We start from the raw sequence: 55833 nt of genomic DNA, 5'->3' as shown, positions 1-55833 counted from the left end.
AACACCACCGTGGCCAGCGCCCGTCCGCAGACATAGCCGGTGTCGGCCAGCATGGATTGAACGGCGTCGATACTGTCGGGTGTCTGCATGGGATGCTCCTCTTTGGGGACTTGCTGCCCCGTGCCCGCCCCCAAGGTCAATAGCGCCAAGGTCGCACGTGACGGCCAGAATTGACGGCCTCTATGCGATTTGACAGAGTTATCGCGTTGTTTTTCCTGACCCAAGGCCACCGCCCCCGTGACGATCACCGCCGTTCTCTGTGTCCGCAACGAGGCGGCGTTTTTGCTCGACTGGCTGGCCTGGCACCGCAGCGTCGGGATCACGGATTTCGTTGTCGTTTCCAACGAATGCGACGACGGGACCGACGCGATGCTTGACCGGCTCGAGGCTCTGGGCTGGCTCACGCATCTGCGCAACGCTCCGCCCTATGGAAACGGCGGCATCCAGTTCAGCGGGCTGAAACTTGCGGGCAAGGCCGAGGCCGTGCAGCAGGCCGATTGGCTGATCGCCCTCGATATCGACGAATTCGTCAATGTCCATGTCGGAGACCGGACCCTGCCCGCCTTGATCACCGCCCTGCCCGAGGCCACGGCGATCACGCTGACCTGGCGAAATTTCGGCAATGCCGGGGTCATGTCCTATGAGGATGCGCCCGTGCCGCTGCAATTCACCCGTGCGGGTCCGCGCCCCCTGCATTGGCCTTGGCGGGCGGCCATGTTCAAGACGCTCTATCGCAACGACCGGACCTATCGGAACCTCGGTGTGCATCGCCCGCGCAACCCGGTCGAAGATCGGCTGGCACATGCGCGCTGGTTCGATGGCGACGGACGCGCGCTGCCGCCCGAGATGGCGACGGGTCGGATCTTTTCCGATTACCGGGTGCCGCAGCATGGCCTTGTGCAGCTCAATCACTATCCGCTTGGTGCGATGGAAAGCTATGTGCTCAAGGCCGACCGGGGCCGCGCCGTGCACAGTGACGATCGGCTGGGCCTGGATTATTGGGTGGAACGCAATCTCAACACCGAAGAGGATCGCAGCGCTTTGGACCTCTGGGACCGCGCACAGCCCATCCGTTCCAAGCTGTCGGCCGATCCGGTCCTCGCGCAGCTGCATGGTGACGCGGTGGAATGGCGCAAGTCCCGATTTCAGCAATTGCTGACTCAGGACGCGTTCCGTGACCTGTTCGGGCGGCTCTTGATGACGCCACCATCCTGCCCGCTGTCCAGCGATGCGGCCAACGCTCTGATCGCCCATGCCCAAGGCGCCGTCACAGATGACGCTGCGGGATCATAGACTCCCCTGTATTTTGGCTCAATTCTGCCCAATTTGCTGAGTAACTCCTATCTCAAACAAAGACCTGTCAACAGGCGCGAGACCATGAGGACAAGTGAACCATGCAGGACGACACCGATCCATATACGCTTTCCCTGAGCGAGCTCAGACCGGCGCAATGGCTTGAGGACATGCAGGAGATCGGCGAGTCCTGCGGATTCTTCGAACCGCTTGGCCCACATCACAACGCGGCTTTCGTGGAGAAGGGCGACACGCTGCTGGTGAGCTTCGAATCGCTTCCGGCGATCCAGGCGCAGTCTGAAGAGGCGCGCCCGATCGGATTCGACCTCGCGCGCGACAAGGACTGGTCCTGCCTGACGGTGATCTGCAACCGCGACACGTGGTTCCGCGATGCCGAGGTCTACGGCTTTTTCGACCAGCTGACCGATGACGGCTTTTTTGACGATTTCGAACAGGTGATCTTTTTCGGTGCCGGTCCCTGCGGCTATGCCGCGTGCGCGTTCTCCGTCGCCGCCCCCGGTGCGACGGTGATCGCCCTTGAACCACAGGCCACGCTCGATCCGCGCATGACAGAGTGGGATGACCGCTTCGCGCATATGCGCCGAACGGATTTCACCGACCGCTACGGCTATGCGCCCGACATGCTCGAAGCCGCATCATCGGGCTACATCCTCTACGATCCCAGCGACCGTCCGGGCGCGATGCATGCAGCGCTGCTCCAGCGGCCCGGCGTCACCCGGTTCCGCGCGCGACATCTGGGCGGCGGAATGCAGCTCAATCTCTCCCAGATGGGTGTGCTGAACAGGCTTGTCGCGGCGGCAGCGGACGGCACGCTCGATACCCAGCTTTTTGCAAAGCTCTACCGCGCGCGCCGGTCGCATGCGATCTATTGCAAGAAGCTGTTTGCCACGCTCGAAGCGCAGGACCGCCCCGCGCTGGCCGAGTCCGTGTGCACCTATATCGTCGATCAATTCGGTGCGCCGCGCTACCGGCGCAAACTCAAGGCATTCAGGCAAGCGCGGACCGGCGAAACCGACACCGCCGAGGACTAGGCTCTGGAACCGATCCGCTCTGCGTGCTACGCGGCGGACATGACTCAGACGCTGACCCTTCGCACCCCCGACGACTGGCACCTGCACCTGCGCGATGGCGCCATGCTGCGTGCCGTCGCGCCGGAAACCGCCCGGCATTTTGCCCGCGCGATCATCATGCCGAACCTTGTGCCCCCTGTCGTCACCGGCGCGGATGCCGCCGCCTATCGCGACCGCATCCTGGCGGCCCTGCCCAAGGGGTCAGGCTTCACGCCACTGATGACGCTGTACCTGACCGAAGACACCGACCCAGCGGATCTTGCGCAAGCGCATGCCGACGGGCTGATCACGGCGGTCAAGCTTTACCCCGCCGGGGCCACCACCAATTCGGCCTCGGGTGTGACGAATTTCGACAAGGTGCGCCCGGTACTGGAGACGATGGCCGAAATCGGCTGCCCGCTCTGTGTTCATGGCGAAGTGGTGGACAGCGACATCGACATTTTCGACCGTGAGGCGGTGTTCATCGAGCGGGTGCTTGATCCGATCCGCCGCGCCACCCCCGGATTGCGGGTGGTGATGGAGCACATCACGACGATGCAGGGTGTGGAATATGCGTCGGAAGGTGGACCCGAGCTTGGGGCCACGATCACGACGCATCACCTCGTGATCAATCGCAACCATATCCTCGCCGGAGGGATCAAGCCGCACTACTACTGCCTTCCCGTCGCGAAGCGCGAGGAACACCGGCTTGCCCTGCGCCGCGCCGCAACCAGCGGCGATCCGACCTTTTTCCTTGGCACCGACAGTGCGCCGCATACGGATGCGAACAAGCTTCTGCCCTGTGGCTGTGCGGGCTGTTTCACCGCGACCAACACGTTGTCCATCCTTGCCGAGGTGTTCGAACAGGACGGCGCGCTGGACCGGCTGGAAAGCTTCACCAGCCTGAACGGCCCCAAATTCTACCGTCTGCCACCGAACGAGAGCACGATCACTTTGACCAAGGGCGCTCCGGTCACGTATCCAGATCACATCGACACCGGCGATGGCCCGGTGACCGTGTTCGATCCGTTGATGCCCCTGCACTGGCGGGTCTCAACCTAGCGCAGCGTGCACCGCAGCTCGGATGACGCTGAACGCGCCCATTCTGTGGGCGCTGCGTGACGGCTTGCCTACAAAACCGGCACAACCGGACATTCCCCAGACATTTCGAACGATGCTTTACGACTTTGGTCGTAGTCGCGCTACCATGGTGATGGGAGGACAAGCGCGAAAGGGCCTCCCATGGAGCAGTTGATTGATGCCTTGCTGGAGTGGATCGGCGATCACAGCCAGTATGATACGGCGAACCTGCCGCATCCGATTGTCCTGCAGCTGACACCGCACGAACTGACACGCGAATATTACACCGGCGTTGCGCATCTCATGCCGGATGACGGTGTCGATGAGCGTGTCAACGCGCTCTATGCGGCGACAGACGGCCCTTACGGCACGATCTACCTTCTGTCGGCCGAATTCTACACGGATGTCGAACATTTCGACGATCCGATGGACAATCCGCTGTGGCGCGAGGTCCTGCTGCACGAACTCGTGCACCATGTGCAATGGCAGAGCGGTGCAGCGGATGCGTGGCTCTGTCCGGCTCAGGGCGAGACGGAAGCCTATGCTCTTGGGGGGCGTTATCTCACGGGACAGGCGGCAGACGACCCGATGCCGAACCGGAACTTCTGGGGTATGGTCTACAGCCGCTGCTGACCCCGACCGACGTCCCGCGACGTGTCACCGGCCAGAGCGGACGGTCCTCACGGGATCCGCAAAAAGAATCAGCTGACCCGCCGAAAATCCGTTTGTTTGCCTGAATTCTGTGCATCCGCATCGTACACCGAACAGCTCTGCTATGCCCTCAACCCCCTGTTTTTCTGCATATTCCCAAGCGGAATGGATGCCATGTCATCACGTGGCTAGAGTGTAAACTTAAGATTACAATTGCTACTGTCAGTTTTTTATTACACACTGGGTCAAAATGTCTTTCATGAGGTTTCTGATCGGCCCTCAAGGGGTGCAGGCCGATCGACACGGGCGTCCCGCCCAAGTCCACAGCGCTCCGAAACCAACTCGAACCAACCCGTAGAAGGAGTTCACAATGTCAACAGACGACGAAGACAAGGTCTGGCCGACCGGTTTGACCTTGAAAGAGGCCGAGGAGGTCCACAGCTACCTGATTGATGGCACACGCGTGTTCGGTGCGATCGCATTGCTGGCGCACTTCCTTGTGGCCGTGTCCACACCCTGGCTCGGATAACGGAGACACAGCATGAACAACGCAAAAATGTGGCTCGTCGTCCCCCCCGCGGTGGGCGTTCCCATCTTCCTCGGCGCGGTTGCCGTCGGTTCCTTTGCCGTGCACGTTGCCGTGCTCAGCAAGGTCGACTGGTACAACAACTACCTCGTCGGCGAAGAGCTGAGCAGCACCGAAGCTTCGGCGCAGCTCCTTGCTCCGAAGTCGGATACGGCCAAGGCCAGCTATGCGGTACCGCAGCAAGATGGCAGCCTGCAGGTCACGATCATCCTCCCGGATGGGACGTCGACACAGGCCTTGATCCAGCCATCCCAGTTGCAACCCGAGTTGTAACCGCATCGCAGTAATGTGGACCCGGCCAATCGTGCCGGGCCCGCATTCCCCGGATCTCAGCCGCCTGCACCGTCCTGTTGTGGCGCGGCCCTGAAAAAGGTGCTCCGGAATGTTCGACTACCGTCGCATCGTTCTGCACAGACTGGCGACCATCGGCCCGCGCTATCTTCCCTTTGCGGATGTCGCCTCGGACGGCGTGCCGCTGTCGCGCCTGCTGCGGCTGTCGCTGTTCCAGGTGACGGTTGGCATGGCTCTGGTTCTGCTGGTCGGAACCCTGAACCGCGTGATGATCGTCGAATTGTCGGTCCCGGCCAGCCTTGTCGGCACGATGCTGGCGCTGCCCATTCTCTTTGCGCCGTTCCGGGCCCTTATCGGGTTCAAATCCGACATGCACAAATCCGCGCTGGGTCTGCGCCGCCTGCCCTATATCTGGAAAGGCACGCTTTACCAGTTCGGTGGCTTTGCCATCATGCCCTTCGCCCTGCTGGTCCTGTCCGGCTATGGCGAGGCCTACGATGCCCCGCGCTGGATCGGTTACAGTTCCGCCGGACTGTCCTTCCTCCTGGTCGGCGCGGGCGTGCACATCGTGCAGACGGTTGGCCTCGCCCTAGCGACGGATCTCGTCGAGGAGGCCGATCAGCCCAAAGTGGTCGGCCTGATGTATGTCATGCTTCTGTTCGGCATGGTGCTGAGCGCGATCATCTATGGAATCCTTCTGGAAAACTATTCGCCGGGTCGCCTGGTGCAGGTCATCCAGGGGTCTGCCGTCGTGACCGTCGCGCTGAATTTCCTGGCCATGTGGAAACAGGAGGCACGAGACCGCGTTCGGGCCAAAGCCATGGAAGTGGCGCCGAACGTCGCCTTTCGTGACGCATGGGCGCAATTGATGCAGAATGCAGGCATGCTGCGGCTGCTGCTGGTCATCGCCCTTGGCACGTTCGGTTTCGGCATGGCGGATGTGCTTCTCGAACCCTATGGCGGCGAAGCTCTGGGCCTGTCGGTTGCCAGCACGACGAAACTCACGGCGCTGCTCGCGGGTGGCACTCTGCTGGGCTTTGGCATTGCGTCGCGCACGCTGGGCAATGGCGGCGCGCCGTCCTCGACATCGCTGACCGGCGCGCTGATCGGCATTCCCGGCTTTGCCGCCATCATCTTTTCCGCCTATGGCGGCGGCACGACGGCCTTTCTGGCCGGCACGCTGATGATCGGCCTAGGCGCGGGCCTGTTCGGCCATTCGACCCTGACCGCGACGATGCGCGCCACGCCGAAGGAAAAGGTCGGGCTGGCACTTGGTGCCTGGGGCAGCGTTCAGGCGACGGCGGCCGGGATCGGCATGGCGCTTGCCGGATGGGCACGCGACCTGATTGTCGCCCTTCCGTCCGGCGACAATGGCCTTGCCGTCGAAACGCCCTACAACGTTGTATTCTCCATGGAGATGGCGTTCCTTGTGCTCGCCGTACTCCTGATTTTCCCGCTCGCGGGCCGGGGAGACCTGTCACGGGCCCCACGTGCTGCAGCATCCTCGCAATCCAACCCGGTGGAGGCACCATGACGACGATTATCACTCGGTACTTCGACAGCGCAGATCAGGCCCAATCTGCGAAACGCAAACTCATGTATACGTATAACGTGTCGCCCGCCATCATCCGGATCTATTCCGACAAGAAGGGTCTGGCCAAAACGTTGCAGGCCGCGAATGTCGTGCCGGAAACGGCAAAGGCCTATGAGGCCCGGATGTCTTCGGGTGGGGCGGTGCTGATGGTGCGCGGCAAGTACTCGCCGCTGGGCGTGGCCAAGATCACCCGCAGGGTCGCCGCTGAAAAAGGTGCGGTGGCCATGGGCGACCTCAACCAGGACCATTTCGTCAAGGATGCGCGCGGACGCGGGCTGAGCATCCTGCCCGAACATCCGCATATCCTGCTTCGTCAGAAAGACCCGTCCGAGCGCAATCACTACATGGCGGACTGGCCGATCCCCCTGATCAGCCGCCGCAAGCCCTATGACGAGATGGCGATCTCCCGCCACGGCCGCATGGCAAACTGGCCGATCCCACTGCTCAGCCGCCGCAAGCCGGCGGACAAGTTCGCCTTCCCGCGTCACGCACGCATGGCCAATTGGCCGCTTCCGCTGATCAGCCACCGCAAGCCCTGGGACAAGTTCGCCTTCCCCCGCCACGCACGCATGGCGAATTTCCCGCTTCCGCTCATCAGCCGCCGCAAACCGTGGGACAAGTTCGCCTTCCCGCGTCACATGCGGATGGCAAACTGGCCCTTCCCGCTGCTGATCAACGGGGAAGAGCATACCAATGCGATCATTCCGGGGGCACCGCATCAGGCGGATTTCCCGATCCCATTGCTGAGCGACCGCGAACCTTATGACGGCTTTGCCTTCCCGCGCCATGCCCGCATGGCCAACTGGCCGATCCCGCTCATCAGCCGTCGCAAACCCTCGACCAAGTCGATCTTTCCGCGGCATGCCCGGATGGCGGACGTGTTCCTGCCGCTGGTGATCCGTCGCCCGCAGGACAGCGAAAGCGGCTGGTCCTTTTCCAAGATGCTGGGGCTGCCGACACTCAAGCGGCGCTGATCTCGACCTGTAGAACGTCACGCAAAGGGCGGGAGGCTGACCATGCCACCCGCCCTTTTCCTCTGCGGCAAAACCCGCTAGAGCGGCGCAAACCGACCCGAGGACCTGCGCCATGATCCCCACCTCCTACCCGTCCCCCGAAGAGATCGCCCGCCTGACCGCGCGGATGCTGCTGGAGATCGGCGCAGTCAACTTCCGGCCCGAAGACCCGTTCATCCTCGCCTCCGGCCTGCCCTCGGCCACCTATATCGACTGCCGCAAGCTGATCTCGTTCCCGCGCATCCGGTCAACCCTGATGGATTTCCTGACCGTGACGGTCATGCGCAATGCCGGGTTCGAAGCCTTCGACAACATCGCCGGTGGCGAAACGGCGGGCATTCCCTTTGCCGCACTGGTGGCCGAGCGCATGGCGCTGCCCATGACCTATGTCCGCAAGAAGCCCAAAGGCTATGGCCGCAACGCCCGCATCGAAGGGGCCATGACCGAAGGCCAGCGCGTGCTGCTGGTCGAAGACCTGACGACCGACGGCGGATCGAAGCTGAGCTTTGTGGATGCCATCCGCGAAACCGGCGCGACCTGTGCGCATACGGCGGTGATCTTCTACTACGACATCTTCCCGGAAACGACCAAGACGCTGGGCGATCACGGCGTGACTCTGCACCATCTCTGCACATGGTGGGACGTGTTGGCCGAAGCCCGTGCGCAGGGGGCCTTCGATGCCGCCACGCTGACCGAGGTCGAAGCCTTCCTCAAAGCGCCCCGCGCGTGGCAGGACGCCCGAAAGTAACCGTACTGTAGACCGGGCAGCCCAGCGTCTGGCGCAGCGCCCCGATCAGATCGTCAAGCGTTTCGGCATGCACGTAGGTCCCGCCGGTCTGATCCGCGAGGCAGCGTGCGACGGGCTCCACCGCCGTGTCGGCCGGCTGGTCCGGCCAGGCGAAATGTTCGCCCCGGACCCGGAAGCCGATCACGTGCACCGTCATGTCCGCACCCCGCACAAGATCCGCCGCCAACGCACAGGGCGCGCCACCGCACGTGTCCTTTCCGTCGGTCACAAGCACGATCACGCCGGGCTTGTTGGTATAATCCAGCACGGCAGCCGCCTGAGCGATGGCATCGGTCTGGGGTGTTTCCCCCTCGGGCTCAAGACGCTCGACCTCGGAAATCATGCGATCCGCGGCATCGGGCACCGGAGCAAAGCGCAGTTGCACACTGTCGCACTGGGCCTTGGCGCCGGGTCCGTAGGTGATCAACCCCATGCGGCGCACGGGCGCCACTTGCGGCATGACGGTCCGCATGGCACGGCGCGCGTCGAGAATGCGCGGCTCGTCCAGAAGATTGAATCCCATCTCGGCCATCGACCCCGATCCGTCGAAGACGACCATCGCATCGCGGGCGCATCCCTGCTGAGCATGCAGCGGGGCGATGCCCACACCGAGCGCCAAGACCGAAGCCAGAATCGATTTCATGGATCAACGCCTTTTCCAGTGAAGGCACCAGCCTCGCATGCCGTCGCTTCGTTTGTAAATAATTTGTAACGGTCGACATCGGCTGCTTGCCGCGTGTCGAACGGGACACAGAACGCCTCAGCCGACACCAGATGTTGACGCAGGACGCCGTCATCGCGCAAGATAGGCGAAACCCACAGGCCCACAGTTTATCCACAGGATATACATTTTGCCCTTCGCCGGACATATCGCTACCTCGGAGCCGGGACAATCAGGGGGTGCAGCATGAACGAGATCACGACATTCAATCCAACCGGTGCCGAGATCACGAACCCCGAAACCATGCCGCACTCGATCGAGGCCGAGCAGCAATTGCTGGGCGCGATCCTGACCAATAACGACGTGTTCGACCGCGTGGCGTCAATCATCGGGCCGCAGCATTTCTACGATCCGGTGCATGCCCGCATCTTCGAAATCGCCTCTGCGCGCATTGCCAAGAACAATCTCGCGTCGCCGGTTACCCTCAAGGCGTTCATGGAAGATGACGAGGGTCTCAAGGAATTGGGCGGGCCGGCCTATCTCGTGCGTCTGGCCGGTGCCGCGATCAGCTCGTTCGCCGTGCGCGACTATGCCCAGATGATCTATGATCTGGCCGTGCGCCGGGATCTCATCGCGCTGGGGCGCGACATCAGTGCAAAGGCGGCCAAGGTCGATGTCTCTTCCGAGCCGCGCGAACAGATCGTCGAAGCCGAACAGGCGCTTTACAAGATGGCCGAACAGGGCCGCAGCGAGAGCGGATTTCAAAGCTTTCTCAAGGCCGTAACGGACGCTGTTAATGTCGCGAACGCCGCTTATCAACGCGAAGGTGGTCTGGCAGGCATCTCGACCGGGCTGGTCGACATGGACCGCAAGCTGGGCGGCCTGCACAAATCCGACCTGCTGATTCTCGCCGGACGCCCCTCCATGGGCAAGACGTCGCTTGCCACCAACATCGCCTTCAACATCGCCAAGGCCTATCGCAAGGGCATCCGCCCGGATGGCACGGAAGGCACGGTCGAAGGCGGCGTTGTGGGCTTCTATTCCCTCGAAATGAGCGCCGAGCAGCTGGCCGCGCGGATCCTGTCGGAAGCGGCCGAAGTGCCGTCCGAACAGATCCGCCGCGGCGACATGACGGAAACCGAATTCCGCCGCTTCGTCGATGCCGCGAAATCGCTCGAAGCCTGCCCGCTCTATATCGACGACACCCCAGCCCTTCCCATCAGCCAGCTGGCCGCTCGCGCCCGCCGTCTGAAACGGACGCATGGGCTGGATGTGCTGATCATCGACTACCTTCAGCTGGTGAAGGGCACCGGCAAGGGCGACAACCGGGTGAACGAGATCTCGGAAATCTCGCAGGGTCTCAAGGCGATTGCCAAGGAACTCGACATCCCGGTGATCGCGCTGTCGCAGCTGTCGCGTCAGGTGGAAAGCCGCGAGGACAAACGCCCGCAGCTTTCGGACCTGCGGGAATCGGGCTCCATCGAACAGGACGCCGACGTCGTGATGTTCGTGTTCCGCGAGGAATACTACAAGGAGCGCGAAAAACCCGGCGAACATGATCTCGAGAAAATGGCTGCCTGGCAGGAAGAGATGGAGCGCCTGCACGGCCGCGCCGAGGTCATCATCGGCAAGCAGCGTCACGGTCCCATCGGCACGGTCGAGCTGAGCTTCGAGGGCCGCTTCACCCGCTTTGGCAATCTTATCAAGCCGTGGCAGCAAGGCGCGGACGACATCTGATCCGGCCGCGGCACACACGCCGCGTTATCAATTCCGCCGCACTGGCCCGGCAAAGCGGGCCGGCACCGTTTTCCCGCTTGACCCACCGCACGGACACGCACAAACACCGCCCATGGCACAGGCTGTTCTAACGATTGATCTGGGTGCGATTTGCGCCAACTGGCGGGCACTTGCAGCGATGAACGCGGGCGAAACCGCGGCCGTCGTGAAAGCAAACGCCTATGGGCTGGGGGCGTCCAGGGTCGCCAAGGCCCTGGCCGAGGAAGGCGCGCGTACTTTCTTTGTCGCACAGGCCGAAGAAGGCGTCGAGCTGCGCAAGGCGCTCGGCGCAGGGCCGACCATCTGCGTCTTTGGCGGACACATGGATGGCGATGCACCGCTTTTGCGCGAGGCGGACCTTGTCCCGATGATCAATTCCATCGACCAGATGCTCCGCCATGTCGAAGCCCTGCCGGGGCACCGCTTCGGCATCCAGCTGGACAGCGGGATGAATCGGTTGGGAATGGAGCCTGCCGAATGGGCCGCCCTGCGCGACATCGCACTGGGACAGAAACCGGTCCTCGTGATGAGCCATCTGGCCTGCGCGGACGAGCCGAACCACGGCATGAACGAATTCCAGCTCCAGACATTCCGCCAGATGACCGACGGCATCGACGCGCCGCGATCCCTTGCGGCAACCGGTGGCACGATCCTTGGCCGCGACTACCATTTCGACATGACGCGCCCCGGCATCGGGCTTTATGGCGGCCTGCCCTTTGTCGATGCCCGTCCCGTGGTCTCTCTGTCGATCCCGGTGATTCAGGTGCGCGACGTGAACCCCGGCGAATCCGTCGGCTATGGCAACAGCTGGGTGGCCCGCGTGCCCGGCAAGATCGCCACGATTTCCGCCGGGTATGCCGATGGCATCATCCGCGCGATGGGTCCCAAGGCCCATGTCTGGGCGGGCGAGACCCGATGCAAAATCGTCGGCCGCATCTCGATGGACCTGATCGGCGTCGACGTGAGCGCGGTGAAGGCCATGCCGGACGCGGTGGAGCTGATGGGCCCCCATCAATCCATCGACACGCTGGCTGACGCAGCGGGCACCATCGGTTACGAGATCCTGACCTCGTTGGGGTCACGCTACGCACGCAGCTACATCCACACATGACGGGGCGGCGGGTATGAGCTTTTTCGAACCATCCCCGGTCCTGATCGCCTTCATCTTCGTCCAGCGCTTCGTCTTCTTCGAAGTGCTTGCCGTCCTTGCCCTGCTCCGGCTTGTCGTCGGGGGTGGACTGGCCCGCCTGCCTGCGGGTCTGGCCCTGCTGATCTCGACCGCCGCCATCTTTGCAAGCTTCGCCCCTGCGCTGAACCTCACGAGCGCGCCGCTTTACGCCGAGATCGCCCGGGCGCAGGCCGCAGGCGGCGGAGTGATGCTCCCCCTGTTCGCCTCGGCCGTGTTCGCCACCAGCCTTGCCATGCCGCAACGGCGCTGGCGCTGGATCGACGTCCTGCACCTTTTGGGACTGGTTGCCTATCTCGGTCTCTGGTTCGCAACCCGGCTCTAGAGCATGGCGGCGCTTCGGTGGATCAACCTCGCGCTGCTGATGCTCTACCCCGTCGCCTGGGCCGCGCCACTGATGCGCGCAGGTGTCCTGCCGCTCTTTGGCCTGAACGAGATCAGCGTTCTGACCGGTCTGCAGGCGCTTTGGGACACGGATATCCTGCTGGCGCTGCTGGTTGCGCTCTTTGCGTTGGTGGCACCTTACGTGAAAACCGTGGGGCTTGCCCTTGTGCAGTTCGGAGCCGTGGGCGCAGGTGCCCTGCCCGCGCTGTCGCTGATGGGCAAACTGGCGATGGCGGATGTGTTCCTGATCGCGCTCTACATCACCATCGTCAAAGGCATCGGCATCGGACGGATTGAAACCGCCTGGGGCCTATACCTGTTCACAGGCTGCATCCTTACATCGCTGGTGCTCAGCCTCGTCGAAAGCCGTCATCGCCGCGATTGATCACGCTTTCGAAACAAACTTCCGAAATGATGCCGATTGTTCACACATCCGCGCGCTGTCGGAAAAATCGTTAAAAAACAGTATGTCCACCACGGGCTTCGGCATAAAGTCGCTCATGTTGCCAAGAATTACGTGGTTACTTGGGGGTTTTCGATGGTTGGTGCGATGCGGTCGCTCGTTGTTTCGACGGGTTGGGTCCTGCAGCGGGTGATGTTTCTGTCCGTGGCGCTGCTGGGTCTTGGGGCGCTTGGATATACGCTGGCCTGCGCCTTTGGATACGCGCCATGGCTGGAAATGACCGCAACATTTGGGGGTGTCGGCTACCCTCAGGCCGGACAGATTGTGCAGATCGGGGGAACGGCGCTGCTGATCGGTTTGTGCGCGTTTCTGCCCGCAAATGCCCGGATCATGGCACTCGAAACCTCGCATCGCCGCTTCCACATCGGAATGGAAGACGTGGCACGGGCCTATCGGGCTGCGCATGCGGCTGACCGCGAGGGCGCGTTCCGGCTGAAATCCGAATTTGATTCGGTGCGCGAACGGATGGCCTATCTGCGCGATCACCCCGACCTGGCGGAACTGGAGCCATCGGTGCTCGAAATCGCAAGCCAGATGAGCCATATCTCGCGCGACCTGGCCAGCACCTATTCCGACAGCAGCCTCGAGCGCGCCCGCGATTTCCTGATCCAGCGCCAACAGGAGATTGAGGACTTCAACACCCGCCTCGACAGTGCCAAGGCCTCGGCAGCCGAGATGCGCGTCTGGATCGACAAGGTCGAGCTTGAGGAAAGCGTCGCCAAGGCCCAGCTTGACCGCCTGCAGGCGGAATTGTCCGACATCCTGCCGGAACTCTTCGACAAGGACAGCGCTCCAACCGTGCCACCGCGCAAGACCCAGAGCCTGCGCGAGGTCTCGGACCAATGGGACGAACCGCCCGATTTCCCCGACAATGACGACAACCGGATCGTGGCCCTTCTCGCGCGGCGCGCTGCCGAATAACGTCCGGCCCTACGGCACAGCTTGCAGGCCCGCACGGCTTGCGCCACAAGCGTCGTCATGGCGAAATCCTCTGCATCCTTTGTCTGCCAATCCTGCGGCAACACGACCACCAAATGGTCGGGCCGCTGCGACGCCTGCGGCGAATGGAACTCCATCGTGGAAGAGGTGCCGCTGGCCGCCGGTCCCGCCGCCAGGACGCTGGGCGCATCAAAGGGCCGGTCCCTGCCGTTAAGCGATCTCTCGGGCAACGAAGCGCCCCCACCCCGCACAACCTCGGGTCTGGACGAGCTGGACCGCGTGCTGGGCGGCGGGCTTGTCCCCGCCTCTGCCCTGCTGGTCGGCGGCGATCCCGGCATCGGCAAATCGACGCTTCTTCTGCAGGCCGCCGCCGCCTTTGCCCGTGCCGGGCTCAAGGTCGTCTACATCTCGGGCGAAGAGGCCAGCGCCCAGGTGCGCATGCGCGCGGCCCGTCTGGGTCTGCGCGACGCGCCGGTGAAACTGGCGACCGAAACCAACCTGCGCGACATTCTGACGACGCTGGAAAACGAAAAGCCGGATCTCGCCATCATCGACTCGATCCAGACCATGTGGGCCGACAACGTCGCCTCCGCCCCCGGCAGCGTGGCCCAGGTGCGCGCCTCGGCGCATGAGCTGACCAGCTTTGCCAAACGCCGCGGCACCTCGGTGATCATGGTCGGCCATGTCACCAAGGATGGCCAGATCGCCGGCCCCCGCGTGGTCGAACACATGGTCGACACCGTGCTCTATTTCGAAGGCGAACGCGGCCACCAATTCCGCATCCTGCGCGCCGTCAAGAACCGCTTTGGCCCGGCGGATGAAATCGGCGTCTTCGAGATGACCGGCGGGGGCCTGTCCGAGGTTGCGAATCCCTCCGCACTTTTCCTGAGCGAACGCGGCGATCCGTCCCCCGGATCGGCGGTCTTTGCCGGGATCGAAGGCACGCGCCCTGTTCTGGTGGAATTCCAGGCGCTTGTGGCCCCCACGCCACACAGCCAGCCACGCCGCTCTGTTGTCGGTTGGGATGGTGGCCGCCTTGCCATGATCCTTGCCGTGCTCGAAGCGCGCTGCGGCATCCCCTTTGCCGGGCTGGATGTCTATCTCAACGTGGCCGGCGGCATGAAAGTCAGCGAACCCGCCGCCGATCTGGCCGTCGCCGCAGCGATCCTGTCGGCCCGCGAAGACATCGCGCTGCCTGCCGAAACCGTGGTCTTTGGCGAAATCAGCCTCTCCGGCGCGCTGCGCCCGGTGGGACAAACCGAAAATCGGTTGAAAGAAGCGCAAAAACTTGGTTTTACCGCCGCGATAGTGCCAAAGGGTGGAACATCGGTCCCCCGCGACGGGATCGCGGCCACCGAGATCGACGCTCTGGCCAGTTTTGTGGGTGACGTGTTCGGCGCAGGGTAGCGCCATCCGTGTAAAAAGAAGGGCAAGGGACCGATGGAAGGGTTCACCATTATTGACGGCGTTGTCGCCGTCGTCATCGTTCTGTCTGCGCTTCTGGCCTACTCGCGCGGGATCGTGCGCGAAGCCATGGCCATCCTGGGCTGGGTCGCCGCCGCCGTGCTGGGTTTCATGTTCGGCCCGCAGGTGCGCCCCCTGATGACGGAAATCCCGGTCATCGGCGAATTCATGTCCGGCAGTTGCGAGCTCAGCGTGATCGGCGGCTCCGCGGCTGTCTTCACCGTGGCGCTGGTGATCATGTCGTTCTTCACCCCGCTCTTTTCCACCATCGTGCAACGCTCGGCCCTGGGCGGCGTCGATCAGGCGCTCGGATTTCTCTTCGGTGTGGCGCGCGGCATCCTGCTCGTCGCGGTGGCCTTCTTCGTCTACGAAGTGGTCATCACCTCGCAGGACATCGCGATGATCGACGACAGCCGCTCTGCCGTGGTCTTCAGCCGCTTCACCGGCCAGATCGAGGAACAGAACCCCGAACAGGCCCTTGGCTGGATCACCGCGCAATACGAGGCGCTGGTGGGCGTCTGCGATGCGCCCGGCGACAGCGACGCCTGACAAACATCAGTCAACCTGTCGCGGAACCATGATAGTTTCGTGACACTGGCGATCATGGCGCTTATGAGGGGGCATCCTCTGCTGCCACGGATTCGGAGTCCCGATTTGTCCGACACCCAGATGCCCCCCGCCCATCCGTTCGACGACGACAAACTCAAGGAAGAATGCGGAATTTTCGGCGTTGTCGGCGTGACCGACGCGGCGAATTTCGTGGCCCTTGGCCTGCATGCCCTGCAGCATCGCGGGCAAGAGGCCGGAGGGATCGTCAGCTACCATCCCGATCACGGCTTCAACAGCGCGCGCCGCTTCGGCTATGTGCGCGACAACTTCACCAGCCAGAAGCTGATGGAAACCCTGCCCGGCGAACTGGCCATCGGCCATGTGCGCTATTCCACGGCAGGCTCCAAGGGCCAGACCCAGATCCGCGACGTGCAACCCTTCTTCGGCGAGTTCTCGATGGGTGGTGCGGCGATTGCCCATAACGGCAACATCACCAATGCCGAAGCCCTGCGCCGTGAACTCATCGAACGCGGTTCGATCTTCCAGAGCTCGTCGGACAGCGAATGCATCATCCACCTGATGGCCCGCTCGCTTCAGCGCAACATCCCCGAACGCATGGAAGACGCGCTGCGCCGCGTCGAAGGCGCGTTCTCGGTCGTGGCGATGACCCGCACCAAGCTCATCGGCGTGCGCGACCCGCTGGGCGTGCGTCCGCTGGTTCTGGGCAAGATCGGCGATGGCTGGGTTCTGAGCTCGGAAACCTGCGGGCTCGACATCATCGGCGCGGACTATGTCCGCGAGATCGAGCCGGGCGAAATGGTGGTCATCACCGCCGAACACGGCGTGGAGTCGATCCGTCCCTTCCGCCCGCAGAAATCCCGGTTCTGCATCTTCGAGCACGTCTATTTCTCGCGCCCCGACAGCATCATCGGTGACCGCTCCGTCTATGAAACCCGCCGCCAGATCGGTGTGGAACTGGCGCGCGAAACCCCCATTGAGGCCGATCTGGTCTGCCCGGTGCCCGACAGCGGCACCCCCGCCGCCATCGGCTATGCACATGAGTCGGGCATTCCCTACGGAATGGGCATCATCCGCAACCAGTATATGGGCCGCACCTTCATCGAGCCGACCGAACAGATCCGCAACATGGGCGTGCGCCTCAAGCTCAACGTGAACCGCGCGCTCATCAAGGGCAAACGCGTGGTTCTGGTGGATGACAGCGTGGTGCGCGGCACCACCAGCCGCAAGATCAAGGAGATGATCCTCGACGCCGGCGCCGCCGAGGTGCATTTCCGCATCGCAAGCCCGCCCACCGCCTGGCCCTGTTTTTACGGCGTGGATACGCCCCAGCGCGAAAAGCTGCTGGCCGCCACCATGTCCGAGGACGAGATGCGCGACCATCTCGGCGTCGACAGCCTCAAGTTCATCTCGCTCGACGGCCTCTACCGCGCCGTGGGCGAAGCCTCGGGTCGCGACGCCAAATCCCCGCAATATTGCGACGCGTGTTTCTCGGGCGAATACCCGGTGAAACCGTCCGACATGGTGGAAAAAGGCTTCCAGATGAAGGCGGCCGAGTAACCCTCGGCAGCCTTCCGCGCAGGGTGCGGGCACCCCCTGTTCATCGCCCGCAAAAGCGCCCATGTGGCCGGTCTGGCGCAACAACAGACCGTGACATATGGCACAGGACACCACCCCTCCCCAGGTCGCCGCAACGGCGACCCAGACCACCAATGACCTTGGCGACTCCGTGACCCTGCTGGGCACGTTCGGCAGCCAGAGCGACCCGCAGGCGCTGCTGAAACTGCGCGGCGGCAAGACAGCCACCGTCTCGCGCGGCGATCGCGTGAACGGTCAGACCGTCGTCGCCATCGAGGACGGCCGCGTGGCGCTGGCCCGCAACGGCACCGCGCATTGGATCGACATGCCCGCGCCGAACTCCTGATCTTCTCTGGTTCGAAAATACTTCGGGGGAGTCGCGCTTGCGCGACGGGGGCAGCGCCCCCAATCCCCTCTCCATAAAGAAAAACCCCCGCCGATCACTCGACGGGGGCATCTTTTACCGTCTGGTAAAATCCATCAGGCGCGGCGTGCCGCCAGCGCTTTCCACGCCCCGGTCACCACCAGTGCCGCGATCACCGCCTTGACGGCATCACCGATCAGGAAGGGCGCGATGAAGTAGGCCCAGTAATAGCCGATCTCCTGACCGACCCAGCCCGCCTCGACGCCGCTCACCGACGCAACCGCCATCGGCCACGCGATACCGGGGATGTAGAGAAGTGCTGCCAGCACCAGCGTCACCAGCGCGGTCGACACAAAGCCCTTCGCGATACCGCGATCCGCCGCCAGACCGGCCAGTCCCGCCATAAGGACAAAGCCGAGAAGGAAGCCCGCGGTCGGACCGGCAAAGGCCAGACCGTTCATGCCGCCCGCGAAAACCGGCAGACCCATTGCGCCGTAGCCCAGATAGGTCACCAGCGTCGCGGTGCCGAGCCGTGCGCCAAAGCTCAGGCCGACGATCAGGATCGCCAGCGTCTGCAGCGTCATCGGAACCGGAAAGAACGGCACCGACACCTGCGTCGCCGCCGCGATGAAGGCCGCACCGCCGAGCGCGAGCAGCGCCTGACGGAACAGAGTGGTCTTGCCCAAGGCAGCTTGCGTCAATGTCATGGCGAATGTCCCTCATGTCTCTGATATTTGCCCCAGTTAATTCTGCAAATGCAGCATTGAGTCAAGCACTGCCCTCTTGCGGGCGGGGCGGCAAAAAGGCATGTGACAGGACATGACGGACACAACTCGCCCTCTCGCGCTGGTCACCGGCGCTTCACGCGGTCTTGGCTTTGCGCTGGCAGAGGCCTTGGCCGACACGCATCACATCATCGCCGTCGCGCGCACCGTGGGCGGACTGGAAGAGCTGGATGACCGCATCCAGTCCAAAGGCGGCAGCGCCACGCTGGCGCCGATGGACATCACCAAGCCCGATGCGATGGCGCAGCTTTGCCGCTCGGTACATGACCGCTGGGGCCAAATTTCGCTTTGGGTGCACACGGCGATCCACGCGGGGCCGCTTTCGCCCGTGGATCACCTCGACCAGAAGGACTGGGCAAAATCGGTGTCGATCAATCTCGACGCGATGTCCCATCTTGTGCCCTATATTGCACCGCTTCTGAAACGCGACGGCAGCGCGGTGTTCTTTGACGACCCGCATGGCGGCGAAAAATTCTTCGGCCATTACGGCACCACCAAATCGGCGCAGATCGCGCTGGCGCGGTCCTGGCAGGCCGAGACGGTCTCGATCGGGCCCAAGGTCAAAATCCTCACGCCAAACCCGATGGCGACCCATGTGCGGGCCCGGTTCTTTCCCGGCGAAGACCGCAGCGCGCTGGCCCTGCCCGCCGATGAAGCGGCGCGGCTCTTGCCCGAGATCCTCGCCGATTGAGCCGGGGGCCGGATGCGCCCTCGCATCCGGGATTTTGCGTCAACGCAAAATCCGCGCCCGATCCAAACCGGCGGATGCTTGCCGCAGGGCGGGGCTTGGCCTATTCAGGACAAAAGCAAGGCAGAGCAGATGCGCATACTCATCACCAATGACGACGGGATCAACGCACCGGGGCTGAAAGTGTTGGCCGAGATCGCCCATGATCTCGCTGGCCCCGATGGCGAGGTCTGGACCGTGGCCCCCGCCTTTGAACAATCCGGCGTCGGGCATTGCATCAGCTACACACATCCGATGATGGTCAGCGAAATGGGCGACCGCCGCTTTGCCACCGAAGGCAGCCCGGCGGATTGTGTGCTGGCGGGCCTGCATGACGTCATGGCCGACTGTCCCCCCGATCTGGTTCTCTCCGGGGTCAACCGGGGCAACAACTCGGCCGAGAACGCGCTCTATTCCGGCACGCTGGGCGGCGCGATGGAAGCCGCACTTCAGGGCATCCCGGCGATTGCGCTGTCGCAGTATTACGGCCCCGACAATGCGCAGGCCGACGACCCGTTCGAGGCCGCGCGGGTCCACGGGACCGAAGTCATTCGGCGGATTCTTGCCCACGATCCGAAAGATCAGACCGGCTACCGCCTGTTCTACAACGTGAACTTCCCGCCCGTCCTGGCCGATGCGGTGAAAGGCACCCGGATCACCCCACAGGGCATCCGCGAAGGCACGCGGTTTTCCGTCGAGCCGCACAACTCTCCATCTGGGCGCCGCTTTCTCTGGATCAAGGGCGGCGACCAGCGTGCGCCCACCGCACCGGGCAGCGATGCGTCCGAGAACCTTGCCGGCTATATCAGCATCACACCGATGCGCGCCGACCTGACCGCCTCGGACCAGCTCAGCGCCATGCAGGACGCCTTTCGCTGATGGAGAATGCGGAACTCAAGATGCAGTTCCTCTATGCCCTTCGCTCTCGTGGCGTGACCAATGCCGCCGTTCTTACCGCGATGGAGCAGATCGACCGCGCGCCCTTCATTCGCGGTTATTTCGCCGAACGCGCCTATGAAGACATGCCCCTGCCCATCGCCTGCGGCCAGACCATCAGCCAGCCCTCGGTTGTGGGTCTGATGACACAGGCGCTGGAAGTGAGCCCGCGCGACACGGTGCTGGAGGTGGGGACAGGCTCGGGCTACCAGGCCGCGATCCTGAGCCAGCTGGCCCGCCGCGTCTACACCGTCGACCGCCATCCCCGTCTGGTGCGCGAGGCACGCGAGGTCTTCGACCAGCTTGGTCTGACCAATGTCACCGCGTTTACTGCCGATGGCAGTTTCGGTCTGCCGGACCAGGCCCCCTTCGACCGCATCCTTGTCACGGCCGCCGCAGAAGACCCACCCGGGCCGCTGTTGGCGCAGCTCAAGGTGGGGGGCATCATGGTGCTGCCCGTCGGTCAATCGGACGCCGTGCAGCATCTGATCCGGGTGCGACGCACCCCCGACGGTCTGGATTACGACGAATTGAGGCCCGTTCGCTTTGTCCCGCTTGTCGAGGGGGTAGCCCGCGACGGGTAATCGGGGCATACTGCCCCTCATGACGACCGGGGGACAACCGGCGCATCTGAGGATATCGACATGGCTGAAAGCAGAGTTTCCCTTCGTTCCGGTTTTCGAGTTGGCACCAGTCTCTCGGTCCTTGTGCTTCTCGCGGCCTGTTCCGAACCGCTGGATCTGGACATGCGTGGCTTGATGAATGGCGGGTTCAACACCGCTGATGCCGCACGCGCGGCCACGGCCCCGCGACCGCAACCGGACAATCGCGGCGTGATCTCCTACCCGAATTACCAGGTGGCCGTGGCCCGGCGTAGCGACACCCTGGCCCAGTTGGCCGCCCGCGTCGGACTGCCCGCCGACGAGCTGGCGCGCTACAACGGCGTGCAGACCGGCGATCCGCTGCGCGCGGGCGAAATCATCGCCCTGCCCCGCCGCGTGGCCGAGCCCTCGCCCGCAACCGGGGCAGTGACGACCGGTCCGATCCGACCGGCTTCAGAGATCGACATCACGACCCTGGCCAGCGACGCGATCGACCGCTCCGCACCGACACCCGCCGCGGCCCGCCCGGCGCCCCAGACCGGCACCGAACCGATCCGCCACCAGGTGAAGCGCGGCGAGACGGCCTTTACCATCGCCCGGCTTTACAATGTGTCCGTGCGGTCCCTGGCGGAATGGAACGGGCTCGACAGCAATTTCACCCTGCGCGAAGGCCAGTACCTGCTGATTCCCGTGGTGACAGAGGCCGCCCCCTCCGAGCCGGAAACGGCGCCCCCCCCGCCGGGCACCGGCTCCCCCACGCCCGAGCCGCCGTCGGCCTCCCAGCCTCTTCCCGAGGAAACCGCTGCTCCGGCAGCGGCAGCCGCGACTGCGGCAGCGGCCGCTCCGTTGGCGAATGTGGGCCGTCAGACGGCTGCGAGCGCCTCTGACGCGGCGATGTCCTTCCCGGTTCAGGGCAGCATCATCCGCGAATACGCAAAGGGCCGCAATGACGGCATCGACATCGGCGCGGCTGTCGGCACCTCGGTCAAGGCCGCCGCCAGCGGTCAGGTCGCAGCCATCACCCGCAACACCGACGGCATCAACATCCTTGTGATCCGGCATCCGGACAACCTGCTCACCGTCTACACCCATGTGGACAACATCACCGTGGCCAAAGGCGATGCGGTCAGCCGCGGGCAAGCTATTGCCAAGGTCGCGGATTTCGAGCCGTCCCGGGTGCATTTCGAGGTGCGCAAGGGCTTCGACAGCGTCGATCCGATGGAATACCTGCGCTGAACACCTGCGCCCGTCGCGACGCTCCCGGACGAGACTTAACGGTTTTTAAACGGGTGCCCGATTATTCTGCGAATAATCGGGGCCGCGCACGGAAAGCGCTTTTCCCAAACGGGGAAGACGGGCCTTTTTCAGGAGCGCGCGCACATCCCAGATTTCGCCGGACAACCGGTTCGCTTCTGCATGAACATCGGCCACCGCCGCGGCCACCGGACCGGGTGAGCCTTCGAACAGACCAAGCAGAAATGCATCGGGATCGGCACGGGACAGCCCCTCTTCTGCAAGAATATCTCTCGGAAAGTCCTTGGCATTGACCGTCACGATGACATCCGCATGACCCGCGATGGCCGCGGCCAGAACATGCACGTCATTCTTGTCCGGCAGCCACAATCGATCCAGCAGACCTGTCGGCGGCGTCACCTTTGCCTTGGGCCAGCGCGCTGTCACAAGCGCGATTTCGGCATCAGCCTGAACCTGACCGGCAGGACCGAGCTTGGCCGCAGCGCGCGACCATTCGCCAAGGATGCGATCGGACCAGATCGGCTCGAACAGGCCCTGCGCCGCCACACCCAGAAGCACCTCGCGCATCACCGTCGGATACAGCACGCAGGTGTCGAGGCAGACCTTCACAGCCGGAAGAACAGCGCTTTGAGGTATCCCGATTCCGCCAGTTGCGGCAGAAGCGGATGATCCGGCCCCGCCTGCCCGGTATGGATCAGTTGCGCGCGACGCCCGGCCCGGCCGATGCCGCGCAGACAGGCCCCGGTAAAGGCCGACAGATCAACAGCGTGCGAACAGGAACAGAGCACGAGATAGCCATCTTCCGCCACCAGCGGTGCCGCGAGGCGCGCCACCCGTTCATATGCCCGAAGCCCCGCGTCCCGGGCGTTGTTCGACGGCGCAAAGGCGGGCGGGTCGCAGACCACAAGATCGTACTGCGCCTGCTCTTCGCCCAATGCGGTGAGCACGGCAAAGGCATCGCCCTTGGTTGTGGTCAGGCGGTCCGCCGCCCCCATCCGGTCTGCACCCTGCGCGGCAAGCGCCAGGGCCGCCTCGGACCCGTCGACGCAGTGGGCCGACACGGCACCCCCCGCAAGTGCCGCCAGTCCGAACCCGCCGACATGGGAAAACACGTCCAGCACCCGCGCCCCCTGCGCCAGCTGCGCGGCAAAGCCATGGTTCGGACGCTGGTCGAAGAACAGCCCCGTCTTCTGCCCGCCCATCAGATCGGCCATATAGGTGGCCCCGTTCATCGCGACGGGCACCGGCGCTGTCGGCGCATCGCCCAGCAGCACGGCATCGACATCGTCCAGCCCTTCGAGACTCCGCCCGCGGCCCCCGGCGTTCTTGAGGATCGTGCTCACCCCCGTCACCTCGGCCAAGGCCGCTGCGAGCTCTGGCAGCAGCACATCCGCCCAGGCCGCATTGGGCTGCACCACGGCGATGTCGCCGAACCGGTCGATGATCACACCGGGCAGACCGTCCGCCTCGGCATGGATCAGCCGGTAGAAGGGGGCCTCGAACAGTCGTTCCCGCAAGGCAAGCGCCTTGCGCAACCGCGCCGCGAACCACGCCTGATCCGGCGCGCTGGCCTCGGGACCATCCAGAACACGGCCGATGATCTTGGAATTCGGGTTCACCGCCACCAGCGCCATCGGGCTGCGCTCTGCATCCTCGAGCACGGCGATCGAGCCCGGTGCCATCGCACGGGTGCGGCGGTCGGTGACGACCTCGTTGGCGTAAACCCAAGGGTAGCCGCGCCGGATGGCTTGCGGTTTCGTCTTGGGCAGGAGGCGCAGAACAGGCAAAGGGGACGGTGTCATACCGCCCCCTTTACGCCCCTCGCTCCAAAGGGGAAAGCTGTCTTTTCGGCTCAGAGATCGTTGATCGCCTGCAAAAGGCCCAGATTGGCGGTCACGTGGCCCCCGGGCAGCGTCAGTTCCTCGACAAAGACCTGCGACAGATGCGCGATGATGCGCGCCTTCTGGGTCTCTCCGCGCCCTTCGGCCTCGAGCGCGGCCTGTCCGCCCAGACCGTTCAGGTCTGCGTTGACCAGCTTTGACGGGCCAAGCGGCAGACCGGTGTCCAGATCCACGAGACGATACCGGAAGTCGATATCGTGGACACCTCCGACCGTGTAGCGGGCCTTTTCCGACAGCGAATGGAAGCGCGTCACCTGCACGTCCAGACGTACCGGCCGGGTGCCCTCGATGCGCGGGGCGGCAAAGCGGAGGCCCGCTTCGAACATCGCCTCGACCTGTGCATGTCGATCCCCGCGGGGCTCACCCCGCCAGACGATATCTCCAACGGGGTAATACAGATTGCGTTCGTTCACCTTGAGCGAGCGCGGCACGGTCACGGTGAAACTGTCGATCCGCACATCCGGTGGCAGTGTCCCGACCAACAGCGTGTCATCCGGCATCGCCGAGCGCGTGGCCATCGGCGCTGTGCCGCAGGCGGTCAGGCTCACGAAGAGAATCATGGCCATCAGGGATTTGAACAGGGTCGACATGACGGTGCCTCTTTTTTCGCTACCGGGCTTTGGGTGCTCAAGGGGACTGTGACCCGACAAATGGACCGGAACGGGGCAAAAACGGTACAATTTGAGGCACAGGTGTCGAACCGCGCAAGCTCGGCACGCGTGACATAGACCTTTACTGTTAGCGCTAACTTCACTACATGAGCGATGAACCAACGGCTGATCTTGCGCGGAGGCATCATGGCACAGGCACTGAACGACACGATCAAACGGGTCACGGAACGTGTTCAGGAACGCTCCGACACCTCGCGCGGCCGCTACATGGAGCGGATGCGACAGGCCGCCGCCGAAGGGCCCCGCCGCGCCCATCTGAGCTGTGGCAATCAGGCCCATGCCTATGCCGCGATGGGACAGGATCAAGGCAAGCTGGCCACCGAACGCAGCCCGAATATCGGCATCGTCACCGCCTATAATGACATGCTCTCGGCGCACCAACCCTTTGAAAAATATCCCGATCTCATCAGGAATGCGGCGCGCGCCGCCGGTGGCACGGCCCAGGTGGCAGGTGGCGTGCCCGCCATGTGCGACGGCGTCACCCAAGGCCAGGTCGGGATGGAACTGTCGCTCTTCTCGCGCGATGTCATCGCTCTGGCCGCCGGGGTCGCTCTCAGCCACAACACCTTCGACTCCGCGCTCTATCTTGGTGTCTGCGACAAGATCGTGCCCGGACTGGTTATTGCTGCAGGAACCTTCGGCTACCTGCCGGGCATCTTCATTCCCGCCGGTCCCATGCCCTCGGGCCTTCCGAATGACGAAAAGGCCAAGGTGCGCCAGAAATTCGCTGCAGGCGAAGTGGGCCGCGACGAGTTGATGAAGGCCGAAATGGCCTCCTACCACAGCCCCGGCACCTGCACTTTCTACGGCACCGCCAATTCCAACCAGATGCTCATGGAATTCATGGGCCTGCACCTGCCGGGCAGCAGCTTTGTCAATCCCGGTACCCCCCTGCGCGAGGCGCTGACGGTGGCGGGCACGGAACGCGCACTCGAGATCACGCAGCTTGGCAATGATTACCGCCCGGTCTGCGACGTGCTGGACGAAAAGGCGTTTGTGAACGGCATCGTGGGCCTGATGGCCACGGGCGGGTCGACCAACCTTGTGCTGCACCTTCCCGCGATGGCGCGGGCCGCCGGTGTGGAGCTTCGGCTCGAGGATTTCGAGGACATCTCCTCGGTCACGCCGCTCATGGCAAAGGTCTATCCGAACGGTCTGGCCGATGTGAACCACTTCCACGCGGCGGGGGGTCTGGGCTTCATGATCGGCGAGTTGCTCAAGGCCGGGCTGCTGCACGAAGACGTCAAGACGGTCGCAGGGGATGGCCTGCACCTTTACACGCAGGAACCGAAATTCGCAGACGGCCGCGTCGTCTACGGCCCCGGTGCGGGGGAAACCCAGAACGACAAGATCCTCCGCCCCGCCAACGATCCGTTCCAGCCCACGGGCGGTCTCAAGCAGCTTGAGGGCAATCTGGGCAAGGGCATGATGAAAACCTCCGCCGTCGCCCCGGAACGCCACGTGATCGAGGCCAAGGCCCGCGTGTTCCACGATCAGGAAGACGTGAAAACCGCCTTCAAGAACGGCGAATTCACCGAAGACACCGTTGTGGTGGTCCGCTTCCAGGGCCCCAGCTCGAACGGGATGCCGGAACTGCACAGCCTGACCCCCACTCTCGCGGTGCTGCAGGATCGCGGCCTCAAGGTGGCGCTTGTCACCGATGGGCGCATGTCCGGCGCATCGGGCAAGGTGCCCTCGGCCATCCATGTCTCGCCAGAGGCTGCCAAGGGTGGCCCCTTGGCACGGGTCCGCGATGGGGACCTGCTGCGCGTCGATGCGGTGAGCGGCAGGATCGACTGTCTCGCCGAAGACTTCGACCAGCGCGATCCCGTGACTGCGGATCTGAGTGGCAATGGCCACGGCGTCGGGCGCGAGCTGTTTGCGGCCTTCCGCGAAAACGTGGGATTGGCAGAATTCGGCGCAGGTGTCGTTGTTTAACGCATCACATAAATAACGCACCATAACCTACAGGAATTAAACATGATCACACCCCTTCAGGCCAGCGTCGCAAGCGAGAAACTCTGCCGCCTGGCACCGATCATCCCGGTGCTTGTGGTAGACGATGCAAGCGTCGCCCGTCCCTTGGCAGAAGCGCTTGTCGCGGGCGGCTTGCCGGTGCTCGAAGTCACGCTGCGCACCGAGGCCGCGCTTGATGTCATCCGCGAGATGGCGCAGGTCGAAGGCGGCGTTGTCGGCGCGGGCACCCTGCTCACCCCGTCGGATGTGCAGAACGCCGTTGCCGCAGGGGCGCGGTTCGGCGTGTCACCCGGGGCTACCGACCGCTTGCTCGACGCCTGTGAAGCGGCGGACCTGCCGCTCCTGCCGGGGGCCGCAACCGCATCCGAGGCGATGGCACTGCTGGAGCGTGGCTATACCGTGCAGAAGTTCTTTCCCGCCGAGGCCAATGGCGGCGCGCCCGCACTCAAGGCCATCGGCGCGCCGATCCCGCAGGTGCGGTTCTGCCCGACAGGGGGCGTGTCGCTGAAGAACGCGCCGGACTATCTGGGCCTGTCCAACGTGCTCTGCGCAGGTGGAAGCTGGGTTGCGCCGAAAGATCTCGTCTCCAAAGGCGACTGGAACGCCATAGAGGAGCTGGCCCGCGAAGCCGCACAACTGTCGAGGTAAGCGCCAAAGCGCCTTCAAAGGCGCGTTTCAAGGCGCCTCAGAACGCCTGACCATCGCACGATCCTTTGAGTGGTTGTTAACGAAACGCGCCGATACCTCCCGCCCATTGGATCCGATACCCGTTTCGTCTTTTGGCGGAACACCCCAGGCGACTACCCTCTCTCTGCGGACGCCCAGCGTTCAGACCTTGAGAGACGCGTTTCACAGGCCCTTCGGGGTACAGGTTCGGAGCCTCGTCAGAGGTTCTGCACGGGGGATAGGATGTCCACCCAACTCAGGTGACGTCACCTCTTAAACACTTCGGGATCGCGGCCCACCGGGCCACGAGACACACCAGACCGGTCACGCTTCCAGTTCGGCGTCCCAGTAGAGAAAATCCATCCAGCTGTCATGCAGGTGGTTGGGCGGAAACTTGCGTCCCATGTTCAAAAGCTCCTGCGCCCCCGGCTGGCGCGGCGGCTTGCGCAGGGCCAATCCCGCTTGCCGCAGGCTTTTCGACCCTTTGCGCAGGTTGCACGGCGCACAGGCGGCCACGACGTTTTCCCAGGACGTGATCCCGCCCGAGGCTCGCGGCACGACATGATCGAAGGTCAGTTCGCCCTTGGCACCGCAATACTGGCAGCGGAATTCATCCCTCAAAAAAAGATTAAAGCGCGTGAAGGCCACGCGCTTTTGCGGTTTGACGTAATCCTTGAGCACCACCACGCTCGGTATTCGGAGCGTCATCGAGGGGCTGCGGACCACCTCGTCATATTCGGCGATGATATCGACCCTGTCGAGAAACGCCGCCTTGACCGCATCCTGCCACGGCCACAGCGACAGCGGATAATAGGACAAGGGCCTGTAATCCGCATTCAGTACCAAGGCCGGGTGGTGTTTCAACGCACCCGGTTCGCGTACAAATGCCGTTCTGAAGTTACCATCCATGGGGGGACTCGTCTCCTGCCCTGTCTGCCTGTTCCAGCCTCAGGACGGGAGCCCCCGCCCCGGTCTATGATGAACACTATATATCGCGGAAAGCATCCGACAAGCCCCGCAATATGCTGTGTGTGTCGCAGGGCTACCGCAGGAAAATCACAGCTGCGTGACAGCCGGATCAATCCGGGATCGAAAAGACCTGTCCGGGATAGATCAGATCGGGATCGCGGATGCGGTCCCGGTTGGCCTCGAAGACCTTCACATAGGCCGGGCCTTCGCCGTATCGGTCCCGTGCAATGGCCCAGAGCGTGTTGCCGGGCTGCACCGTCACGACCTTGATCACCGAGGGTCCGGCGACCCGGTCGGCCGCCGCGGCTAGCGCCGCCGGGTCCTCGCGGCGGAACGGGCTTTCGACCCGCGAGGTCACGTCGCCTGACGCATCCACCGCATCCACCCGCAGCGTGTAGGTGCCGGTATCGACGTCCGGCAGCTCTGCCCGCCACTGGCCGTCTGCCCCGATTTCGGTGGTCAGGATCGGCTGATTGTCGAGATAGACGCGCACGAATTCATCCACGGTCCCGCGTCCGGACAACGCAACGGCCCCCGCATCCTCGTAGGTGATCGCATCCAGCGCGATCTGGTCCAGCGCTTCGGGCGCGTCCCCGCCGGTCTGAAGGATGTCCACACCCGCCTCGGTCGACAGGATCACCGTCGGGGCGCTTGGTGCAGGTGAGGTTGCTGCCACAGGCTCGGCTGGCGACACCTGTTCCGGCGCCGGGGCCACAGGAGACGGCAGCGCTGCCACCTCATCGACCGGAGCGGCGTCCGGTGCGCGCGGACCATCGGGTGCCGCGGGTTGCGCGATCACGGGCGCGGCCCCGGCAGGGTCCACGGGTGCATCCTCGACAATTGTATCCCCTTGTGCCCCAGCGCTTTCCGCGTCGGGTTCGGCGGGCTGGCTTTCCGGCACCGCAGCTGTCTCGTCCGCTTCCGGCAGGGCCGCCATCTCGACCGGGGCGGGCGCGACTTGGGCGTCTGGGGCTGGCGTCGCCTCGGCCTCGGGCGCGTCTTGTGTGTCCGGAGCTGGCGTTACCTCGGCCTCGGGCACCGTGACCTCGGCAGTTTGCACCACTGGCGCAAGGATCACCTGATCGGCGCTTTCCACCACGCCAAGATCACCTTCAGACAGCAGGCTCACGACGCGGGGCACCGTGCTGGCTGGAAGATCAAGAAACGCCACGAATTTCCCAGACCCGTCCACGTCGGCGCGCCCTGCCTCCACGCCGTCCACGAGGATCGCCACGACGCCAGCCCCCGGCGCACGACCGGCAACAAGGGTCTGGCCGTCAGGCGCCACGCGCACGATATCAAAGGCCGGCGCCACGGGTGCCGGTGCCGGTTCAGGCTGTGCCTCGGGGTCATCGGTCGCGACACTCTCGGCTGCGGCCTCTTCCGACACCTCGGGCACTGCCTCCTGCTCGACAACCGCGCTGTCGTCTTGGGTTGCACCCGCATCCGCTGCCGGTGGCGGCGCAACCGGTGACGGCTCTGTGGGTTGGGACGCTTCGGCCACCGGTGCAGGGGCCACATCGACATCGGGCTGCACCGCCACTTGCGCTGCGGGAATGTCGGACCCGTCCTTGGGAAACAGCGCTCCGCTGGCATAGATGGCCAGCACCACTGCACCCACTGCAGCCACACCTCCGAGAACAAGACCGGACGTGCCGTTTGCCAAAGCGAATTTGCTCATCTTACCCCAAGTGTCCGTAACGCAACGTCTCTGTGCCATTCGTGCAGTTGAGCGTCTCTATCAACGCAGGTATCACGAGGCAACTTCCCGGAACTTGTCAAGGACGCGCGCCCATGATCCCGAAATCCATATGTGTCTATTGCGGCTCACGTCCGGGCCGAAACCCGGCCTTTGCCGAAGCGGCGGATGCCCTGGGCCGTGCAATCGCTGGCGAAGGCTGGCGGCTGGTCTATGGCGCGGGCGATGTCGGGCTGATGGGCACGGTGGCGCGCGCCGCGCAGACTGCGGGCGGCGATACGTTCGGGGTGATCCCGACGCATCTCATGGATCTCGAGGTGGGCAAGACGGACCTCACCCGCTTCATCATCACCGAAACCATGCACGAGCGCAAAAAGGTGATGGTGATGAACGCAGATGCCATCGTCGTCCTGCCGGGTGGCGCCGGGTCGCTGGACGAGTTTTTCGAGGTGCTCACCTGGCGGCAGCTTGGCCTGCATGGCAAACCCATCATTCTTCTGAGCGTGGACGACTATTGGGCTCCGTTGTCGGCACTTCTCGACCACGTGGTCGATCAGGGTTTTGCAGATGCGTCGCTGCTCGGGTTCGTGGAGACCACGACTTCGGCTTCCGACACCATCACCGTCCTGCGCCGCGCCCTGTCCTGAGTGAAGGCGCTGCTGGAATAGACGGCGAGCGCGGTCCAGATCAAGGCAAAGGCGATCAGGTGGACCGTGGTGAACGGCTCGCCGAAGATCAGGACGGCGACAAGGAACTGCAGCGTCGGGTTGATGTATTGCACGATCCCCACCGTCGAGAGCGTCAGCCGTCTTGCGCCATAGGAGAACAGGATCAGCGGCATGGCGGTGATCGGCCCCGCCGCCATCAGCAGGAGCGACTGCGTCAGATCCTGCCCGAACGCTCCACCCTGCCCCGAACTGTGCAGGTAGACCAGCCAGCCCAATCCCAACGGGCAGAGGAGCAGAACCTCTGCCGAGACCGACACCACCGGGCCAAGATCCAGCCGCTTCTTGATCAGACCGTATAGGCCGAATGTGCTGGCCAGCACGAGCGAGATCCATGGGACGATGTGCAAGCCGACCGTCAGCGACAGCACACCGGACGCCGCCAGCGTGATGGCCACCCATTGGGTCCGGCTGAGCTGTTCGCCCAGCACCACGCGCCCGATCAGCACCGCGACGAGGGGAAAGATGTAATAGCCCATCGAGGCTTCGGTCGCGCGACCGGCATGGATGGACCAGATGAACAGGAACCAGTTGATCGAAATGAAAATCGCTGCCGCTGCGATCACTTTGCGGGATGCCGGGTTGGCGACCGCACGCCAGAGCATGTGCAACCGCCCCTGAAGCCCCAGAACCAGACCGAAGAACACCAGCGACCAGACCGTCCGATGGGCCAGCACCTCGTGCGACGGGACATCGCTGAGCGCCTTGTAGAACAGGCCGGAGAGGCCCCAGATTGCGCAGGCGGCGACAAGTGCGAGAACGCCTTTGCGGGTGTCAGTCATAGTGGGCCTCCACCGCCAGCGGTATCGGGCGATGCGGGGAAGCACAAGAGCACGCGGCCCGCTTTGCAGCAGCGGATCAAAGCGCGCCTTTCTCCCGCACGTAGTGCAGCATCTCGGGGCGGTAGGCGGTCATCTCATCGGCGACGGCTTTGTGCGCCAGCATCTGCGCGCGATAGGTCTTGACCGCCTCGGGCCAGTCCAGCGCGGGGATGACCGGGCCTTCGAACAGTGCGATCCATTCCAGCGTGACGATGGTCCCACAATCCCCCATCCACAGACGGTCGCGGGGCAGCGGCGAGCGATCCAGCATTACCCCCAGCGCCACAAGGCGTTTGGTGATCATGGCATGGGCCTCGGTGATCGCCTGAGCATCGCGTGTCGCGGGCGAGACATGGGGAAAGGTCAGGCGCAGGGCCGGTTCCAGCCGCGTGTCCGAAAAACGCGACCGTTCCCGCGACAGGGCCCGCCCCACCAGCGTGTCGGGCAGCATGGGCCGTTCCGGGTGTTTTTCCTCAAGATATTCGGCAATCGCCTCGCTGTCGGTCAGAACCAGATCGCCATCGACCAGCGCCGGGATGTTGCCCGACGGCACAATCGACAGGTACTCCGCCGACCCACCACCACCGGGCGGGGGCGCCTCCTCGAAGGCGATCTGCTTGTGGCGCAGCAGGATGCGCAGCTTGGCGCAGTAAAGCGAATGATCAGAGGTGTAGATGCGCAGCATGGCTCACGGTGTCCGGCATGAAAAAAGCCCTGTCGCAGTGACAGGGCTTTTCGATCTCGGTGTCAAACCGATCAGGCGTTCGACAGACGCTCGGCCACGTTTTCCCAGTTGACCAGATTGTCGAGGAAGTTGGCCAGATACGCCGGACGCTTGTTGCGGAAGTCGATGTAGTAGGAGTGTTCCCACACGTCGCAGCCCAGAAGCGCCGTCTGATCAAAGCAGAGCGGGTTCACGCCGTTCTCGGTCTTGGTGATCTTCAGCGAACCATCGGTGTCGACGACCAGCCACGCCCAGCCAGAGCCGAACTGGCCTGCGCCGGCAGCAGAGAAGTCTTCCTTGAACTTTTCGACCGACCCGAACGCATCGGAAATACGGCTTTCAAGTTCGCCCGGCATCTTGTTGTCGCCCGGGCCCATCATCTCCCAGAACTGGTTGTGGTTCCACAACTGGCTGATGTTGTTGAAGATGCCGTTCTGCGCCACGGCCTTGGGATCGTAGGTGCCCTTGATGATCTCTTCCATCGACTTGCCGTCCCATTCGGTGCCGGCAATCAGCTTGTTGCCGTTGTCGACATAGGCCTTGTGGTGCAGGTCGTGGTGGTATTCGAGTGTCTCTTTGGACATGCCTTTGCTGGCCAGCGCGTCATGGGCGTAGGGCAGATCAGGAAGTTCGAAAGCCATGGTGGTGTCCCCTCGTTGGTGCGTCAAATTACACAGGCATAGGTGATGCGGTGGCTGCCCGAGGTCAACCCCGGGCGCGTGCCATTCCGGGATAAATCCCGCCTGTCAGACGAAGAACGCGTCAGCCGGCGAAATGGTTCACCGCAGCCGCGTCATCCGCCGACGTGCTCAGGAGGCCGAACATATACGCAGCGACCGACCGGAAGCAGACCACCCGTGCCGTGCTGGCGTCGTCCATCCAGAAGGCGGCGGCAACCTGCGCCATGCGGGTCCGGCGCACCATACCCGGCGTGAACGCCTCCGGCGACATGTCGACCGGGGCCAGTTTCGCGATCACCTCACGCAGCATCCTGCCCCTGAGCTGGAACACTGCACGGGCGTCCGAGACGTTGACCACCAGCGCATGCGCGTCCGCCAGTTTGGCGGCCAGGTCATCGGCCTTGGTCTGCGCCGCGTCGTAGGGGCAAAGCAGCAAAGCCTCGTCCGGAGACATCCAGAGCGCGCCAGTGCTGCCCGCAAACGCGGTCTCGCGGGTGCCCGGCAGGGTCACGCCGAACACATGCTTGACCGCTGCGACGATGGCCTTGTCCGTCAGGTCGCCCCTTAGCGTGATCATGCCCTGCCCGGCCAGTTCCTCGATCTTCACCAGACCGTCGAAGGTTGCGCCACCCAGCGCCAGTGCCACGTCAGACATTCTGCTTCTCCCCCTCGGGATCAAAGAACACGGGGCTCACGATCCGGGCTTTCTTGGCCGGGTTGTCCCCGTTGGTAAAGCTGATCACCTCGCCCATGCGGTCGGGGCCGTTCAGCACCAGACCCATGGCGATGCCCTTGTTCAGCGTCGGGCTGTGATAGGTCGAGGTCACACGGCCCTGCGTGTTGGTCTGACCGTTCTCGTTGGTGCCCTCGGCGATGGCATAGGCGCCGTCCTTGAGCACCGACCCGTCGAGCGTTTCCAGACCCACCAGTTTCCAGCGCTTGGGATCGGTCATGTGCGACCGCGCCTGTGCGCGCTTGCCGATGTAATCTTCTTTCTTCTTCGAGATCGCCCAGTCGAGGCCCAGATCCTGCGGGATCACCGTGCCGTCGGTCTCATCCCCGATCATGATGAAGCCCTTCTCGGCCCGCATGATGTGCAGCGCCTCGGTGCCGTAAGGCGTGATGTCCCACTCCTTGCCGGCCTCGATCAGAGCGTCCCAGAAGGCGCGGCCCAGATTGGCGGGCACGGCGATTTCATAGCTGAGTTCACCCGAGAACGAGATGCGATAGGCCCGCACCGGGAACCCGCCAAGGGTGCCGTCTTTCCATTCCATGAAAGCAAGCGCCTCTTTGGACACGTCCATGCCGCCCAGCTTTTCCAACAGCTTACGGGCATTCGGGCCAACCACGGCGACCTGCGCGAACTGTTCCGTCGCGTTGACGGTCCAGACCTTCCAGTCCCACCATTCGGTTTGCAGCCACTCTTCCATATGGGCATGGATGCGGTCCGCGCCGCCGGTGGTAGTGTGGCAGAGGAACGTGTCCTCGTCGATCCGCGCGACCACGCCGTCATCGGTAAGGAAGCCGTTTTCGGTGCACATCAGACCGTAGCGGCATTTGCCCGGTTTCAGCGTGCTCATCATGTTGGTGTAGAGCATGTCGAGGAAGCGGCCCGCGTCCGGCCCCTTGACGATGATCTTGCCAAGGGTCGAGGCGTCCAGCAGGCCGAGGCTGTTGCGCGTGGCAAGCACCTCGCGCTTGACCGCGTCATGCACGCTTTCGCCGGATTTCGGGAAGGCATAGGGACGCCGCCAATGGCCGACCGGTTCCCAATGCGCACCGTGGGCTTCGTGCCAGGCATGCATCGGGGTTTTGCGGATAGGCTGGAAAATCTCGCCACGGGCCTCACCTGCAATCGCACCCATCGAGATGGGGGTATAGGGCGGGCGGAACGTGGTGGTGCCGACCTGCGGAATCTCTGCATCCAATGCTTTAGCAAGGGTCGCAAGGCCGTTGATGTTGCTGAGTTTCCCTTGATCCGTCGCCATACCGAGCGTGGTGTAGCGCTTGGTATGTTCTACCGACTCGAACCCTTCCTGCGCGGCCAGTTGCACGTCAGAGACTTTCACGTCGTTCTGGTAGTCGAGCCACGCCTTCATGCGCAGCTTCTTCTGCGCGCCTTGCGGCATCATCCAGACCGGGACAAGCGGCGCTTCCTCGGGCGCATCGCCGCTTGGCGCGGCGCTGTCGACCCCTTCAGCACCGACACGCCCTGCGGCGGTTTTTCCAGCGTTAGCAGCGTTCTGCAGCACGTCCTTCAGATGGAACGCACCGTCGGCAGCACCGGAGGCGATGACAAACGGGTTGCCGTCATGGCTGGTGGGCGCGCGGTCGTGATCGGGGCGGAAGGCAGCCTGATCCGCATCCCATGTCAGCTTGCCGCCGCAATGGGACCAGAGATGCACCACCGGCGACCAGCCGCCGGACATGGCGACGGCATCGCAGAAGATTTCCTCCAGCACTTCGCCTTCGCCTGCCTGCACGCCACGACACACTGAATGCACGCGTTTCGCGCCTTTGACCTTGACTGCTGCCGCCCCGGTTTCGACCCGGATGCCAAGCGCCTTGGCCTCGTCCATCAGCGCGCCACCGCCCTGCGGGCGAGCGTCGAGGATCGCGGGCACCTTGAGGCCCGCCTGCACCAGCGCAATCGCGGTGCGGTAGGCGTCGTCATTGTTGGTGACAACCACAGTCCGGTCACCGGGGCTGACGCCGTAGTTCATAAGGTAATCGCGCACGGCGGAGGCCAGCATCACGCCGGGAATGTCGTTGCCCGCAAAGCTGAGCGGGCGTTCGATGGCCCCGGTTGCGGTGATGATCTGGGCCGCACGGATGCGCCACAGGCGGTGGCGCGGGCCAGCGGTTTCGGGCGCGTGGTCGGTCAGGCGTTCGTAGCCCAGCACGTAGCCGTGGTCATAGACGCCTGCCCCCATGGTGCGGGTGCGTATTTGGGCGTTGGGCAGTGCCTCAAGCTCGGCACGAGCCTTTTCGACCCAGGCCTCGGGCGACAGGCCGTCGATGGTGCCACCGTCGACCGGCGCACGGCCACCCAGATGCGGGGTCTGTTCCAGCAGCAGCACCTTGGCCCCGGCGCGGGCCGCGGTCAGCGCGGATTGCAGACCGGCCACCCCGCCGCCGATCACCAGAACGTCGGTGAAGGCGTAGAAATGCTCGTACCGGTCTTCGTCGCGCGCTTCGGCATCCGGGGCTTTGCCCAGACCGGCGGAGTGGCGGATGAAGGGTTCGTAGACGTATTTCCAGAACGGACGCGGGTGGATGAACATCTTGTAATAGAAGCCCGCGCTCAGGAAGCGGGCCAGCACGTTGTTCACGATGCCGATGTCGTACTCCAGCGACGGCCAGTGGTTCTGGCTGGTGGCGGTCAGCCCGTGGAAAATCTCGGTTGAGGTGGCGCGCTGGTTCGGTTCGAACCGGTTGCCCTCGCCCAGATTGACGAGCGCATTGGGCTCCTCGGATCCCGAGGCCACGACGCCGCGCGGGCGGTGGTATTTGAAGCTGCGCCCCATCAGCATCTGGTCATTGGCCAGAAGTGCCGAGGCAAGCGTGTCGCCCTGGTAGCCCTTCATCAGGGCACCGTTGAACTTGAAGGACACAGGCCGGTCGCGGTTGATCAGGCGGCCCTGGGTTTGAACGCGGGTGCTCATAAGTCAGACCTTGGCGCTGGCGGAGGCGTCGGAGCCTCCGGCGGGAGTTTTCTGGGCAAGATGAAGGGTCATGCGATGTCCCTCCATTTGAATCCGGGGCGCTTGGCGCGGATGGTGTCGAGGATGTCTTTCGGCGGTTCCGTCGTCTGGGCGCTATAGGTGCCGAAGACTTCGAGCGTGTTGGTGCATCGCGCCGCGTGGAACCACTTGCCGCAGCCGTTCACATGCCGCCAGCGTTCGAAATGCACCCCCTTGGGGTTTTCGCGGTGGAACAGGTAGCCGGTGAAATCGTCATCGCTGGAGTCGGGGCCAAAGCGTTTCAGATGCGCTTCGCCGCCGCCATGCAGTTCGGTTTCTTCAGCGGCCACGCCGCAATAGGGGCAGGTGATCAATAGCATGTCTTTACTCCCTAGTGCGCAACGCCAGCGGCGACGCTCTCGTCAATGAACCGGCCCTCGCGGAAGCGGTTGAGACCGAATTCGGCGGTCAGCGGTGAGTAGCCCTTGGCGATCAGCTCGGCCATGCCCCAGCCGGAGCCGGGGATCGCCTTGAAGCCGCCGGTGCCCCAGCCGCAATTGATGAAGCAGCCGTCGAGCGGCGTTTTCGACAGGATGGGCGAGCGGTCGCCGGTCATGTCGACGATCCCGCCCCACCAGCGCAGCATCTTGAGGCGCGAGATCATCGGGAAGGTTTCGATCAGCGCGCGGACGGTTTCCTCGACATGGTGGAAGGACCCGCGCTGGGTGTAGTTGTTGTAGCCGTCGGCACCGCCGCCGATGACCATCTCGCCCTTGTCGGACTGGCTCATGTAGCCGTGCACGGTGTTGGCCATGACGACCACATCCATGCAGGGCTTGATCGGTTCGGACACCAGCGCCTGAAGGGCCACGGATTCGATGGGCAGACGGAAGCCCGCCATTTCAGCCAGCACGCCTGAGTGACCGGCGACGACGATGCCCAGCTTATCGCAGTCGATCTCGCCCTTGGTGGTGGTCACGCCCTTGACGCGGCCGCCCTCCTGCCGGATCGCGGTGACCTCGCATTGCTGGATGATGTCCATCCCCATGTCGGAACACGCACGGGCATAGCCCCAGGCGACGGCGTCATGGCGTGCAGTGCCGCCGCGCGGCTGCCAGAGCGCGCCGAGGACCGGGTAGCGCGGGCCGTTGAGTTCGATGATCGGGCAGAGCTCTTTCACACGGGCGGGGCCGATGAACTGCGTCTCGACGCCCTGCAGGGAGTTGGCGTGCGCGGTGCGGCGGTAGCCCCGGATCTCATGTTCTGTCTGGGCCAGCATCATCACGCCACGGGGGCTGAACATGATGTTGTAGTTCAGGTCCTGCGACAGGGTCTCGTAAAGCGAGCGCGCCTTTTCGTAGATCGCGGCCGACGGATCCTGCAGATAGTTCGAGCGGATGATCGTGGTGTTGCGGCCGGTGTTGCCGCCGCCAAGCCAGCCTTTTTCGATCACGGCGACGTTCTTGATGCCGAAATTCTTGCCAAGGTAATAGGCGGTGGCGAGGCCGTGGCCCCCTGCCCCAACGATGATCACATCGTATTTCTTCTTTGGCTCGGGCTTGCGCCAGGCCCGTTCCCATCCGGTGTGGTAGCGGAGGGCTTCACGGGCAACGGCAAAGGCGGAATAGCGTTTCATGGGGCGCGACTCGAAGCTTGGGTGATTTGACGGATATGTGGACCGAACGGGGCGGCAAGCGGATACTCACAGCGCCCTTTTGACGTGATTTTGCGACATGGCGCTTTGTCACGGGGTTTTGCCCTTTTTTCAAGCGACCCGCGCATATAGATGTCTGACAAACAGTTGACGGATCTTGCACACGATGACGCTTTTCTGGGTCGCGACCATTTTTCTGGCCACTGCGATGGCGGGCCTTCTGGCGTTGGCTTTGCTGCGCGGACAACGGCATACCGGACCCGCCGAAGCCTTCGATCTGCAGGTCTATCGCGACCAGCTGACCGAAGTGGATCGTGACCTTGCACGCGGCGTTATTTCGCAGGAAGACGCGGAACGGCTGCGGACCGAGATTTCGCGGCGCATCCTTTCAGCGGATTCCAAGGCGCAGGCCAGAGGCGATGCAGGGGCACAATCGCAGGTGCTGAGCGCTGCGGTCGCGACGGTGATGGGCGCGCTGCTGGTTGGTGGAAGCTATTGGCTTTACACGCAGATTGGCGCGCCGGGCTATGGCGATCTGGGGCTTGCGGCCCGGATGGAAATGGCGGAAACCGCGCGCCAGAACCGCCCGTCCCAAGCCGAGGCAGAGGCGGAAACGCCCACCACCGCGGCGCCTGAAATCCAGCCGGAATACGCGGCGCTGGTTCAGCGCCTGCGCGGTGCGGTGGCCGAACGTCCGGGTGATCTTCAGGGGCATGTGCTTTTGGCGCGATCCGAGGCCGCGATGGGCAATTACGTCGCCGCCTACGAAGCGCAGCAGCAGGTCCTGTCGATCAAGGGGGACGATGCCACGGGCAAGGATTACGCCGATCTGGCAGACATGATGGTCTTGGCCGCCGGCGGATATGTCTCACCCGAGGCGGAACGGGTGCTGGAAGCGGCGTTGACGCGCGATCCGGAGAACGGTGTCTCGCTTTATTACATGGGACTGATGATGGCCCAGACCGGGCGGCCCGATGTCGCATTCCGGCTCTGGGACCGGCTCCTGCGGCAAAGCCCCCCGGATGCGGCCTGGCTGCCGCCGATCCTGGCCCAGATCGAGGACATGGCCTTCCGCGCCGGTGTTGCCGACTACCAGGTGCCGCGCATGGCCGGCATGCCCGGGCCGAGTGCTTCGGATGTCGAGGCTGCGGGCGAAATGAGCGTCGAGGACCGTCAGGAGATGATCCGCGGCATGGTGGCACGTCTGTCGGACCGGCTGGCCACCGAAGGCGGAACGCCCGAAGAATGGGCGCGATTGATCTCGTCCCTCGGCGTGCTGGGCGACGAGGCACAGGCGATTGCCATCTGGAACAACGCCCAAGAGGTCTTTGCCGACAATCCGGAGGCACTCGACATTGTCCGCGAAGGCGCGCGGGCTGCCGGATTGGTGCTGTAAGGTCTTGATCTACGACGAGATCTCCGACTTCGCCGCCGGGCTGCCGCCGATGCGCGCGATTGCAGGGCTGGATCTTGGTACCAAGACCATCGGGGTTGCGGTTTCAGATGGGCTGCGCAGCGTGGCCACCCCGCTGGAGACGATCAAACGCAAGAAATTCGGTGTCGATGCCGAGGCGCTGCTGGCGATTCTGACAAAGCGCGACATCGCCGGGCTGGTTCTTGGATTGCCGCGCAACATGGACGGGACCGAGGGACCGCGCTGCCAATCAACCCGCGCCTTTGCGCGGAATTTCGCAGCGCTCTGGGATCGCCCGATCACCTTCTGGGACGAACGCCTGTCGACGGTTGCGGCAGAAAGAGCACTGCTTGAGGCGGATACGACCCGAAAACGTCGCGCAGAGGTGATCGACCATGTTGCGGCCAGCTATATCCTGCAAGGGGCGCTGGACCGGCTGCGCCACATCGAAGCCGCGCGATAAAGGAACCCGTGCCCATGAAAGACGACATCTGGAGCCGCGACGAGATCGAAAGCCCCTGTGTGAAGATCTGTGTCGTGCATCCCGAGAGCCGCCTGTGCACCGGGTGCCTGCGCACCATCGACGAAATCGGGGCCTGGTCGAAAATGACGCCCGAGGCGCGCCGTGAGGTCATGGCAGAGCTGCCCTCCCGTGCAGGCCAACTGACCAAGCGCCGTGGTGGCCGCGCCGCTCGGCTCAAACGCTGATCCGTCTGTTTTCGAACCTGTGAACAAAAAACCGGGGCCACTGGCCCCGGAAGCTTGCGATCGTCGAAGGTTTAATCCGGTTCAGTCCAGTTCCAGCACGCAGGTGCAGAACTGTTTCGCTTTCCAATGCGCCTTCTTGCTCACCTGAACGTTGTAGAGAATCTGGTAGGTGTTGTCGGGTTTGGCCAGACAACAGGCCGTCACTTCGACATCCTTTGGAGCGGTGGCGCAGAAATTGCGACCGAGGTAATACATGTCCGGCTGCACATCCGCGGTGAACATCGCACGGCGATGACCGTTTTCGTCGGTCACGCATTTCACCTTGGGACAGGAGACCGGCGCCGGTTTCGGGACGGCCTTCACCACGCGCGGCTCTTGCGGCTCGTCCGGATCATCCGGTTGTTGCGGAGTCGGTGTTGTCGGCGGCGTCGTCGGAGGGGTCGTGGGAGTCGTCGGACGCTCGAAGGTCGGCTGTTCGTAGGTGGGAGGTGCTGGTGGCAGATCGCGCGCCAGCGCGGGCGTGGCGATCAAGGCAAAAATCAGCAGGGCAAGTCTCATGTCTTTTTTCTTTAGGTACCGCTTACTCTGCGGAGTGGGTTATCATGTTCCCGCGCCAAAGGAAAATCACGGTATCCGGCGCGGGAGAAGATCAGGTGTCTCAAGCTGATGCCTGAGCGATGCTGGTGCTTTCCACGACAAGGATCTGGTCGAGAGAGACAGGTCCGACAGCGGACGAGACCATGGCCACGGTTTGTCCGTTGAACTGCACAAGGCTGTCACCGCTGGATGCGTCCGTCTCGATCGTGACCGACCCGCTTGCGGAGGCTCCGACCGGCACGGAAAGGATCACAACTTCATCCGGATCAAGGTCCATGATCATCGGCGCATTGTCCGGATCGACCCAGGTGCCGGTGTAGAAGATGTCGTCCCCTTCCTCACCAAAGGCCACGTCACCGCTGCCGAGATGGACATCATCGTTGCCTTCGCCCCCCAGAAGCACATCGGGATCAAGAAGGTCGGGCGCGTTGGTGATCTGGTCATCATTGCCGTCCCAGATGCCGAAAATCTGGTCATCCCCGGCGCCACCATCAAGCGTGTCCGCACCAGCGCCACCGACCAGCGAATCGTCGCCGTCGCCATCCATGATGCTGTCATTGCCGTCACCGCCGAAAAGGGTGTCGGCGCCTGGGCCACCGAACATGGTGTCATTGCCTGCGCCGCCGACCAGCTCGTCGTTGTCTTCCTGACCATCGAGCAGGTCATCGCCCGCATCGCCGAACATGGTGTCATTGCCCAGTCCGCCAGACAGGATGTCATTCCCGGTGCCGCCGGCAACAAGGTCATCACCCGAATTGCCCACCAGCGAGTCGTTGCCTTCGCTGCCGAAGACCTGATCGTCACCGCCACCGCCGAAGACGCTGTCGTCACCGATCTGCCCATCGAGGATATTGTCACCGGAGTTGCCGGTGATCTGGTCGTCACCACCCGCACCCACCACGGTGTCGCCGCCCTCGGCAGCGGTGATCACATCGCCGGACTCGGTGCCGAAGGTCACGCCATCGGACGTGAAGATCCCGTCCGAGCCGCCATCCGTGCCGCCACCGTCCGTGCCGCCGCCATCCGTACCACCGCCGTCGGTACCGCCACCATCCGTGCCGCCACCGCCTTCGGTCGGCGTGTCCGTATCGTCGTCGTCATCGCCCGAATCCACGAACAGTCCTGCTGTCAGACCGATCAAAGTGAGCGCCAAGAGTGCTGCATATTCCATGTGAACGTTAATCCCAAGATTACCGATTGACGTTCAACTTACGCCCGAGCGGTCCATCCCCCATAATAAAATCGACAATTTGAGAGATATTGTTAGGGATTGCGAAACAGTTGAAAAATCCGACCCGGCATTGTCAACAATGCCGCTGTGGAATGTGGCGGTGCCTTATTTTTGCCTTATCCACACCTGCCCTGATTCACGTGATTCCGGTCGCAGATAGGCGACCATCCTGCCCTCCTCCGAGGCGGTTGCTCCGGCTTGCCAGCGCGACACGCCATGCAGCAGGAACGGATTGAGTAAAACCGCCTCGCCCGGACGTGTAAAGAGCGGAATGCGCGGACAGTCCTCGAAACACCGGGCACGCGCAGCCTGATAAACCTCGGTGATGTCGATCTCCGGCCAACTGTCTTCGGGGCTCTCGCCGAGCGCGTTGATCAGCGCCTGCTGCAGGATCTGGTGGCTGCCCGCCCAGACGACGAGCGGACTGGCCCCCTCTGACGTTTCCGTCAGTGGAAGGCCCAGAATCCAATCGTGCCGTTCCCGCAGAAAGCGCCGTTTCGGCGTACCTTCGGCCAGAACACCGTCCATATGCGCGGCATCCCGGTTGAGCCGGAACCGAAAGGCTGCGGGACTTTCGCCCGCGCGCGGACGCGGATACCCGGGATATGTCACCGAGAGCTGTGCCGGGTGCAGATCCTGCCGTGGACCGATCCGGTCAGCGGCAGGCCCGGCCAGCGGCACGGACCCAACCGCGCCATCCTTGTCCGACGGCAGCGCATCGACCCCCACAAACCACGTGCCGTCACATTGCAGCCAGCGTGCGATCATGTCCGGATCGCGCACCACCCGACGCGCCACATGCCGCGCCGCCTGCGCCCAGCGAAACGTCTCGGCGTGCCAGGGAAACCGGAAAAAGCCGCAGTCAGGCCAGTCGGACACCATCGCCTCAGCCCGCAAGCCTGTCGGGCTGCTGCATCCGTTCGAGCGCCTCATCCAGCAGCATTACGCCCGCGCCCGGCCGGTTCGCCTTTTCCGAAAGCACACGCCGCCAGATGCGCGCCCCCGGCTGACCGGCAAAAAGCCCCAGCATGTGCCGCGTGATCTGATGGAGGCGGCCGCCCGCATCCAGATGCGCCTCGATATAGGGCCGCATGGCATCGATGACCTCGGCGCGCGAGCCAGCCGCAGGCTCTGCACCGAAAAGCTGCGCATCCACCTCCGACAGCACGTCCCATGGCCGATGATAGGCGGCGCGTCCGATCATCGATCCGGCAAGGCCGCGTTCAATCAGGGCGGCAGCCTCGTCCAGGGTTTCAATCCCGCCATTGATGGACATCGGAAGCTCCGGAAAGCGCTCGGCCATCCGGACGACCAGATCGTAATCCAACGGTGGGATGTCCCGGTTCTCCTTGGGCGACAGCCCCTGCAGCCAGGCCTTGCGCGCATGCACGATGAGGTAGTCGCAGCCGGCATCCCGCACCCGCATGATGAAGTCGGGCAGAACGACCTCCGGATCCTGATCATCGACTCCGATCCGGCATTTCACCGTCACCGGCACATCGACAACCGCCTTCATCGCCGCAACGCAGTCCGCCACCAAGGCAGGTGTCTTCATCAACACCGCGCCGAACGTCCCCGATTGCACGCGGTCGGACGGACAGCCGACATTGAGATTGATCTCGTCATACCCCGCCGCGGCCCCCAGCCGTGCCGCCTCGGCCAGCTCCTGCGGATCCGACCCGCCCAGCTGCAAGGCCACGGGATGCTCCTCGGGACTGTAAGCCAGCAAGTGCACCGCCCCGCCCCGCACAAGAGCGGGCGCCGTCACCATCTCGGTATAGAGCAACGCCCGACGACTGATCTGCCGGTGGAAGAACCGACAGTGACGGTCGGTCCAGTCCATCATCGGCGCACAGGATAGGCGCGCGGCCGCGGTGGCTGCGTTCAAAGGCATTCAGCAATCTCCAAGGGTCCGCAGTCGCTTGGGACTGACCACTGTGGACACCATACGCACAAGAAGGACGTACCGCCACCCTGCCCTGTGCAAAGACAGGCAATTGGCGGTGTTTGGGTGGGTCCAAAGCTGACACCAACCCCAAAACTCAATCTTTTCGCGACCCACTGCTGAAACATTCTCACCGCCAATACGATCCGACGAGCAGACATTGCTGTGACCAGCGACGATAAATGAACAAGCGTTTCTCAAACCTCCGCGTTGCGTGCAGCATTCAACGGAGTCGGCGGGTAGCGGAAGTTCGCTGCGTCTTACTGTAGACAAGTGGCAGGATGGAAAAGCTGGCGTTGAGCGATAAATCAACATGACAACAGACTAATTTCTTGCGTTTGTTTTTGCCCAATAAGCCGCAGGTCGCGCTGAATACTCAAGCAGACGGAGCTCTTGATTGAAGCAAGATTTCACCAAACTTTCGAAAAATATCTGTCTGAGCACTACTCTGGCGCCATGCCAACACGATCCGGCGCGGGGTTGCGCCTTCGAGCTGCGACAGATGCAAATCATGTCCGGCCGTCAGACCTGCATCAATTGCCAGGTTTGGCAATAGGGTGACCCCGATACCTTCCTCGACCATCGAGACCAGCGTCGGCAAACTGGTGGCCGCAAAAGATGTGTCCTCTTCGAGTGTAACGCCAGGCACGCTCGACAGCGCGTGTTTTTGCAGGCAGTGACCGCGCTCAAGCAGCAACAGACGACGACCGGCCAGATCAGACCCTTCGACCCGCGAAAGATTGGCCAGCGGATGCGCCCGGGGCGTCGCAAGGCTGTAATCGTCCTCGAACAGCAGCATCGTTTTCACCTGCGGCGGCAAGTCATGTGGTAAAGCGATCAGGATCAGGTCCAAACGCCCATCCGTCAGACCTGCCAACAGCGACTCTGTCAATTCTTCGCGCAGGTATATCTGCATCTCGGGCCAAGCCGCCCGCAGTCTTGGCAGCGCGCGGGGAAGCAAAAAGGGACCGACCGTCGGGATCACACCAAGTCTGAGCTGCGTCATGCCGGCCGAAGTTTCAGCCTGTGCTGCGGCCTCGAAATCGGTCACTTTTGCCAGAATCTCTCTTGCGCGCTCTGCGAGGGTGGTCCCGATCGAGGTCATCAGTACGGAATGGGTGCTGCGTTCGGCGACTTTCACACCCAGACGCGCCTCCATTTCTTTGAGTCCCGTCGACAGGGTCGATTGTGTGACGTTGCAAACCTCTGCGGCGCGCGAGAAGTTTTCCGTGTCAGCCAAGGCCACAAGGAACCGCATTTGGCGAAGCGTTGTCATACTGTCCTTTGGCTATCGTAATTTTCGATTACCAGGCTCGTTTAATTCAATTTCCAGAATATATCCAGAGTGTCTATCTCGGTCTCAGACACATCACAGGAGAGACCACAATGAACGCTGTCACCGAATTCACATCCCCGTCTCAGGTTACCCTGCCCCGCCTCAACGAGCCCGCGCCGGCCTTTGATGCGCTGACCACCCATGGTCGAAAATCGCTTGCAGATTATCGCGGCAAATGGCTCATCCTGTTTTCGCACCCGGCCGACTTTACTCCGGTCTGCACCACCGAATTCATGGCCTTTGCTCGCCGCGCCGATGACTTTGCCGAACTGAACACCGAATTGCTTGGTCTGTCCATCGACAGTCACTACGCGCATATCGCATGGGTGCGGTCGATCAAGGACAGCTTTGGCGTGGATATCGGCTTCCCGATCATCGCCGACCTCGACATGAAAGTGGCGCAGGACTACGGCATGATCCAGCCTGGGGCGTCCGACACACAGGCGGTGCGCGCGACCTTCATCATCGACCCCGACGGAATCCTGCGGGCGATGGTCTATTACCCGATGACCAATGGTCGTTCGATTGACGAATTCTACCGCCTGATCCAAGCCCTGCAGACTGCAGACACGCACAAGGTGGCGACTCCCGAGAACTGGACACCGGGTCAGGACGTGATCGTTCCGACGCCGCAAACGACCAATGCCGCTGAGGCACGCATGTCCGAGGGGTATGAAACCACGGATTGGTATTTCTCGACAAAGTCGCTCTGAGTGTCATGGGCTGTGCTCTTCCCGGCCTGATAGGGAAGAGCACACCAGTCAGGCGGAAGCGGTGCGGCCCGAACAGGACGCAGAGATATCGGGGCGCATCGCAAGTAAATCCATCAACCCGCAATTGCCGCGTACAAGGTCTTCGAGCGTGACCATGTCCAGCTCGTGATAGAACGCCTCCAGCGCCCGCACGACATAGCCGCGCAGGCGGCAGGTTGCAGCCAATGGGCACGTGTTGCGGACTTCGTCAAAGCATTCGGCAAAGGGGATGTCGGTTTCGAATATGCGGAACACCGAGCCAATCGAAATGCGGTTGGCGGGTCTGGCAAGACGGATGCCACCGGTGCGCCCACGAAGAGTCTCGAGATAACCCTCGGCCTGGAGTTGCTGAACAACCCGCGCGACATGATTGATTGAGGCATTGCAGCGCTCTGCAATGTCCGATGTGCGCACAAGCTGTTCGTCATTGACCGCACAGTACATAAGGGTGCGCGCGGCAAGATTGGTTCGGGTCGTCAGACGCATCGCGTTTCCTTCACGTTCCGACCGATATTCCACATCATGGATACCAGTTTCTTTGATCCAGATCACGTCAAATCCAAAGATCATGGCGTAAGAGGCCAAAAGCTCCGAAAAGAAAGCGGACCATGAGTCACTCTTCACCTCATAAGACCGTTTCGTCGCCGACTGGCCGATTGGGGGCGGCGCTGTCTGTCGTGGTTAACATGATCTGGCTGGCACAGGCATGGGTGATTGCTCACGTCTTGGCGGCGCTTTTGTCTGGCGATGCCGTGGGTGTTTGGGGTACCTCGCTCTCGTTCTTCGGCCTTGGCGTTATGCGGGCGCTCCTGACGTATCAGGCTCAGGTGGCACTGAGCGAAGCGGCCGAGAGGCACATCCAAAACATTCGGCAGGAGATCTTGGACGCGGAAACCGCCACGGACCAAGCGTCACACTTTGGCGGCGCCGGGTCAATTGCGGCGCTTGCTACGGAAAAACTTGAAGCGCTGCGTCCGTTTCTTGTGCGATACACACCGGCGCGCCTGCGCGTCATGGTCGTCCCGCTGATCATCCTTGCGATCACCGCATGGCACAGCTGGGCTGCTGCGGTGGTTCTGCTCGCCACAGGGCCATTGATCCCGGTGTTCATGGCCTTGGTTGGATGGGCCGCAAAAGCGGCCAGTGCGCGTCAGATGATCGAGATTGGATCGCTGAATGATCTTCTAGCAGACCGATTGGCGGCGCTTGGGGACCTCACTCTGGTCGGTGCCGGACCGCAAGTGGTCGACGGGTTCGCCAAGGCCTCGGACACTCTTCGGGAAAAAACGATGGCCGTTCTGCGGGTCGCCTTTCTTTCGTCCACCGTGCTCGAACTTTTCTCGGCGCTGGGTGTGGCGATGATCGCTGTGTGGGTGGGCTTTGCGCTTCTGGGCGAAATCAGCTGGGGCACATGGGGCACGCCTTTGGATCCATTCGCGGGGATCTACCTGCTCTTGCTGGCCCCGGATTTCTTCCAGCCATTGCGTGATCTGGCGGCCGCTTGGCATGACAAATCCGCAGCCGATGCCGTACAAGAGGACGTGATATCGTGGCGCACAGAACGCCGCCGGGAGATGCTGGGACACGGTGCGCATGCCGAGGCAGTCATGTTTCAGAGCCTGGCAATGCGGGATGTGGAGATTGATCATAGAGATCGCACGCTGCGCTTTCCGGATCTGGACATCTGGCCGGGCGACAGCTTGGCCATCATTGGCCCCAGCGGCATTGGAAAGACAACCTTGTTGCGGGTGCTTGCGGGTTTGGAGCAGCCCACATGCGGTGCAGTCCAGCTGAACGGAACGCAACTGACGGATACAAACGCCGACTCATGGCGCGCTGCCTTGGGCTGGATGCCGCAAACGCCACGCTTTCTTGGGCGAAGCTTACGCCACAATATCGGCTTTGGCGCCCCGTTGGACGCAGATATTCTCAGGCTTACGCAGGTGACCCCAGTTATCTCCGGTTTGCCTTCCAAGGATTTTACAGAATTGGGAGAAAGCGGCGCAGGCCTTTCTGGTGGCGAGGCCCGCCGTGTGATGCTTGCACGCGCTTTGAACCGGGCACCTGCGGTTCTCCTCGCCGATGAACCTACAGCCGATCTCGATGCCGACACGGCCAATGATATCGTAGAGGCTCTGCTGGCCTATGTCGCGAGCGGTGGCACATTGATCACCACAACCCATGATCCGCGCCTCATCGAAAGGATGCGAAAACTCATACGGCTGGAGTCCTCGTTATGAGGTCATTATTCCAGATCATCCGCCTGCTGCTGGCCGGAGAGCGTCGTGCCTTTTCCCAAGGGATGGCGCTGTCCGTGACGGTGTTGACGATGGGGGTTTCGCTCTTGGCCTTATCGGGCTGGTTCATCACGGCCGCCGCCGCTGCCGGAATGATCGGGCTGGGGACGATCTTCAACGTCTTCGCGCCTTCGGCAATGGTGCGGTTCCTTGCCTTGGGCCGCACGGCCGCCCGATACGGTGAGAGGTTGACCACCCATGACGCGACCCTGCGCGCCTTATCGAAACTGAGAGTGCGATTGCTGCACGGGGTTCTGATGTCGCCCTATCGTCAGATCGAACGCTTGCGGGCCAGTATTTTTCTGAACCGCGTGACCTCGGATATCGACGCGTTGGACGGTTTGGCTTTGCGATTGGTGCTTCCCGGTTTGGCGGGTTTGCTGGTGATCGCCGTTACTGCTTTGGCAATTGCTCTGCTGGTTCATCCCACGATCGCGGTTATCATCCTGCTGGGTTACGGCATTGGACCCACACTGGTCTTCTTCTGGGGGCAAGCCCGGGCGGACAAGCCGTCTCGCAAAGCGCAGGCAGGCATGCAGGCGCTACGGAGTCGCATCATCGACCTGATCGCAATGCGGGAAGACCTGATCGCATTCGGGCAGGTGCCTGCCGCACGAACCAGTGCCGAAAGAGCTATGCAATTCCAGTCCGAGAACCAATCTGACGTTGAGCGGATCGAGCGGACGACGGGGCTTTGGCTCGACCTGATGGGCTGGGGAGTCGTTGCGTCGGCACTCGGGATCGGCGCGGCCCTGACGCAGGCGGGTGAGATCACAGCGGCGCAAGCGGCGATCGGGATTTTCGCTGCGCTGGCGCTTTCAGAAGCGGTGTCACCTGTGCGCCGCGCCTTGTCCGAAATCGGGCGGATGCGTGCAGCGGCTAAACGGATTGCGCCCATGCTCAACGCGGACAGGGCAACAGGTGGTTTGGACCTCAAAGCCGCTGCAGCATCGCTCGTGGCAACGGCATTCGCGGCGGCCCGCTGCACCAATGCCACTCCTCTTTTTGACCCCGTTTCCTTTACTGTCGCCAAAGGCGAAACCGTAGCGCTGACTGGGCGCAGTGGTTGCGGGAAATCGACTGTCTTGTTGATGGCGGCAGGTCACGGAAAGCCTCGTTGCGGTGCGCTGCAATTCGGTGGCTTGGATACTGACTGGATCGACGCAGCACTGAGGACACGTGTGATTGCCATGGTCCCCCAGCGGCATGCGCTGGTCGCCGGAACAATTGCCGAAAACCTCAGGCTTGCGGCACCTAATGCCACGAATGCGGAGCTTTGGACGGTCCTTGACGCTGTTCGGCTTGCTGAAACTGTAGAACACAAAGGCGGGCTGGACGCCCGGCTTGGGTTCCGGGGCGCAGGGCTGTCTGGCGGAGAGGGGCGGCGTCTGGTTCTGGCGCGGGCGCTTCTGCGCAGGCCCGAACTTCTGCTGCTGGACGAGCCGACGGAAGGGTTGGACGCTCCTCTGGCGACCCGTGTGCTTGGGGGCATCCGGGCAATACTGCCCAATGCGGCGATCCTGATGGCGGCGCACCGCCCCGAAGAGGTCGCCTTTGCGGATCGCGTCGTGGCCCTGCGCCCGGTCACGCGGATTGGCTGAATTAATCCGCATCACCGATACAAGTTTTTGACACAGATCAAATCACACATCTCGGAATCAGAATACGACACACTTAATCCGCATCACCGATGCGAATTATTGATCGTTCAAGGAGTTCACCATGGAGATCGGACTGGTCGAGCTGTCGCGCATGCAGTTTGCGCTGACGGCCATGTATCACTTTCTCTTCGTGCCGCTGACGCTGGGTCTGTCGATCCTCGTGGCGATCATGGAGACCGTCTACGTCATGACGAACCGCCCCATCTGGCGGCAGATGACGAAATTCTGGGGCACGCTGTTCGGCATCAACTTTGTGCTGGGCGTCGCCACCGGCATCACGATGGAATTCCAGTTCGGCATGAACTGGAGCTATTACAGCCACTATGTCGGCGACATCTTCGGCGCGCCTCTGGCCATCGAAGGGCTGATGGCGTTCTTCCTTGAAGCCACGTTCGTCGGCCTGTTCTTCTTCGGCTGGGACAAGCTGAGCAAGGTGCAGCACATGGTGGTTGCCTGGCTGGTCGCCATCGGGTCGAACTTTTCGGCTTTGTGGATTCTGATCGCCAATGGCTGGATGCAGAACCCGGTCGGCGCGGAATTCAACCCCGACACCATGCGGATGGAGATGACGTCGTTCTTTGACGTGCTCTTCAACGAAGTGGCGCAGGCGAAATTTGTTCATACCGTATCTGCGGGCTATGTGACGGCGTCCGTCTTCGTGCTGGGCGTGTCGGCGCTTTATCTCCTTCAGAACAGGAACAAAGATCTGGCCCGCCGATCCATTGCGGTGGCGTCCGCCTTTGGGCTTGCCGCCGCGCTGTCCGTTGTCGTTCTGGGTGACGAGTCCGGCTATTCCGCCAGCCATACGCAGAAAATGAAGCTCGCCGCGATCGAGGCGATGTGGGAAACCCACGACGCGCCCGCGCCCTTCACCGCCATTGGTTTTCCCGATCAGGAAGCGCGTGAGACGCATTACGCCGTGGAAATCCCCTGGGCGATGGGCCTGATCGGCACGCGCAGCCTGACCAAGGAAATCCCCGGCATCAACGATCTGGTGGCGGAATCCGAGGTCAAGATCCGCGACGGGCTGATCGCCTATGACGCGCTGATGACGATCCGCGAACAGCGTGACGCAACCCCACCCGAGGTGCGCGCGACCTTCGAGGCGCATTCCGACAATCTGGGCTATGCCTTGCTGCTCAAGCGCTATGTCGACGATCCGCGCGATGCGACGGAAGAACAGATCAAGATGGCAGCTGATGACACCGTTCCCGGTGTGGCCCCGCTGTTCTGGGCGTTCCGGATCATGGTGGCGCTTGGCTTCAGCTTCATCGCGGTGATGGCGTATTTCTTCTACCGCGCCTCGTTCCGGAACATGCAGTTCCCGCGCTGGTCGCTTTATGCCGCTGTCGCCATCATCCCGACGCCGTGGATCGCAGCCGAATTGGGCTGGTTCGTGGCCGAGTTCGGCCGCCAGCCCTGGACCGTGGATGGCGTGCTGCCGACAGCGCTCAGCGCCTCGCATCTGAGCATCGCGGATCTGCTGATCACATTGGCCGGGTTCCTGATCTTCTATTCGGTCCTCTTCGTGATCGAGGTGAGCCTGATGGTGAAATACATCCGCAAGGGCCCGTTCCAGGACGTCGAAGAAACCAATGCCTGGCAGGAACGGCACGAAGCGCGGCTGCGCTCCGAGACCCCGGCTCCGACCCTTGCCGCAACCCCTGCGGAGTAAGACAGATGATCCTTTATGAACTGATCGACTACGACATCCTGCGCGTGATCTGGTGGGCGCTTCTGGGCGTGCTCCTGATCGGATTTGCCCTGACCGATGGCTTCGACATGGGCGTGGGCGCGCTTCTGCCCTTCGTCGCCAAGACCGACGTGGAACGGCGCGTGGCCATCAACACGGTCGGCCCGGTCTGGGAAGGCAACCAAGTGTGGTTCATCCTTGGCGGGGGCGCGATCTTTGCCGCGTGGCCGCCGCTGTACGCCGTCAGCTTTTCGGGCTTCTACCTTGCGATGTTTGTGGTTCTGGCCGCCTTCATCGTGCGCCCGGTAGCGTTCAAGTACCGCTCCAAGCGCGAGGGTGCGACATGGCGGGCGCGCTGGGACTGGGCGCTCTTCGCCGGCGGTGCGGTGCCCGCGCTGCTCTTCGGTGTGGCGGTGGGCAATGTCCTGCTGGGTGTGCCGTTCTACCTGACCGAAGACCTGATGCCGATGTATCCGGGCAACTTCGCCGTCAAGTTCATCGGCCTCCTGCGCCCCTTCGCGCTGCTCGCCGGGGTGGTGTCGCTGGCGATGCTGCTGATGCACGGGGCGGCTTGGCTGTCGCTCAAGGCCGAAGGTGTGGTTGCCGAACGCGCCCGCGCTATTGGGATCAAGGCAGGGATCGTTGCCGCTGCGGGCTATGCGCTGGCGGGTCTGTGGCTGGCCGTGGGCGTTGACGGCTTTTCGTTGGGCGAGGTCGCGGCCAGTGGCCCATCCAATCCGCTCTATTCCGAGGTGACACACGGTGGATCGTGGCTGTCGGCCTATGCCGAGCGTCCGTGGATCGTGATTGCGCCGGTCATGGGCTTTGCCGGGATCGCGCTGGCGGTGATGGGCCTGCGGGCGGGACGTGAGGTGTCGACGCTCCTCTGGTCGAAGATGGGCATCCTCGGGATCATCTCGTCCGTCGGGTTGACCATGTTCCCGTTCATCCTGCCCTCGACCCTTGATCCCAAGAGCTCGCTCACCGTGTGGGATTCCTCGTCTTCGCACCAGACGTTATTCATCATGCTGGTGGTCACCGCGATCTTCATGCCGCTGATCCTGATGTACACGGCGTGGGTCTACAAGGTGCTCTGGGGCAAGGTCACCGAGGCACAAGTCACTGATAACGCTGACACAGTTTACTGAAGGAGACCTGACCAATGTGGTATTTCGCATGGCTTCTCGGATTGCCCCTTGCCGCCCTCTTTGCCGTTCTCAACGCGATCTGGCTCGAGATGCGCACCGACGCCTGTTTCTCGGACGAAGGCGACTGCCCGATGGGTGAACACACCCATTGACCGTCCTTGCACCCAATGACCGGGGGCTTGTTCCTTCCTCCCCCTGTCCGGTGCGGGCCCCGTTATGGCGAGGGGCCCGCACCCCAAGTTTTCTCAAACGATCCAACCCCGAAAGGACGATCTCCATGAAAAACCTCATCCTCGCGGTCTGTACCGCACTGACGCTGACGGGACCCGCCCTCGCGCAGGAGGCCCCCGACACGCTGGTCACGATCCTGACCGCGCCAGAGCCGCAGACCCAGTTGATGGCGATGGTCCTTGCGATGCAGGCGGCCCAGCAAGGCGCAGCCCCGCATATCCTGCTCTGCGGTCCGGCAGGTGACATTGCGCTGAACGATGCGCCGGCCTCGGCCACTGCGCCGCAACCGCCGCGCGACATGAGCCCGAAAGGTCTGTTGGGCAAGATCGCCGAGATGCCCAACGCCAAGGTCGAGGTCTGCGCGATCTACCTGCCGGGCAAAGGCCTGCAGGCGGATGCTTTGATGGATGGCGTGACGGTGGCCCAGCCCCCCGCGATGGCCGCTGCCATGATCGCACCGAACGCGCGGATCGCCAGCTACTGATCTGTCTTCGTGCGATCGCAGCCCGCTCTGACTTGCATCAGGACGGGCTGTTTTGATGAGTTTGCTACATATCAAATCCATCTTCGCGAGAATCACATATGCGAAAATCAGAATATTTATTCCCGAGGAGGATCCCATGACCAAGCTGACCGCAAACCGGCGTCAGTTCCTGGCACTGGCTGCCGGAGGCGCTGCCGCGGCGGCTGTCTCGGTACCGCAAGAGGGTCGGGCCCAGGTGGCAACGTCCGCGAAGATCGTAATCATCGGGGCCGGCGCCGGAGGCACCGCGCTTGCGAACCGTCTGGTCTCGCGGCTCGAGGGCGCCCAGATCACGCTGATCGACCCCCGGGTCGAGCACCTCTATCAGCCGGGTCTGTCGCTGGTCGCCGCTGGTCTGAAACCCGCCAGCTACGTTGTATCCAAGACGACCGACTGGCTGCCCGATGGCGTGACCCTGATCGCCGAAGCCGCGGCGGCGATTGATCCCGAGGCCAAGACGGTCGACACGGCCAGCGGCCAGAAAGTGCCCTATGATTTTCTTGTGGTCGCTCCGGGTCTGGTGCTGGACCACGACGCCATCGAAGGCTTCTCGCTCGACATGGTGGGGCAGAACGGCATCGGCGCGCTCTATGCCGGGCCGCAATACGCAGCGGCGACGTGGAAAGCCGCGCAGGCCTATACCGAAACCGGCGGCGTCGGTCTGTTCACACGTCCCGCAACCGAGATGAAATGCGCCGGTGCGCCGCTCAAGCACACCTTCCTGATCGAGGACATCGCCCGGACCGCAGGCACACGCGGCAAACTCGACGTGCATTACATGGCCAACAATGACAGCCTCTTCGGTGTGCGCATCGTGTCTGAAAAGGTGCGGATGCTGTTCGGCGACCGGGGCATCACACCGGAATATTCGCATGTCCTGCGCGGATTGGATGCGGGCGCTAAGACCGCGACATTCGCGACGCCCGAAGGCGACGTCACGATGGACTATGACTACATCCACGTGATCCCGCCCCAGCGTGCCCCCGAGGTGATCCGGCAATCCGGACTGAGCTGGGCCGACAAATGGACCGATCAGGGCTGGGTCGAATGCGACATGGCCACCCTGCGGCACCTGCGCTACGACACGATCTGGGCGCTGGGCGACGTGGCCGGGGTACCCAAGGGCAAGACGGCGGCATCGGTGAAATGGCAGGTCCCGGCGATCGAAGACGGTCTTGTCGCCGCCATCGAAGGCCGCGAGTCCACCGAGACCTACAACGGCTACACGTCCTGCCCGATGATCACACGCGTCGGACGCGCGATGCTGGTCGAGTTCTATTACAACAACAACCTTGTCCCATCTTTCCCAGGCGTCATCGCGCCGCTGGAAGAACTTTGGATCAGCTGGCTGATGAAGGAAGTGGCCTTGAAGGCGACTTATAATGCCATGCTGCGCGGACGCGCGTAAGGAGACCTGACATGAAAGATATGACCTTTGGCACAATGCTCGCCGTGTTCGAAGAAATCTTCGGCATTGGACTGTTCTGGGCCATGGTGGCCGCCGCAGCGCTTGTCACGGCGGGATACATCTACGTACTGATCCGGGATCACAGCATTTCGTGGCGCAAATTCCTCTTGGCACAGCTGTCCATGCCGGTCGGTGCCATTCTTGCGATCTGGTTTGTTCTGGTTATGACCAGTTCGAAACTGAGCGACCTTGGTGGACCGGTCGACATAATTGTGTTCCTGGGAACTGCCATCGCCGGAGCCATAGGGACCGCAATTCTGGTTTATACGGTCCAGTCTTTCATCCGTCCCAGGCAATGAAGTTCGGCACCGCAATCCCAGGGCCCCGGAATTGTGGTGAGTTCTTGCCCATGATAATCGCTGCTGTTGTCACTGCCGAATAACCATCGCAAACACAGCCTTTATTGGCCTGTAGCAAGTCAGTTCATTCAGGTCTGGCTTATCGCGTTGCATTCGATTTATCACCGCGATCATTACAAATGGCTGCTTGAAAGGTCGGTTATGCCCGCTGGCGTTCACGTACCATAGGGTCGCTTATCGCCGGATCAGATCGTGCGCCGGTATCAGCGTGCTGCGGTCGAAACCGGGGGCGAAACGACCGGGGGTTTG

At 63.0% G+C, this 55833-nt stretch carries 58 protein-coding genes (1 of these 58 only partly in view); 37 read left to right on the top strand and 21 right to left on the bottom strand.

Going from position 1 to position 55833, the window contains the following annotated elements:
• On the bottom strand, positions 1–89 hold the beginning of the coding sequence (locus tag MRY75_RS10930) for a MoxR family ATPase (RefSeq protein WP_292307725.1). It extends 820 nt beyond the left edge of the window; only the first 89 of its 909 coding nucleotides appear in the window; its start codon is at positions 87–89; its stop codon lies off the left edge, out of view.
• Between the two features lie 148 nt (positions 90–237).
• Here MRY75_RS10930 and MRY75_RS10925 point away from each other — a divergent pair, with 148 nt between their 5' ends.
• The 9 genes from MRY75_RS10925 to MRY75_RS10885 all read left to right on the top strand — a co-directional run bounded on the left by MRY75_RS10925 (position 238) and on the right by MRY75_RS10885 (position 8326).
• Positions 238–1293: a glycosyltransferase family 2 protein gene (locus MRY75_RS10925; RefSeq protein ID WP_292307723.1), complete on the top strand. Its 1056-nt coding sequence runs from the start codon at positions 238–240 to the stop codon at positions 1291–1293.
• Between the two features lie 101 nt (positions 1294–1394).
• Positions 1395–2345 carry a phosphoadenosine phosphosulfate reductase gene (locus MRY75_RS10920; RefSeq protein WP_292307721.1) on the top strand — a complete coding sequence of 317 codons (951 nt, stop codon included), beginning with the start codon at positions 1395–1397 and terminating at the stop codon, positions 2343–2345.
• Positions 2346–2384: 39 nt separating this feature from the next.
• Positions 2385–3425: a dihydroorotase gene (gene pyrC / locus MRY75_RS10915; protein ID WP_292307719.1), complete on the top strand. Its 1041-nt coding sequence runs from the start codon at positions 2385–2387 to the stop codon at positions 3423–3425.
• A gap of 180 nt (positions 3426–3605) precedes the next feature.
• Positions 3606–4076, top strand: a complete 471-nt coding sequence (locus MRY75_RS10910; RefSeq protein WP_292307718.1) for a hypothetical protein — start codon at positions 3606–3608, stop codon at positions 4074–4076.
• Between the two features lie 388 nt (positions 4077–4464).
• Positions 4465–4623, top strand: a complete 159-nt coding sequence (gene pufB, locus MRY75_RS10905) for a light-harvesting antenna LH1, beta subunit (protein WP_292307717.1) — start codon at positions 4465–4467, stop codon at positions 4621–4623.
• A 12-nt stretch (positions 4624–4635) separates the two neighbouring features.
• Positions 4636–4953, top strand: coding sequence for a light-harvesting protein (locus MRY75_RS10900; RefSeq protein WP_292307715.1), 318 nt, complete (start codon positions 4636–4638; stop codon positions 4951–4953).
• Between the two features lie 109 nt (positions 4954–5062).
• Positions 5063–6505 (top strand): PucC family protein, encoded by a 1443-nt coding sequence (locus tag MRY75_RS10895; RefSeq protein ID WP_292307713.1) that lies wholly within the window; start codon positions 5063–5065, stop codon positions 6503–6505.
• Complete coding sequence (locus tag MRY75_RS10890) at positions 6502–7539, top strand: PucR family transcriptional regulator (RefSeq protein ID WP_292307711.1); 1038 nt, start codon at positions 6502–6504, stop codon at positions 7537–7539. Before MRY75_RS10895 ends, MRY75_RS10890 begins: the two co-directional genes overlap by 4 nt.
• A gap of 112 nt (positions 7540–7651) precedes the next feature.
• Positions 7652–8326, top strand: coding sequence for an orotate phosphoribosyltransferase (locus MRY75_RS10885; protein WP_292307710.1), 675 nt, complete (start codon positions 7652–7654; stop codon positions 8324–8326).
• On the opposite strand, the gene MRY75_RS10880 is transcribed toward MRY75_RS10885, so the two are convergent.
• A complete protein-coding gene (locus MRY75_RS10880) occupies positions 8289–9008 on the bottom strand; it encodes a vWA domain-containing protein (RefSeq protein ID WP_292307709.1) in 720 nt (239 codons plus the stop codon). The two genes, MRY75_RS10885 and MRY75_RS10880, sit on opposite strands and share 38 nt — an antisense overlap.
• 264 nt (positions 9009–9272) lie before the next feature.
• Between MRY75_RS10880 and MRY75_RS10875 the strand changes: the two genes are divergently transcribed.
• The 9 genes from MRY75_RS10875 (at position 9273) to MRY75_RS10835 (ending at position 17729) form a co-directional block, all read left to right on the top strand.
• Positions 9273–10763: a replicative DNA helicase gene (locus MRY75_RS10875; protein WP_292307707.1), complete on the top strand. Its 1491-nt coding sequence runs from the start codon at positions 9273–9275 to the stop codon at positions 10761–10763.
• 112 nt (positions 10764–10875) lie between these two features.
• The gene (gene alr, locus MRY75_RS10870; protein WP_292307706.1) at positions 10876–11913 is read left to right on the top strand and encodes an alanine racemase; all 1038 of its coding nucleotides are present in this window, start codon (positions 10876–10878) and stop codon (positions 11911–11913) included.
• Between the two features lie 13 nt (positions 11914–11926).
• Entirely contained in the window at positions 11927–12313 is a 387-nt protein-coding gene (locus MRY75_RS10865; RefSeq protein WP_292307704.1) for a hypothetical protein, read from the top strand.
• 3 nt (positions 12314–12316) lie between these two features.
• Positions 12317–12757: a paraquat-inducible protein A gene (locus MRY75_RS10860; protein ID WP_292307703.1), complete on the top strand. Its 441-nt coding sequence runs from the start codon at positions 12317–12319 to the stop codon at positions 12755–12757.
• A gap of 153 nt (positions 12758–12910) precedes the next feature.
• A complete protein-coding gene (locus tag MRY75_RS10855; protein ID WP_292307701.1) occupies positions 12911–13756 on the top strand; it encodes a DNA repair protein in 846 nt (281 codons plus the stop codon).
• 57 nt (positions 13757–13813) lie between these two features.
• Positions 13814–15181: a DNA repair protein RadA gene (radA, locus tag MRY75_RS10850; RefSeq protein ID WP_292307700.1), complete on the top strand. Its 1368-nt coding sequence runs from the start codon at positions 13814–13816 to the stop codon at positions 15179–15181.
• A gap of 33 nt (positions 15182–15214) precedes the next feature.
• Positions 15215–15787, top strand: a complete 573-nt coding sequence (locus tag MRY75_RS10845) for a CvpA family protein (RefSeq protein WP_292307698.1) — start codon at positions 15215–15217, stop codon at positions 15785–15787.
• Between the two features lie 120 nt (positions 15788–15907).
• Positions 15908–17365 (top strand): amidophosphoribosyltransferase, encoded by a 1458-nt coding sequence (gene purF, locus MRY75_RS10840; protein ID WP_292307955.1) that lies wholly within the window; start codon positions 15908–15910, stop codon positions 17363–17365.
• A 97-nt stretch (positions 17366–17462) separates the two neighbouring features.
• Positions 17463–17729, top strand: a complete 267-nt coding sequence (locus MRY75_RS10835; RefSeq protein ID WP_292307696.1) for an amidophosphoribosyltransferase — start codon at positions 17463–17465, stop codon at positions 17727–17729.
• A 134-nt stretch (positions 17730–17863) separates the two neighbouring features.
• Here MRY75_RS10835 and MRY75_RS10830 read toward each other — a convergent pair whose 3' ends face one another.
• The gene (locus MRY75_RS10830) at positions 17864–18454 is read right to left on the bottom strand and encodes a biotin transporter BioY (RefSeq protein WP_292307695.1); all 591 of its coding nucleotides are present in this window, start codon (positions 18452–18454) and stop codon (positions 17864–17866) included.
• Positions 18455–18566: 112 nt separating this feature from the next.
• Between MRY75_RS10830 and MRY75_RS10825 the strand changes: the two genes are divergently transcribed.
• From MRY75_RS10825 to MRY75_RS10810, 4 genes are all read left to right on the top strand, one after another.
• The gene (locus MRY75_RS10825) at positions 18567–19223 is read left to right on the top strand and encodes an SDR family oxidoreductase (RefSeq protein ID WP_292307693.1); all 657 of its coding nucleotides are present in this window, start codon (positions 18567–18569) and stop codon (positions 19221–19223) included.
• Positions 19224–19352: 129 nt separating this feature from the next.
• The gene (gene surE / locus MRY75_RS10820) at positions 19353–20138 is read left to right on the top strand and encodes a 5'/3'-nucleotidase SurE (RefSeq protein ID WP_292307692.1); all 786 of its coding nucleotides are present in this window, start codon (positions 19353–19355) and stop codon (positions 20136–20138) included.
• Positions 20138–20779, top strand: coding sequence for a protein-L-isoaspartate(D-aspartate) O-methyltransferase (locus MRY75_RS10815; RefSeq protein ID WP_292307690.1), 642 nt, complete (start codon positions 20138–20140; stop codon positions 20777–20779). Before surE ends, MRY75_RS10815 begins: the two co-directional genes overlap by 1 nt.
• Before the next feature lie 60 nt (positions 20780–20839).
• Entirely contained in the window at positions 20840–22033 is a 1194-nt protein-coding gene (locus tag MRY75_RS10810) for a peptidoglycan DD-metalloendopeptidase family protein (RefSeq protein WP_292307689.1), read from the top strand.
• Between the two features lie 45 nt (positions 22034–22078).
• Here MRY75_RS10810 and MRY75_RS10805 read toward each other — a convergent pair whose 3' ends face one another.
• Genes MRY75_RS10805 through MRY75_RS10795 form a run of 3 tightly spaced genes read right to left on the bottom strand, consistent with a single transcriptional unit; the run spans position 22079 to position 24542 of the window.
• Positions 22079–22660, bottom strand: a complete 582-nt coding sequence (locus tag MRY75_RS10805) for an RSP_2648 family PIN domain-containing protein (protein WP_292307687.1) — start codon at positions 22658–22660, stop codon at positions 22079–22081.
• Entirely contained in the window at positions 22657–23853 is a 1197-nt protein-coding gene (locus MRY75_RS10800) for an RSP_2647 family RNA methyltransferase (protein WP_292307685.1), read from the bottom strand. Before MRY75_RS10800 ends, MRY75_RS10805 begins: the two co-directional genes overlap by 4 nt.
• 50 nt (positions 23854–23903) lie before the next feature.
• The gene (locus MRY75_RS10795; RefSeq protein ID WP_292307684.1) at positions 23904–24542 is read right to left on the bottom strand and encodes a DUF6778 family protein; all 639 of its coding nucleotides are present in this window, start codon (positions 24540–24542) and stop codon (positions 23904–23906) included.
• Positions 24543–24749: 207 nt separating this feature from the next.
• On the opposite strand from MRY75_RS10795, the gene edd reads away from it, so the two are divergent.
• Entirely contained in the window at positions 24750–26561 is a 1812-nt protein-coding gene (gene edd, locus MRY75_RS10790) for a phosphogluconate dehydratase (RefSeq protein WP_292307682.1), read from the top strand.
• Between the two features lie 42 nt (positions 26562–26603).
• Entirely contained in the window at positions 26604–27248 is a 645-nt protein-coding gene (eda, locus tag MRY75_RS10785) for a bifunctional 4-hydroxy-2-oxoglutarate aldolase/2-dehydro-3-deoxy-phosphogluconate aldolase (protein ID WP_292307680.1), read from the top strand.
• Positions 27249–27590: 342 nt separating this feature from the next.
• Here eda and MRY75_RS10780 read toward each other — a convergent pair whose 3' ends face one another.
• Both MRY75_RS10780 and MRY75_RS10775 read right to left on the bottom strand, forming a co-directional pair.
• Complete coding sequence (locus MRY75_RS10780) at positions 27591–28175, bottom strand: HNH endonuclease (protein ID WP_292307678.1); 585 nt, start codon at positions 28173–28175, stop codon at positions 27591–27593.
• A 169-nt stretch (positions 28176–28344) separates the two neighbouring features.
• Positions 28345–29916: a LysM peptidoglycan-binding domain-containing protein gene (locus MRY75_RS10775; RefSeq protein WP_292307676.1), complete on the bottom strand. Its 1572-nt coding sequence runs from the start codon at positions 29914–29916 to the stop codon at positions 28345–28347.
• Positions 29917–30029: 113 nt separating this feature from the next.
• Here MRY75_RS10775 and MRY75_RS10770 point away from each other — a divergent pair, with 113 nt between their 5' ends.
• Positions 30030–30581, top strand: a complete 552-nt coding sequence (locus MRY75_RS10770; protein ID WP_292307674.1) for a TIGR00730 family Rossman fold protein — start codon at positions 30030–30032, stop codon at positions 30579–30581.
• Here MRY75_RS10770 and rarD read toward each other — a convergent pair.
• The 7 genes from rarD to MRY75_RS10735 form a co-directional block, all read right to left on the bottom strand.
• A complete protein-coding gene (gene rarD, locus MRY75_RS10765) occupies positions 30488–31441 on the bottom strand; it encodes an EamA family transporter RarD (RefSeq protein WP_292307673.1) in 954 nt (317 codons plus the stop codon). The two genes, MRY75_RS10770 and rarD, sit on opposite strands and share 94 nt — an antisense overlap.
• Positions 31442–31517: 76 nt before the next feature.
• The gene (locus MRY75_RS10760) at positions 31518–32165 is read right to left on the bottom strand and encodes a glutathione S-transferase family protein (RefSeq protein WP_292307672.1); all 648 of its coding nucleotides are present in this window, start codon (positions 32163–32165) and stop codon (positions 31518–31520) included.
• Positions 32166–32236: 71 nt separating this feature from the next.
• Positions 32237–32845: a superoxide dismutase gene (locus MRY75_RS10755; protein ID WP_292307671.1), complete on the bottom strand. Its 609-nt coding sequence runs from the start codon at positions 32843–32845 to the stop codon at positions 32237–32239.
• Positions 32846–32966: 121 nt separating this feature from the next.
• Complete coding sequence (locus tag MRY75_RS10750) at positions 32967–33539, bottom strand: sarcosine oxidase subunit gamma (protein ID WP_292307670.1); 573 nt, start codon at positions 33537–33539, stop codon at positions 32967–32969.
• Positions 33532–36549: a sarcosine oxidase subunit alpha family protein gene (locus MRY75_RS10745; protein ID WP_292307668.1), complete on the bottom strand. Its 3018-nt coding sequence runs from the start codon at positions 36547–36549 to the stop codon at positions 33532–33534. Before MRY75_RS10745 ends, MRY75_RS10750 begins: the two co-directional genes overlap by 8 nt.
• Before the next feature lie 68 nt (positions 36550–36617).
• Complete coding sequence (locus MRY75_RS10740) at positions 36618–36947, bottom strand: sarcosine oxidase subunit delta (RefSeq protein WP_292307667.1); 330 nt, start codon at positions 36945–36947, stop codon at positions 36618–36620.
• A gap of 11 nt (positions 36948–36958) precedes the next feature.
• Entirely contained in the window at positions 36959–38203 is a 1245-nt protein-coding gene (locus MRY75_RS10735; protein ID WP_292307666.1) for a sarcosine oxidase subunit beta family protein, read from the bottom strand.
• Positions 38204–38387: 184 nt separating this feature from the next.
• On the opposite strand from MRY75_RS10735, the gene ccmI reads away from it, so the two are divergent.
• The 3 genes from ccmI to MRY75_RS10720 are packed head-to-tail and all read left to right on the top strand — an operon-like array spanning position 38388 to position 40343.
• Complete coding sequence (gene ccmI, locus MRY75_RS10730) at positions 38388–39617, top strand: c-type cytochrome biogenesis protein CcmI (protein ID WP_292307664.1); 1230 nt, start codon at positions 38388–38390, stop codon at positions 39615–39617.
• 4 nt (positions 39618–39621) lie between these two features.
• Positions 39622–40098, top strand: a complete 477-nt coding sequence (ruvX, locus tag MRY75_RS10725) for a Holliday junction resolvase RuvX (RefSeq protein WP_292307663.1) — start codon at positions 39622–39624, stop codon at positions 40096–40098.
• A gap of 14 nt (positions 40099–40112) precedes the next feature.
• Positions 40113–40343, top strand: coding sequence for a DUF1289 domain-containing protein (locus tag MRY75_RS10720; RefSeq protein ID WP_292307661.1), 231 nt, complete (start codon positions 40113–40115; stop codon positions 40341–40343).
• 81 nt (positions 40344–40424) lie between these two features.
• Here the strand turns inward: MRY75_RS10720 and MRY75_RS10715 are convergent, their stop codons facing one another.
• From MRY75_RS10715 to MRY75_RS10695, 5 genes are all read right to left on the bottom strand, one after another.
• Positions 40425–40901: a hypothetical protein gene (locus MRY75_RS10715; RefSeq protein WP_292307659.1), complete on the bottom strand. Its 477-nt coding sequence runs from the start codon at positions 40899–40901 to the stop codon at positions 40425–40427.
• A gap of 100 nt (positions 40902–41001) precedes the next feature.
• Complete coding sequence (locus tag MRY75_RS10710; protein WP_292307658.1) at positions 41002–42111, bottom strand: calcium-binding protein; 1110 nt, start codon at positions 42109–42111, stop codon at positions 41002–41004.
• A gap of 165 nt (positions 42112–42276) precedes the next feature.
• Positions 42277–43104, bottom strand: a complete 828-nt coding sequence (locus MRY75_RS10705) for a hypothetical protein (RefSeq protein ID WP_292307656.1) — start codon at positions 43102–43104, stop codon at positions 42277–42279.
• Entirely contained in the window at positions 43058–44065 is a 1008-nt protein-coding gene (gene dusA, locus MRY75_RS10700; RefSeq protein ID WP_292307654.1) for a tRNA dihydrouridine(20/20a) synthase DusA, read from the bottom strand. Before dusA ends, MRY75_RS10705 begins: the two co-directional genes overlap by 47 nt.
• Before the next feature lie 427 nt (positions 44066–44492).
• A complete protein-coding gene (locus MRY75_RS10695) occupies positions 44493–45374 on the bottom strand; it encodes a hydrogen peroxide-inducible genes activator (protein ID WP_366934926.1) in 882 nt (293 codons plus the stop codon).
• A gap of 128 nt (positions 45375–45502) precedes the next feature.
• Here MRY75_RS10695 and MRY75_RS10690 point away from each other — a divergent pair, with 128 nt between their 5' ends.
• Positions 45503–46165, top strand: coding sequence for a peroxiredoxin (locus MRY75_RS10690; protein WP_292307651.1), 663 nt, complete (start codon positions 45503–45505; stop codon positions 46163–46165).
• A 48-nt stretch (positions 46166–46213) separates the two neighbouring features.
• Here the strand turns inward: MRY75_RS10690 and MRY75_RS10685 are convergent, their stop codons facing one another.
• Entirely contained in the window at positions 46214–46690 is a 477-nt protein-coding gene (locus MRY75_RS10685) for an Rrf2 family transcriptional regulator (protein WP_292307649.1), read from the bottom strand.
• 122 nt (positions 46691–46812) lie between these two features.
• Here MRY75_RS10685 and cydD point away from each other — a divergent pair, with 122 nt between their 5' ends.
• The 8 genes from cydD to MRY75_RS10645 all read left to right on the top strand — a co-directional run bounded on the left by cydD (position 46813) and on the right by MRY75_RS10645 (position 55524).
• Positions 46813–48444, top strand: a complete 1632-nt coding sequence (gene cydD / locus MRY75_RS10680) for a thiol reductant ABC exporter subunit CydD (protein WP_292307647.1) — start codon at positions 46813–46815, stop codon at positions 48442–48444.
• Positions 48441–50102 carry an ATP-binding cassette domain-containing protein gene (locus tag MRY75_RS10675; RefSeq protein ID WP_292307646.1) on the top strand — a complete coding sequence of 554 codons (1662 nt, stop codon included), beginning with the start codon at positions 48441–48443 and terminating at the stop codon, positions 50100–50102. Before cydD ends, MRY75_RS10675 begins: the two co-directional genes overlap by 4 nt.
• A 121-nt stretch (positions 50103–50223) precedes the next feature.
• Complete coding sequence (locus MRY75_RS10670) at positions 50224–51837, top strand: cytochrome ubiquinol oxidase subunit I (RefSeq protein ID WP_292307645.1); 1614 nt, start codon at positions 50224–50226, stop codon at positions 51835–51837.
• 5 nt (positions 51838–51842) lie between these two features.
• Positions 51843–53003 carry a cytochrome d ubiquinol oxidase subunit II gene (cydB, locus tag MRY75_RS10665; RefSeq protein ID WP_292307643.1) on the top strand — a complete coding sequence of 387 codons (1161 nt, stop codon included), beginning with the start codon at positions 51843–51845 and terminating at the stop codon, positions 53001–53003.
• A 14-nt stretch (positions 53004–53017) separates the two neighbouring features.
• Positions 53018–53155 carry a cytochrome bd-I oxidase subunit CydX gene (cydX, locus tag MRY75_RS10660; RefSeq protein WP_292307641.1) on the top strand — a complete coding sequence of 46 codons (138 nt, stop codon included), beginning with the start codon at positions 53018–53020 and terminating at the stop codon, positions 53153–53155.
• Positions 53156–53280: 125 nt separating this feature from the next.
• Complete coding sequence (locus MRY75_RS10655; protein WP_292307639.1) at positions 53281–53718, top strand: hypothetical protein; 438 nt, start codon at positions 53281–53283, stop codon at positions 53716–53718.
• A 136-nt stretch (positions 53719–53854) separates the two neighbouring features.
• Positions 53855–55165 (top strand): FAD-dependent oxidoreductase, encoded by a 1311-nt coding sequence (locus MRY75_RS10650; protein WP_292307637.1) that lies wholly within the window; start codon positions 53855–53857, stop codon positions 55163–55165.
• An 11-nt stretch (positions 55166–55176) separates the two neighbouring features.
• A complete protein-coding gene (locus tag MRY75_RS10645) occupies positions 55177–55524 on the top strand; it encodes a DUF5368 domain-containing protein (protein WP_292307636.1) in 348 nt (115 codons plus the stop codon).
• The last annotated feature ends 309 nt before the right edge of the window (positions 55525–55833 follow it).

This window comes from Marivita sp., assembly GCF_022763305.1.
Classification (GTDB): Bacteria; Pseudomonadota; Alphaproteobacteria; order Rhodobacterales; family Rhodobacteraceae; genus Marivita.
Note: the sequence above shows the minus strand (reverse complement) of the source record. Positions and strands in the feature narration are given on the sequence as shown.

Bases quoted from the DNA above. Each gene is read 5' to 3' on its own strand.
- MRY75_RS10920 (WP_292307721.1), top strand. From the start codon at position 1,395: ATGCAGGACGACACCGATCCATATACGCTTTCCCTGAGCGAGCTCAGA.
- pyrC (WP_292307719.1), top strand. From the start codon at position 2,385: ATGACTCAGACGCTGACCCTTCGCACCCCCGACGACTGGCACCTGCAC.
- MRY75_RS10910 (WP_292307718.1), top strand. From the start codon at position 3,606: ATGGAGCAGTTGATTGATGCCTTGCTGGAGTGGATCGGCGATCACAGC.
- pufB (WP_292307717.1), top strand. From the start codon at position 4,465: ATGTCAACAGACGACGAAGACAAGGTCTGGCCGACCGGTTTGACCTTG.
- MRY75_RS10900 (WP_292307715.1), top strand. From the start codon at position 4,636: ATGAACAACGCAAAAATGTGGCTCGTCGTCCCCCCCGCGGTGGGCGTT.
- MRY75_RS10895 (WP_292307713.1), top strand. From the start codon at position 5,063: ATGTTCGACTACCGTCGCATCGTTCTGCACAGACTGGCGACCATCGGC.
- MRY75_RS10890 (WP_292307711.1), top strand. From the start codon at position 6,502: ATGACGACGATTATCACTCGGTACTTCGACAGCGCAGATCAGGCCCAA.
- MRY75_RS10885 (WP_292307710.1), top strand. From the start codon at position 7,652: ATGATCCCCACCTCCTACCCGTCCCCCGAAGAGATCGCCCGCCTGACC.
- MRY75_RS10880 (WP_292307709.1), bottom strand. From the start codon at position 9,008: ATGAAATCGATTCTGGCTTCGGTCTTGGCGCTCGGTGTGGGCATCGCC.
- MRY75_RS10875 (WP_292307707.1), top strand. From the start codon at position 9,273: ATGAACGAGATCACGACATTCAATCCAACCGGTGCCGAGATCACGAAC.
- alr (WP_292307706.1), top strand. From the start codon at position 10,876: ATGGCACAGGCTGTTCTAACGATTGATCTGGGTGCGATTTGCGCCAAC.
- MRY75_RS10865 (WP_292307704.1), top strand. From the start codon at position 11,927: ATGAGCTTTTTCGAACCATCCCCGGTCCTGATCGCCTTCATCTTCGTC.
- MRY75_RS10860 (WP_292307703.1), top strand. From the start codon at position 12,317: ATGGCGGCGCTTCGGTGGATCAACCTCGCGCTGCTGATGCTCTACCCC.
- MRY75_RS10855 (WP_292307701.1), top strand. From the start codon at position 12,911: ATGGTTGGTGCGATGCGGTCGCTCGTTGTTTCGACGGGTTGGGTCCTG.
- radA (WP_292307700.1), top strand. From the start codon at position 13,814: ATGGCGAAATCCTCTGCATCCTTTGTCTGCCAATCCTGCGGCAACACG.
- MRY75_RS10845 (WP_292307698.1), top strand. From the start codon at position 15,215: ATGGAAGGGTTCACCATTATTGACGGCGTTGTCGCCGTCGTCATCGTT.
- purF (WP_292307955.1), top strand. From the start codon at position 15,908: ATGCCCCCCGCCCATCCGTTCGACGACGACAAACTCAAGGAAGAATGC.
- MRY75_RS10835 (WP_292307696.1), top strand. From the start codon at position 17,463: ATGGCACAGGACACCACCCCTCCCCAGGTCGCCGCAACGGCGACCCAG.
- MRY75_RS10830 (WP_292307695.1), bottom strand. From the start codon at position 18,454: ATGACATTGACGCAAGCTGCCTTGGGCAAGACCACTCTGTTCCGTCAG.
- MRY75_RS10825 (WP_292307693.1), top strand. From the start codon at position 18,567: ATGACGGACACAACTCGCCCTCTCGCGCTGGTCACCGGCGCTTCACGC.
- surE (WP_292307692.1), top strand. From the start codon at position 19,353: ATGCGCATACTCATCACCAATGACGACGGGATCAACGCACCGGGGCTG.
- MRY75_RS10815 (WP_292307690.1), top strand. From the start codon at position 20,138: ATGGAGAATGCGGAACTCAAGATGCAGTTCCTCTATGCCCTTCGCTCT.
- MRY75_RS10810 (WP_292307689.1), top strand. From the start codon at position 20,840: ATGGCTGAAAGCAGAGTTTCCCTTCGTTCCGGTTTTCGAGTTGGCACC.
- MRY75_RS10800 (WP_292307685.1), bottom strand. From the start codon at position 23,853: ATGACACCGTCCCCTTTGCCTGTTCTGCGCCTCCTGCCCAAGACGAAA.
- MRY75_RS10795 (WP_292307684.1), bottom strand. From the start codon at position 24,542: ATGTCGACCCTGTTCAAATCCCTGATGGCCATGATTCTCTTCGTGAGC.
- edd (WP_292307682.1), top strand. From the start codon at position 24,750: ATGGCACAGGCACTGAACGACACGATCAAACGGGTCACGGAACGTGTT.
- eda (WP_292307680.1), top strand. From the start codon at position 26,604: ATGATCACACCCCTTCAGGCCAGCGTCGCAAGCGAGAAACTCTGCCGC.
- MRY75_RS10780 (WP_292307678.1), bottom strand. From the start codon at position 28,175: ATGGATGGTAACTTCAGAACGGCATTTGTACGCGAACCGGGTGCGTTG.
- MRY75_RS10775 (WP_292307676.1), bottom strand. From the start codon at position 29,916: ATGAGCAAATTCGCTTTGGCAAACGGCACGTCCGGTCTTGTTCTCGGA.
- MRY75_RS10770 (WP_292307674.1), top strand. From the start codon at position 30,030: ATGATCCCGAAATCCATATGTGTCTATTGCGGCTCACGTCCGGGCCGA.
- rarD (WP_292307673.1), bottom strand. From the start codon at position 31,441: ATGACTGACACCCGCAAAGGCGTTCTCGCACTTGTCGCCGCCTGCGCA.
- MRY75_RS10760 (WP_292307672.1), bottom strand. From the start codon at position 32,165: ATGCTGCGCATCTACACCTCTGATCATTCGCTTTACTGCGCCAAGCTG.
- MRY75_RS10755 (WP_292307671.1), bottom strand. From the start codon at position 32,845: ATGGCTTTCGAACTTCCTGATCTGCCCTACGCCCATGACGCGCTGGCC.
- MRY75_RS10750 (WP_292307670.1), bottom strand. From the start codon at position 33,539: ATGTCTGACGTGGCACTGGCGCTGGGTGGCGCAACCTTCGACGGTCTG.
- MRY75_RS10745 (WP_292307668.1), bottom strand. From the start codon at position 36,549: ATGAGCACCCGCGTTCAAACCCAGGGCCGCCTGATCAACCGCGACCGG.
- MRY75_RS10740 (WP_292307667.1), bottom strand. From the start codon at position 36,947: ATGCTATTGATCACCTGCCCCTATTGCGGCGTGGCCGCTGAAGAAACC.
- MRY75_RS10735 (WP_292307666.1), bottom strand. From the start codon at position 38,203: ATGAAACGCTATTCCGCCTTTGCCGTTGCCCGTGAAGCCCTCCGCTAC.
- ccmI (WP_292307664.1), top strand. From the start codon at position 38,388: ATGACGCTTTTCTGGGTCGCGACCATTTTTCTGGCCACTGCGATGGCG.
- MRY75_RS10720 (WP_292307661.1), top strand. From the start codon at position 40,113: ATGAAAGACGACATCTGGAGCCGCGACGAGATCGAAAGCCCCTGTGTG.
- MRY75_RS10715 (WP_292307659.1), bottom strand. From the start codon at position 40,901: ATGAGACTTGCCCTGCTGATTTTTGCCTTGATCGCCACGCCCGCGCTG.
- MRY75_RS10710 (WP_292307658.1), bottom strand. From the start codon at position 42,111: ATGGAATATGCAGCACTCTTGGCGCTCACTTTGATCGGTCTGACAGCA.
- MRY75_RS10705 (WP_292307656.1), bottom strand. From the start codon at position 43,104: ATGAGGCGCTCGAACGGATGCAGCAGCCCGACAGGCTTGCGGGCTGAG.
- dusA (WP_292307654.1), bottom strand. From the start codon at position 44,065: ATGCCTTTGAACGCAGCCACCGCGGCCGCGCGCCTATCCTGTGCGCCG.
- MRY75_RS10695 (WP_366934926.1), bottom strand. From the start codon at position 45,374: ATGCGGTTCCTTGTGGCCTTGGCTGACACGGAAAACTTCTCGCGCGCC.
- MRY75_RS10690 (WP_292307651.1), top strand. From the start codon at position 45,503: ATGAACGCTGTCACCGAATTCACATCCCCGTCTCAGGTTACCCTGCCC.
- MRY75_RS10685 (WP_292307649.1), bottom strand. From the start codon at position 46,690: ATGCGTCTGACGACCCGAACCAATCTTGCCGCGCGCACCCTTATGTAC.
- cydD (WP_292307647.1), top strand. From the start codon at position 46,813: ATGAGTCACTCTTCACCTCATAAGACCGTTTCGTCGCCGACTGGCCGA.
- MRY75_RS10675 (WP_292307646.1), top strand. From the start codon at position 48,441: ATGAGGTCATTATTCCAGATCATCCGCCTGCTGCTGGCCGGAGAGCGT.
- MRY75_RS10670 (WP_292307645.1), top strand. From the start codon at position 50,224: ATGGAGATCGGACTGGTCGAGCTGTCGCGCATGCAGTTTGCGCTGACG.
- cydB (WP_292307643.1), top strand. From the start codon at position 51,843: ATGATCCTTTATGAACTGATCGACTACGACATCCTGCGCGTGATCTGG.
- cydX (WP_292307641.1), top strand. From the start codon at position 53,018: ATGTGGTATTTCGCATGGCTTCTCGGATTGCCCCTTGCCGCCCTCTTT.
- MRY75_RS10655 (WP_292307639.1), top strand. From the start codon at position 53,281: ATGAAAAACCTCATCCTCGCGGTCTGTACCGCACTGACGCTGACGGGA.
- MRY75_RS10650 (WP_292307637.1), top strand. From the start codon at position 53,855: ATGACCAAGCTGACCGCAAACCGGCGTCAGTTCCTGGCACTGGCTGCC.
- MRY75_RS10645 (WP_292307636.1), top strand. From the start codon at position 55,177: ATGAAAGATATGACCTTTGGCACAATGCTCGCCGTGTTCGAAGAAATC.